This is a genomic window from Serratia sp. CY38905 (assembly GCF_052168875.1).
GTDB classification, from domain to species: Bacteria; Pseudomonadota; Gammaproteobacteria; order Enterobacterales; family Enterobacteriaceae; genus Serratia; species Serratia sarumanii.
In genome coordinates this window covers 1,230,153-1,286,340 of the sequence record NZ_JBJNLV010000001.1, presented here as the reverse complement: position 1 = coordinate 1,286,340, position 56,188 = coordinate 1,230,153, and the positions used below count along the sequence as shown (strand labels likewise).

53 protein-coding genes (2 of these 53 only partly in view) are annotated in these 56,188 nt (G+C 61.1%); 33 read left to right on the top strand and 20 right to left on the bottom strand.

Translation table 11 applies throughout. The features are described from left to right. From ACJ8MK_RS06440 to ppnP, 9 genes are all read left to right on the top strand, one after another. On the top strand, positions 1-539 hold the 3' portion of the coding sequence (locus ACJ8MK_RS06440; protein ID WP_033647344.1) for a heme acquisition protein HasA. It extends 31 nt beyond the left edge of the window; 539 of the gene's 570 nt are visible here — the last part of the coding sequence; its start codon lies beyond the left edge, outside the window; the stop codon is at positions 537-539. Positions 540-611: 72 nt separating this feature from the next. Beyond that, the gene (locus ACJ8MK_RS06435; RefSeq protein WP_033637266.1) at positions 612-2,393 is read left to right on the top strand and encodes a type I secretion system permease/ATPase; all 1,782 of its coding nucleotides are present in this window, start codon (positions 612-614) and stop codon (positions 2,391-2,393) included. Beyond that, complete coding sequence (locus ACJ8MK_RS06430; RefSeq protein ID WP_033647342.1) at positions 2,390-3,721, top strand: HlyD family type I secretion periplasmic adaptor subunit; 1,332 nt, start codon at positions 2,390-2,392, stop codon at positions 3,719-3,721. Before ACJ8MK_RS06435 ends, ACJ8MK_RS06430 begins: the two co-directional genes overlap by 4 nt. A gap of 2 nt (positions 3,722-3,723) precedes the next feature. Next, the gene (locus ACJ8MK_RS06425; protein ID WP_103798890.1) at positions 3,724-4,515 is read left to right on the top strand and encodes an energy transducer TonB; all 792 of its coding nucleotides are present in this window, start codon (positions 3,724-3,726) and stop codon (positions 4,513-4,515) included. Between the two features lie 253 nt (positions 4,516-4,768). After that, positions 4,769-5,542, top strand: coding sequence for an IclR family transcriptional regulator (locus ACJ8MK_RS06420; protein ID WP_074026909.1), 774 nt, complete (start codon positions 4,769-4,771; stop codon positions 5,540-5,542). A 219-nt stretch (positions 5,543-5,761) separates the two neighbouring features. Further along, positions 5,762-7,318 carry an OPT/YSL family transporter gene (locus ACJ8MK_RS06415; RefSeq protein ID WP_060420419.1) on the top strand — a complete coding sequence of 519 codons (1,557 nt, stop codon included), beginning with the start codon at positions 5,762-5,764 and terminating at the stop codon, positions 7,316-7,318. 34 nt (positions 7,319-7,352) lie between these two features. Beyond that, complete coding sequence (locus ACJ8MK_RS06410) at positions 7,353-8,282, top strand: DUF1177 domain-containing protein (RefSeq protein ID WP_033647333.1); 930 nt, start codon at positions 7,353-7,355, stop codon at positions 8,280-8,282. A 4-nt stretch (positions 8,283-8,286) separates the two neighbouring features. Beyond that, entirely contained in the window at positions 8,287-8,964 is a 678-nt protein-coding gene (locus tag ACJ8MK_RS06405) for an AroM family protein (protein ID WP_033653288.1), read from the top strand. Between the two features lie 211 nt (positions 8,965-9,175). Next, on the top strand, positions 9,176-9,466 hold the full coding sequence (gene ppnP / locus ACJ8MK_RS06400) for a pyrimidine/purine nucleoside phosphorylase (RefSeq protein ID WP_004940463.1): 291 nt from the start codon (positions 9,176-9,178) through the stop codon (positions 9,464-9,466). Between the two features lie 65 nt (positions 9,467-9,531). Here the strand turns inward: ppnP and rdgC are convergent, their stop codons facing one another. Further along, entirely contained in the window at positions 9,532-10,443 is a 912-nt protein-coding gene (gene rdgC / locus ACJ8MK_RS06395; protein WP_004940461.1) for a recombination-associated protein RdgC, read from the bottom strand. Positions 10,444-10,659: 216 nt separating this feature from the next. On the opposite strand from rdgC, the gene mak reads away from it, so the two are divergent. The 3 genes from mak (at position 10,660) to ACJ8MK_RS06380 (ending at position 12,293) form a co-directional block, all read left to right on the top strand. Next, positions 10,660-11,574, top strand: a complete 915-nt coding sequence (gene mak, locus ACJ8MK_RS06390) for a fructokinase (protein WP_442517591.1) — start codon at positions 10,660-10,662, stop codon at positions 11,572-11,574. 102 nt (positions 11,575-11,676) lie between these two features. Further along, on the top strand, positions 11,677-11,910 hold the full coding sequence (locus ACJ8MK_RS06385; protein ID WP_033637280.1) for a type II toxin-antitoxin system Phd/YefM family antitoxin: 234 nt from the start codon (positions 11,677-11,679) through the stop codon (positions 11,908-11,910). Further along, positions 11,907-12,293 (top strand): type II toxin-antitoxin system VapC family toxin, encoded by a 387-nt coding sequence (locus tag ACJ8MK_RS06380; RefSeq protein ID WP_033637281.1) that lies wholly within the window; start codon positions 11,907-11,909, stop codon positions 12,291-12,293. The genes ACJ8MK_RS06385 and ACJ8MK_RS06380 overlap by 4 nt, the downstream gene beginning before the upstream one ends. Here the strand turns inward: ACJ8MK_RS06380 and licT are convergent. From licT to sbcD, 3 genes are all read right to left on the bottom strand, one after another. Beyond that, positions 12,290-13,138, bottom strand: coding sequence for a BglG family transcription antiterminator LicT (gene licT, locus ACJ8MK_RS06375; protein ID WP_103829806.1), 849 nt, complete (start codon positions 13,136-13,138; stop codon positions 12,290-12,292). The two genes, ACJ8MK_RS06380 and licT, sit on opposite strands and share 4 nt — an antisense overlap. 231 nt (positions 13,139-13,369) lie before the next feature. Beyond that, entirely contained in the window at positions 13,370-16,621 is a 3,252-nt protein-coding gene (gene sbcC / locus ACJ8MK_RS06370; RefSeq protein ID WP_033653285.1) for an exonuclease subunit SbcC, read from the bottom strand. After that, the gene (sbcD, locus tag ACJ8MK_RS06365; RefSeq protein ID WP_033653284.1) at positions 16,618-17,850 is read right to left on the bottom strand and encodes an exonuclease subunit SbcD; all 1,233 of its coding nucleotides are present in this window, start codon (positions 17,848-17,850) and stop codon (positions 16,618-16,620) included. The genes sbcC and sbcD overlap by 4 nt, the downstream gene beginning before the upstream one ends. Before the next feature lie 215 nt (positions 17,851-18,065). On the opposite strand from sbcD, the gene phoB reads away from it, so the two are divergent. The 5 genes from phoB (at position 18,066) to proY (ending at position 24,354) form a co-directional block, all read left to right on the top strand. After that, a complete protein-coding gene (phoB, locus tag ACJ8MK_RS06360; protein WP_004940438.1) occupies positions 18,066-18,755 on the top strand; it encodes a phosphate response regulator transcription factor PhoB in 690 nt (229 codons plus the stop codon). 24 nt (positions 18,756-18,779) lie between these two features. Next, positions 18,780-20,096, top strand: coding sequence for a phosphate regulon sensor histidine kinase PhoR (gene phoR, locus ACJ8MK_RS06355; RefSeq protein ID WP_025301740.1), 1,317 nt, complete (start codon positions 18,780-18,782; stop codon positions 20,094-20,096). Between the two features lie 14 nt (positions 20,097-20,110). Then, a complete protein-coding gene (locus ACJ8MK_RS06350; RefSeq protein WP_033647326.1) occupies positions 20,111-21,073 on the top strand; it encodes a PstS family phosphate ABC transporter substrate-binding protein in 963 nt (320 codons plus the stop codon). 484 nt (positions 21,074-21,557) lie between these two features. Beyond that, positions 21,558-22,874, top strand: a complete 1,317-nt coding sequence (brnQ, locus tag ACJ8MK_RS06345) for a branched-chain amino acid transport system II carrier protein (RefSeq protein WP_033653282.1) — start codon at positions 21,558-21,560, stop codon at positions 22,872-22,874. A 73-nt stretch (positions 22,875-22,947) separates the two neighbouring features. After that, a complete protein-coding gene (gene proY / locus ACJ8MK_RS06340; protein ID WP_033653281.1) occupies positions 22,948-24,354 on the top strand; it encodes a proline-specific permease ProY in 1,407 nt (468 codons plus the stop codon). Between the two features lie 46 nt (positions 24,355-24,400). On the opposite strand, the gene ACJ8MK_RS06335 is transcribed toward proY, so the two are convergent. The 4 genes from ACJ8MK_RS06335 to ACJ8MK_RS06320 all read right to left on the bottom strand — a co-directional run bounded on the left by ACJ8MK_RS06335 (position 24,401) and on the right by ACJ8MK_RS06320 (position 26,710). Continuing rightward, a complete protein-coding gene (locus ACJ8MK_RS06335) occupies positions 24,401-24,688 on the bottom strand; it encodes a HigA family addiction module antitoxin (RefSeq protein WP_033653280.1) in 288 nt (95 codons plus the stop codon). Next, on the bottom strand, positions 24,688-24,966 hold the full coding sequence (locus ACJ8MK_RS06330) for a type II toxin-antitoxin system RelE/ParE family toxin (RefSeq protein ID WP_019454217.1): 279 nt from the start codon (positions 24,964-24,966) through the stop codon (positions 24,688-24,690). The genes ACJ8MK_RS06335 and ACJ8MK_RS06330 overlap by 1 nt, the downstream gene beginning before the upstream one ends. An 85-nt stretch (positions 24,967-25,051) precedes the next feature. Then, positions 25,052-25,321, bottom strand: a complete 270-nt coding sequence (locus ACJ8MK_RS06325) for a hypothetical protein (protein WP_033653279.1) — start codon at positions 25,319-25,321, stop codon at positions 25,052-25,054. A 132-nt stretch (positions 25,322-25,453) separates the two neighbouring features. Next, positions 25,454-26,710, bottom strand: a complete 1,257-nt coding sequence (locus ACJ8MK_RS06320) for a mechanosensitive ion channel family protein (protein ID WP_033637290.1) — start codon at positions 26,708-26,710, stop codon at positions 25,454-25,456. 247 nt (positions 26,711-26,957) lie between these two features. Between ACJ8MK_RS06320 and malZ the strand changes: the two genes are divergently transcribed. Beyond that, on the top strand, positions 26,958-28,781 hold the full coding sequence (gene malZ, locus ACJ8MK_RS06315; protein WP_442517590.1) for a maltodextrin glucosidase: 1,824 nt from the start codon (positions 26,958-26,960) through the stop codon (positions 28,779-28,781). A 53-nt stretch (positions 28,782-28,834) separates the two neighbouring features. Here the strand turns inward: malZ and ggt are convergent, their stop codons facing one another. From ggt to ACJ8MK_RS06300, 3 genes are all read right to left on the bottom strand, one after another. After that, a complete protein-coding gene (gene ggt, locus ACJ8MK_RS06310) occupies positions 28,835-30,598 on the bottom strand; it encodes a gamma-glutamyltransferase (RefSeq protein ID WP_049196391.1) in 1,764 nt (587 codons plus the stop codon). 234 nt (positions 30,599-30,832) lie between these two features. Next, positions 30,833-31,435 carry a peroxiredoxin C gene (locus ACJ8MK_RS06305; protein WP_019454212.1) on the bottom strand — a complete coding sequence of 201 codons (603 nt, stop codon included), beginning with the start codon at positions 31,433-31,435 and terminating at the stop codon, positions 30,833-30,835. A gap of 229 nt (positions 31,436-31,664) precedes the next feature. Next, positions 31,665-32,246, bottom strand: a complete 582-nt coding sequence (locus ACJ8MK_RS06300) for an acyl carrier protein phosphodiesterase (protein ID WP_308333015.1) — start codon at positions 32,244-32,246, stop codon at positions 31,665-31,667. A gap of 120 nt (positions 32,247-32,366) precedes the next feature. Between ACJ8MK_RS06300 and queA the strand changes: the two genes are divergently transcribed. From queA to secF, 5 genes are all read left to right on the top strand, one after another. Next, a complete protein-coding gene (gene queA, locus ACJ8MK_RS06295) occupies positions 32,367-33,437 on the top strand; it encodes a tRNA preQ1(34) S-adenosylmethionine ribosyltransferase-isomerase QueA (protein WP_004940394.1) in 1,071 nt (356 codons plus the stop codon). Positions 33,438-33,509: 72 nt separating this feature from the next. Beyond that, complete coding sequence (tgt, locus tag ACJ8MK_RS06290) at positions 33,510-34,634, top strand: tRNA guanosine(34) transglycosylase Tgt (protein ID WP_033647322.1); 1,125 nt, start codon at positions 33,510-33,512, stop codon at positions 34,632-34,634. A 33-nt stretch (positions 34,635-34,667) separates the two neighbouring features. Beyond that, complete coding sequence (yajC, locus tag ACJ8MK_RS06285) at positions 34,668-35,000, top strand: preprotein translocase subunit YajC (protein WP_004940391.1); 333 nt, start codon at positions 34,668-34,670, stop codon at positions 34,998-35,000. Between the two features lie 24 nt (positions 35,001-35,024). Continuing rightward, on the top strand, positions 35,025-36,872 hold the full coding sequence (gene secD / locus ACJ8MK_RS06280) for a protein translocase subunit SecD (protein ID WP_072008390.1): 1,848 nt from the start codon (positions 35,025-35,027) through the stop codon (positions 36,870-36,872). Positions 36,873-36,882: 10 nt separating this feature from the next. Further along, entirely contained in the window at positions 36,883-37,851 is a 969-nt protein-coding gene (gene secF, locus ACJ8MK_RS06275) for a protein translocase subunit SecF (protein ID WP_019454209.1), read from the top strand. A 64-nt stretch (positions 37,852-37,915) separates the two neighbouring features. On the opposite strand, the gene ACJ8MK_RS06270 is transcribed toward secF, so the two are convergent. Continuing rightward, positions 37,916-38,476, bottom strand: coding sequence for a DUF3251 domain-containing protein (locus ACJ8MK_RS06270; RefSeq protein WP_033653274.1), 561 nt, complete (start codon positions 38,474-38,476; stop codon positions 37,916-37,918). Positions 38,477-38,651: 175 nt separating this feature from the next. Here ACJ8MK_RS06270 and nrdR point away from each other — a divergent pair, with 175 nt between their 5' ends. From nrdR to pgpA, 6 genes are all read left to right on the top strand, one after another. After that, positions 38,652-39,101 (top strand): transcriptional regulator NrdR, encoded by a 450-nt coding sequence (nrdR, locus tag ACJ8MK_RS06265; protein WP_004940387.1) that lies wholly within the window; start codon positions 38,652-38,654, stop codon positions 39,099-39,101. Positions 39,102-39,111: 10 nt separating this feature from the next. Continuing rightward, positions 39,112-40,221 (top strand): bifunctional diaminohydroxyphosphoribosylaminopyrimidine deaminase/5-amino-6-(5-phosphoribosylamino)uracil reductase RibD, encoded by a 1,110-nt coding sequence (gene ribD / locus ACJ8MK_RS06260; RefSeq protein WP_103829802.1) that lies wholly within the window; start codon positions 39,112-39,114, stop codon positions 40,219-40,221. A gap of 107 nt (positions 40,222-40,328) precedes the next feature. Then, a complete protein-coding gene (gene ribH / locus ACJ8MK_RS06255) occupies positions 40,329-40,799 on the top strand; it encodes a 6,7-dimethyl-8-ribityllumazine synthase (protein WP_033637299.1) in 471 nt (156 codons plus the stop codon). A 20-nt stretch (positions 40,800-40,819) separates the two neighbouring features. Then, positions 40,820-41,236, top strand: coding sequence for a transcription antitermination factor NusB (nusB, locus tag ACJ8MK_RS06250; RefSeq protein WP_004940384.1), 417 nt, complete (start codon positions 40,820-40,822; stop codon positions 41,234-41,236). Positions 41,237-41,287: 51 nt separating this feature from the next. Next, complete coding sequence (gene thiL / locus ACJ8MK_RS06245) at positions 41,288-42,280, top strand: thiamine-phosphate kinase (protein ID WP_033637301.1); 993 nt, start codon at positions 41,288-41,290, stop codon at positions 42,278-42,280. After that, positions 42,273-42,767, top strand: coding sequence for a phosphatidylglycerophosphatase A (pgpA, locus tag ACJ8MK_RS06240; RefSeq protein ID WP_033634010.1), 495 nt, complete (start codon positions 42,273-42,275; stop codon positions 42,765-42,767). Before thiL ends, pgpA begins: the two co-directional genes overlap by 8 nt. Before the next feature lie 32 nt (positions 42,768-42,799). On the opposite strand, the gene ACJ8MK_RS06235 is transcribed toward pgpA, so the two are convergent. The 4 genes from ACJ8MK_RS06235 to xseB form a co-directional block, all read right to left on the bottom strand. Beyond that, positions 42,800-43,774 carry an aldo/keto reductase gene (locus tag ACJ8MK_RS06235; protein ID WP_164097292.1) on the bottom strand — a complete coding sequence of 325 codons (975 nt, stop codon included), beginning with the start codon at positions 43,772-43,774 and terminating at the stop codon, positions 42,800-42,802. A gap of 108 nt (positions 43,775-43,882) precedes the next feature. After that, a complete protein-coding gene (dxs, locus tag ACJ8MK_RS06230; RefSeq protein ID WP_308414563.1) occupies positions 43,883-45,748 on the bottom strand; it encodes a 1-deoxy-D-xylulose-5-phosphate synthase in 1,866 nt (621 codons plus the stop codon). 34 nt (positions 45,749-45,782) lie between these two features. Then, positions 45,783-46,703: a (2E,6E)-farnesyl diphosphate synthase gene (gene ispA, locus ACJ8MK_RS06225; RefSeq protein WP_033637304.1), complete on the bottom strand. Its 921-nt coding sequence runs from the start codon at positions 46,701-46,703 to the stop codon at positions 45,783-45,785. Between the two features lie 5 nt (positions 46,704-46,708). After that, positions 46,709-46,972, bottom strand: coding sequence for an exodeoxyribonuclease VII small subunit (xseB, locus tag ACJ8MK_RS06220; RefSeq protein WP_015376838.1), 264 nt, complete (start codon positions 46,970-46,972; stop codon positions 46,709-46,711). Positions 46,973-47,132: 160 nt separating this feature from the next. On the opposite strand from xseB, the gene thiI reads away from it, so the two are divergent. The 3 genes from thiI (at position 47,133) to ACJ8MK_RS06205 (ending at position 52,267) form a co-directional block, all read left to right on the top strand. After that, the gene (thiI, locus tag ACJ8MK_RS06215) at positions 47,133-48,581 is read left to right on the top strand and encodes a tRNA uracil 4-sulfurtransferase ThiI (protein ID WP_049213804.1); all 1,449 of its coding nucleotides are present in this window, start codon (positions 47,133-47,135) and stop codon (positions 48,579-48,581) included. A gap of 447 nt (positions 48,582-49,028) precedes the next feature. Next, positions 49,029-50,606: a filamentous hemagglutinin N-terminal domain-containing protein gene (locus tag ACJ8MK_RS06210; protein WP_442517589.1), complete on the top strand. Its 1,578-nt coding sequence runs from the start codon at positions 49,029-49,031 to the stop codon at positions 50,604-50,606. Positions 50,607-50,650: 44 nt separating this feature from the next. After that, positions 50,651-52,267 carry a ShlB/FhaC/HecB family hemolysin secretion/activation protein gene (locus ACJ8MK_RS06205; protein ID WP_103829800.1) on the top strand — a complete coding sequence of 539 codons (1,617 nt, stop codon included), beginning with the start codon at positions 50,651-50,653 and terminating at the stop codon, positions 52,265-52,267. A gap of 46 nt (positions 52,268-52,313) precedes the next feature. Here the strand turns inward: ACJ8MK_RS06205 and yajL are convergent, their stop codons facing one another. Then, positions 52,314-52,916: a protein deglycase YajL gene (yajL, locus tag ACJ8MK_RS06200; protein ID WP_033647310.1), complete on the bottom strand. Its 603-nt coding sequence runs from the start codon at positions 52,914-52,916 to the stop codon at positions 52,314-52,316. Continuing rightward, on the bottom strand, positions 52,879-53,790 hold the full coding sequence (panE, locus tag ACJ8MK_RS06195) for a 2-dehydropantoate 2-reductase (protein ID WP_033647309.1): 912 nt from the start codon (positions 53,788-53,790) through the stop codon (positions 52,879-52,881). The genes yajL and panE overlap by 38 nt, the downstream gene beginning before the upstream one ends. A gap of 182 nt (positions 53,791-53,972) precedes the next feature. Between panE and ACJ8MK_RS06190 the strand changes: the two genes are divergently transcribed. Further along, complete coding sequence (locus ACJ8MK_RS06190; protein WP_004940373.1) at positions 53,973-54,464, top strand: YajQ family cyclic di-GMP-binding protein; 492 nt, start codon at positions 53,973-53,975, stop codon at positions 54,462-54,464. A gap of 34 nt (positions 54,465-54,498) precedes the next feature. Here the strand turns inward: ACJ8MK_RS06190 and ACJ8MK_RS06185 are convergent, their stop codons facing one another. Beyond that, positions 54,499-55,863 carry an MFS transporter gene (locus ACJ8MK_RS06185; RefSeq protein ID WP_033653267.1) on the bottom strand — a complete coding sequence of 455 codons (1,365 nt, stop codon included), beginning with the start codon at positions 55,861-55,863 and terminating at the stop codon, positions 54,499-54,501. Positions 55,864-56,062: 199 nt separating this feature from the next. Then, positions 56,063-56,188: the final stretch of a heme o synthase gene (cyoE, locus tag ACJ8MK_RS06180; RefSeq protein ID WP_019454196.1), read on the bottom strand. Its footprint extends 765 nt past the window's final position; the window shows 126 of its 891 coding nt (coding positions 766-891); its start codon lies off the right edge, out of view; the stop codon is at positions 56,063-56,065.

Here is a 56,188-nt window from a genome sequence, read left to right as displayed (position 1 = left end):
TTGGCGGTTACAGCATTCATGACTATCTGGGCCAATGGGCTTCGACATTCGGTGATATCAACCATACCAACGGCAATGTCGTCGAAGGCTCAAACAGCGGTGGCTTCTACGGCGGCCGGTTGTCCGGTAGCCAATACGCCGTGACCAGTACGGACAACCATGTCACGTCGGTCGTGGCGGGTGGCAACCTGACCTACACGCTGTTCAATGAACCGGCGCATACCCTGTACGGCCAGCTGGATTCCCTGTCGTTCGGCGACGGTTTGAGCGGTGGCGATACATCACCGTACAGCATTCAGGTGCCTGACGTCAGCTTCGGCGGCCTGAACCTCAGCAGCCTGCAGGCGCAGGGCCACGATGGCGTGGTGCACCAGGTGGTGTACGGCCTGATGTCCGGCGATACCGGCGCGCTGGAAACTGCGCTGAACGGCATCCTCGACGACTACGGTCTGAGCGTCAACTCCACCTTCGATCAGGTGGCGGCGGCGACGGCGGTGGGCGTGCAGCACGCCGACAGCCCGGAACTGTTGGCGGCCTGATCGCGGCCGTTTGCCCGCCGGCGCCGCGCGCCCCGGCGGGCATTTTCTCGTTTTTAGCCGATGGAAAACGCCATGAAAAACGCCGTCAGGCGCGGAGAAGTGATGAGCGTGCTGGCCGCATACCGGCGCGGATTTTGGGGCATCGCGCTGTTTACCGCGGTGATCAACCTGCTGATGCTGGCACCGGCGCTGTACATGCTGCAGGTCTACGATCGCGTGTTGCCGTCGGGCAACCGCATGACGCTGGCGATGCTGACCCTGATGGTGGTCGGCCTTTACCTGTTTATGGGGCTGCTGGAGTGGGTGCGCAGCCAGGTGGTGATCCGCCTCGGCGCCCAGATGGATATGCGCCTGAATCAGCGGGTCTACGACGCCGCCTTCGAAACCAACCTGAAAACCGGCAACCCGCTGGCGGGGCAGGCGCTGAACGATCTGACCAACCTGCGCCAGTTCGCCACCGGCAATGCGCTGTTCGCCTTTTTCGATGCGCCCTGGTTCCCGGTTTATCTGCTGGTGGTTTTTCTGCTCCACCCCTGGCTTGGCGCGTTGGCCAGCGCCGGGGTGATCGTGCTGGTGCTGCTGGCCTGGCTCAACCAACGGGTGTCGCAGGCGCCGCTCGCGGAGGCCGGCCGGGTCGCGCTGAGCGCCACGCAGCAGGCCAACGGCAACCTGCGCAATGCGGAGGCCATCGCCGCCATGGGGATGCTGACCGACTTGCGCCTGCGCTGGCTGCGGCAGCATCAGCAGTTCCTGCTGTTGCAGAACCGCGCCAGCGAGAAAATCGCCGCCGTCACCGCCTGGTCGAAAACCGTGCGGCTGGCGCTGCAGTCGCTGATGTTGGGCTGCGGCGCGCTGCTGGCGGTCAACGGCGACATTACGCCGGGCATGATGATCGCCGGATCGATCCTGATCGGCAGGGTGCTGGGGCCGATCGATCAGCTGATCGGCGCCTGGAAGCAGTGGTCGTCGGCGCGCCAGTCCCTGCAGCGGCTGGAGGTGATGCTGGCCGCCAACCCGCCGCAGGCGGCGAGCCTGCCGCTGCCTGCGCCCAGCGGCACATTGGCCGTGAATCAGTTGACCGCCAGCGCGCCGGGCGGGAGCGCGCCGGTGTTGCACGGCGTTAGTTTTCGTCTGGAGGCCGGGGAGGTGCTGGGCGTCATTGGCGCGTCCGGCTCCGGCAAAACGCTGCTGATGCGCCAACTGGTCGGCGCGCTGACGCCGCTCAGCGGCGACGTGCGGCTGGATGGTGCGGATCTTCGGCAGTGGGACAAACAGCAACTGGGGCCGCATATCGGCTACTTGCCGCAGGATATCCAGCTGTTCGCCGGCACCCTGACGGAAAATATCGCCCGCTTTGGCCAGGTTGACGCCGAGAAGGTGGTGGCCGCCGCCGCGCTGGCCGGCGTGCACCAACTGATCCTGCATTTGCCCAAAGGGTATGAAACCGAGCTGGGCGAGGGCGGCAGCGGCCTGTCCGGCGGCCAGCGTCAGCGGGTGGCGCTGGCGCGCGCGCTGTATGGTTCTCCGGCGTTGGTGGTATTGGACGAACCGAACGCCAACCTCGATCGCGAAGGGGAAGAGGCGCTGCAGCGGGCGATCGAAGCGCTGAAAAAGCGCGGCACCACCATCGTGTTGGTGACCCACAAACCGGCGATCCTGGCGACGACCGACAGATTGCTGGTGCTGGCCGCCGGCCAGGTGCAGCACTTCGGCCCCAGCGACGCCATCCTGAAAAAACTGCCTGGTTTTACGCCCGCGGCCGTACCGGCCAACGCCGGCCGCAGCAGCGGCGGCGGTTTCAACGTCAACTACGCCAATTTTGCCAAAACGGCCAGCGGTGAACGAAAAGTATGAGCAATCAGAGTGTGATCCCCGGCGATATCGACGCGCTTTCCCGGCAGTTCGACGAAGGGCGCCACCTGCGGCTCGGTGGTTGGCTGGTGCTGTTGGGGTTTGGCGGTTTCCTGCTGTGGGGGCTGTTGGCGCCGCTGGATAAGGGCGTGCCGGTCTCCGGCAGCGTGGTGGTGGCCGGCAACCGCAAGGCGGTACAGCACCCGAGCGGCGGCGTGGTGTCGCAAATTCAGGTGCATGAGGGCGACCGGGTCAGCGCAGGACAGGTGCTGCTGCTGATGGATACCGTCGACAGCCGCACCCAGCGTGATGCGCTGCGCAGCCAGCAGTTGAGCAACGCCGCGCAGCGGGCGCGGCTGCAGGCCGAGCGCGACGGCCTGCAGGCGATCGCTTTCCCGGCATTGCTGCAGGCGCGGCGGGAGGAGCCGGAGGTGATGTCGTTGATGCTGCTGCAACAGCAGCTGTTCACCAGCCGCCGCGCGGCGTTGCAGAGCGAGCTGGCGGCGATCGCGGAGAGCATCGCCGGATCGCAGGCGATGCTGGAAGGGATCCGGCAGTCTTACGCCAGCAAGCAGCGGCAAAAGGCCATGTTGCAGGAGCAACTGAGCGGCATGCGCAAGCTGGCGGCGCAAGGGTATGTGGCGCGCAACCGGCTGCTGGATCTGGAAGGGCAGTATGCGCAGATCGACGGCCAGGCGTCCGAAGACACCGGCAATATCGGCCGCCTGGGGCGCCAGATCCTGGAACTGAAGCTGCGGGCGATCCAGCGGCGGGAAGAGTATCAAAAAGAGGTCAGCAGCCAATTGGCCGAGGTGCGGATGAAGCTGGACGAGCTGGATAACCGCCTGGCCAAGGCGGAGGCCGATCTGGGCCATACGCAGGTGAAAGCGCCGGTGGCGGGCACGGTGGTGGGGCTGAGCGTATTCACCGAAGGCGGCGTGATCGGCGCCGGTCAGCAGCTGATGGAGATCGTGCCCAGCGATCGGGGGCTGCAGGTGGAGGCGCGTATCCCGGTCGAGCTGATCGACAAGGTGCAGGTGGGCTTGCCGGTCGAGCTGTTGTTCTCGGCGTTTAACCAAAGCACCACGCCGCGCGTCGAGGGCGAAGTGACGCTGGTCGGGGCCGATCGCCTGACCGACGAGAAAAGCGGTGCGCCCTATTACAGCGTGCGCGCCAAGGTCAGCGAAGCGGGTCTGCAGCGGTTGAACGGGTTGGAAATCCGCCCGGGGATGCCGGTCGAAGGGTTCATCCGCACCGGCGAGCGTTCGATGATGAACTACCTGTTCAAACCGCTGACCGATCGCCTTCATCTGGCGCTGACGGAAGAGTGAGCATGTCGGTTTCGCCGCTGCCTTTCGCCGCGCCCGGCGATGCCATGCCCTGGCGCCGTTGCCTGGTGCTGGTGCTGGCGCTGCACCTGCTGGCCGCGGCGCTGCTCTGGCCCTGGCGAGACAAGGCCGAGCCGCCGTGGGTGCCGCCGCCGGCGGTCATGGTGGTGATGGCCGCCGCACCGCAGGCTCCGGCCGAGGTAAAACAACCGCCGGGGCAAAGGACGCCGCCGCCTCAGGTTGAACCGCCGGCGCCGCCGGAACCCTTGCCGACGGTGAAGGTGCCTGAAGCCGTACGGCCGAACATCGCCGTACCGCCGAAGCAGAAAAAATCGCCCAAGCCGGTGAAGAAAATCCCCCTGCCGCGCACGCCGCCGCAGGAGAAAACGATCGCGCCGCCGAGAATTCAGGAGCAAAGCGTCGGCGCGCCGCCGCCGGGCCGGGCGGATAAAGCGGCCGCGCCGCAAACCCGCCTGACGCCCTATGCACAGGCGGGGGAAGATAGCTGGCGCAGCCGCATCAACGGCCGCCTTAATCGCTTTAAGCGTTATCCCAAAGACGCCTTGCGGCTGAAGCGCCAGGGCGTCGGGCAGGTGCGTTTCACCCTGGACAGGCAGGGCCATGTGTTGGCGGTGACGCTGGTCAGCAGCGCCGGGTTGCCGTCGCTGGATCGCGAAATCCAGGCGCTGGTCAAGCGCGCTTCGCCGTTGCCTACGCCGCCGGCGGACGCCTACGTCAACGGCACGGTGGAATTGACGTTGCCGATCGATTTCAGTTTGCGCGCCGCAAGTTTTTGAGCCGCGACAATATCTCTCCCTGATAAAATCATTTTTCAGCAGCTTGTCCTGCCATTCATTATTTTCAAAGCGTATCGTTATTTTATTTGGCGCGGCGGAGTTGGCGTTCTGCGCGATATTTTCATTTAAAAAGCACGAATGCCTTTTATTTTGCGGCTGACAAAAAATAAACAGCTTGACGCTGCGGAGTTCGGGTTTTAGTTTTTAATTATAAAACAGGAACTGAGTTCCATATAGTGGAACAAGGCGGATCATGACAACGCTGGAAAATGCCGCTGCGGTATTAAAACTCTTTTCTCAACAACGCGTGATGCATGGCCAACCGGGCATTGCATTCAGCGACGTGGTGGACCAATTAGCGCTGCCGAAAAGCACGGTATCGCGCCTGCTGCAGAGCATGGAAAATCAGGGCATGCTGGAGCGCGATCCCGAGAGCCGGCGTTACCGCATCGGCGCGCTGTTGCTGGCGGCATCCAGCCACTATCTGTCGATGCCGCTGGTGGACAACCTGGCGGCCAGCATGGCGCAGCTGTGCCGCCAGACGGCGTGTACCGGCTACCTCTCGGTGCTGGAGGGGCAGGAGATCATGGTGATGCGCATGTTCCCCGGCCGCCACTTTTTGCAGGTGGTCACCCCGGCGGGCTACCGTTCACCGGCGGCGGAAACCTCGGTTGGTCGGGCGATACTGGCGCGTGAAAGCGACGAGCAGGTTCGGGCGCGTTACGCCGGCGGTTACCGGGCGGCTTCGCCCAATGCGCCGCAAACGCTGGATGCGCTGCTGCAGAAGTTGCAGCAGGTGAGGCGCCAGGGCTGGTCGCTGGCGCGCAATGAAACCTTGAACGGCATCAGTTCGCTGGCGACCGCGCTGGTGAACAAGCACGGCAGCGAGACGGTGGGGCTGTGTCTGTCCTTCCCTTCGCAGGGCGAGGAACAGCCGTTTGTACCGGAAGTTCTGGCCGAATTAACCGCAGTCAGCCGCCAACTGGCGGAAAAATATGGCGATGATTATTGGCAGCAGATCAACTAACGCGCCGGAGCTATAACGTTTCATCATCATTAACGAGCGCCGACACCAGGGAACTCATTAATTATATTTCACCGTATTTTATTGGTGAGAAACAGACGGGCTAAATAAGAAAATAATCACGTTATGACGCCGGCAGTTCCAAATAATGGAACTGTCGCGGCGAACTATCGTCGGGCGTTATTTCCGGCATGCGGCAGGAAATATTCAGGGATACCAAGCATGAAATCAAATAATCCGCTAAAAGAGGCCGGCACGCTGTTGGTCATGGCGCTGCTTTCGGTGGTGGGGGCGATCATCGGCGTTCAGCTGATCACCACGCTGGGCGTGACGCCCAACACCTCGATCATCGGTGCGCTGATCGCCATGCTGCTGGCACGCATTCCGCTGCAAATGTTTCAACGCTACCGCTCGGTGCACACCCAGAACTTGGCGCAGACGGTGATCTCCTCAGCCACCTTCGGCGCGGCCAACTGCCTGCTGATGCCGATTGCGGTGCCTTACGTGATGGGACAACCGCAGCTTATTCTGCCGATGTTCTGCGGCGTGGCGGCGGCGATGCTGCTCGACGCCTATCTGCTTTATCGCCTGTTCGATACCAAAGTGTTCCCCGCCGCCAATGCCTGGCCGCCGGGCGTCGCCGCCGCGGAGGCGATTAAAGCCGGCGATCGCGGCGGCAAGCAGGCCTGGCTTTTGGTGGTGGGCGTAGGGGTGGGCATCGCCGGATCAATGCTCAAGATCCCCATGGCGGCCTTCGGCACCGCCTTTATCGGCAATATCTGGGCGCTGAGCATGTTCGGCGTCGGGCTATTGCTGCGGGCCTACGCCGAGCCGGTGGCCGGTTTCGATATCAATGCCCATTTTATTCCGCACGGCGTGATGGTCGGCGCCGGCCTGGTGGCGCTGATCCAGGTCGCGCAGGTGATCCGCAGCCGCCGCGCCGATAGCGCCGGTTATACCCAACCGGACAGCGCGGTAAGCAAAGCGCTCGGCCTGGGGGCGGTCGGCTACATCGCCATCGCCGCGTTTTTGGCTCTGGTCGGCGGGCTGTTTAGCGAGATGTCGCTGCCGATGCTGGCGCTGTTCGTGATTTACGCGGCGTTCGCCGCTTTCGTTCATGAGCTGATCGTCGGTATCGCCGCCATGCACTCCGGCTGGTTTCCGGCGTTCGCGGTGGCGTTGATCACCCTGATCGTCGGTATCCTGATCGGTTTCCCACCGCTGGCGCTGTGCATCCTGACCGGCTTTACCGCCGCTACCGGGCCGGCCTTCGCCGACATGGGCTTTGACTTGAAAGCCGGCTTCATCCTGCGCGGCTACGGCGAGGATCTGCGGCAGGAACTGCTGGGGCGCCGCATTCAGCTGTTTGCGGCGCTGATCGCCTTCCTCATCGCCATTCCGGTGGTTTACCTCTCTTACCACAGCTATTTCCTGCAGGACCTGATCCCGCCGGTCGCGCGCGTTTACGCCAAGACCATCGAGGCCGGTGCGCAGCCGGGCATCGCCTGGAGCCTTTTGATCTGGGCGATCCCCGGCGCCGTGGTGCAGCTGATCGGCGGCCCCAAGCGCCAGCTCGGCGTGCTGCTGGCAACCGGCCTGCTGATCAACAACGCCTTGGCTGGGTGGGCGGTGCTGGTGGGCATCGCGTTGCGCGTGGCGATCCTGCGCCGTTGGGGCGATCGCGGCCGCACGCCGATGGAGATCATGGCGGCCGGGTTTATCGCCGGCGACGCGCTCTACAACTTCTTCAGCTCGATTTTTTCCAGCAAGGGCAAATAGCCCCTACCGATGACATTGGTGAGGTAAAACGACCATGAGTTTGCAACAAACGCTGCAGGTTTTTGAATTGATTGATAGCGCATTCGTCAGCGGCCAGGACGTCGTCGATCTGTTTGCGCCTTACCCGGCGATCCGCGCCAGCACCCTGCGCGCCGAGGGGCCGAAGGGCGGCACCGATTTTGTGCGCATCGAGATCCCCGGCAGCGCAGGCAAATTCGCTGGCGGTGCGGCGCCGACGCTGGGCATTATCGGCCGCCTGGGCGGCATCGGCGCGCGGCCGACGCGTATCGGGCTGGTGTCCGACGGCGACGGCGCGATCGCCGCCATTGCCGCCGCGCTGAAGCTGGCGGAGATGCAGCGCAAGGGCGACACGCTGCCGGGGGATGTGATCGTCACCACCCATATTTGCCCGAACGCGCCGACCCGGCCGCACGATCCGGTCGATTTTATGGATTCGCCGATCGATGACGTGACGATGAACGATAATGAAGTGGTGCCGGAGGCTGACGCCATCCTGTCGATCGATACCACCAAAGGCAACCGCATCATCAACCACAAAGGCTATGCGCTATCGCCGACGGTGAAAGAGGGCTACATCCTGCGGGTGGCGGAAGATCTGCTGCGCATCATGGAGATGACCAGCGGCCGCCCGGCGGTGACCTTCCCGATCACCACGCAGGACATCACCCCTTACGGCAACGGCGTGCATCACCTCAACAGCATCCTGCAGCCCTCGACCGCTACTGCGGCGCCGGTGGTCGGCGTGGCGATCTGCAGCGAATCGGTGGTGCCGGGCTGCGGCACCGGCGCCAGCCACGAAACGGATATCGCGCTGGCGGTCAAATTCGCGGTGGAAGTCGCCAAAGAATTCGGCCGCGGCACCTGCCGGTTCTACGATGCCGCCGAATACGGCCAGCTGCTGGCGCTGTACGGCAGTCTGAGTCACCTGCAAAAAAGGAGATAGCCCCATGACGGCTTCATTCGCCACGCTGACCATCGGTCAGGCGCCGCGCAGCGATATCATGCCGCTGCTGTCTGCTTATCTGCCGGCGGAGCGGGTGAGGCACGTCGGTTTGCTGGACGGCCTGGATGCCGGGCAGATCGCCGAGCGTTATGCGCCGCAATGGGGCGATAAGCTGCTGGTGTCGCGCCTGTTGGACGGCACGCAGGTGACGCTCTGTGCCGCTCGCGTCGAAAGCGGGTTGCAGCAGAAGATCCGCGAGCTGGAGGCGGCGGGATGCCAGGTGATCCTGCTGCTGTGCACCGGCGAATTCGGCCGATTGCAGGCGGAGCAGGCGCTGTTGCTGGAGCCGGATCGCATCATCCCGCCGTTGATCTCCGCGATCGTCGGCGAACACCGCGTCGGCATCGTGGTGCCGGTGGCGGAACAGGTTGGGCAGCAGGCGCGCAAATGGCGGCAGCTGGCGACGCCGCCGAGCTATGCCGTCGCCAGTCCTTATCTGGCGGATGACGCCGCGCTGGAGCAGGCGGCTTGCGCACTGCTGCGGCAGGGGGCGGAGGTGGTGGTGCTCGATTGCATCGGTTATCACCAGCGCCACCGCGCTTTTTTGCAGGCGCGTCTGTCGGTGCCGGTGCTGCTGTCGAACGTTCTGGTCGCCAAGCTGGCCGCAGAGTTAATCGGCTGATACAAATAGCCATAAATCACCGCCCGGCGCGGCCTCGGGCGCTTTGCGCTCGCGGGTATCCCCGGGTTTCAGCAGCCCTGACTGCCGGAGAGAGGCCCGGTGGCGTTTTCCTCTGCGCCGCGATCGCATTTCGCGCGAAAAACCAGTGACAGATCAACCGCAATCCCCCAATATGGATTTTCCATCAAGATGATTACGCGGGTGCCAGTCTATGCTGAAAGTGAATGAGTATTTTGCCGGAAAAGTGAAGTCTATCGGTTTTGACAGTAGCAGCATCGGTCTTACCAGCGTGGGCGTGATGGAAGAGGGGGAATACACCTTCTCCACCGCGCAGCCGGAAGAAATGACGGTGATCACCGGGGCGCTGAAAGTGCTGCTGCCGGGGGCGCCGGACTGGCAGGTGTTTACGCCGGGCGAGAAGTTCTTCGTGCCGGGGCACAGCGAGTTCAACCTGCAGGTGGCCGACGCGACCGCCTATCTGTGCCGTTACCTGAGCAAATAAATTTTGTTCGTTAGGGAAACGCAGGGCTCAGCGGATGCTGGGCCCTGGTCATTTCTGCGGCGGGATTAACGCTGGGCTTCGCCGCCGAGCGCTTCGATGGTGTTTTTGATCAACGCCGCCAGCTCGCTGGTCATCAGGATAAAGTCGGCGTCAAAGCGCTGGGCGAAGTCGTCGCGATCGATATCGTCGTTCTGCTCGCGCAGCGTGTCGGCGAACTTCAGGCGCTTGAGCGAGCCGTCGTCCGACAGCATCAGCTGAATGCGCTCCTGCCAATCCACTGCCAGCTTGGTCACCAGCTTGCCGGCTTCGATATGCACCGCGATTTCGTCGCTGATCAGATTCTGTTTCTTGCAGCGGATCACGCCGCCTTCTTCCAGAATCGCTTTCAGTTCCGCTTCATCCTGAATGGCGAAACCAGCCGGCATCTCGCCGGAACGCACCCATTCGGTCAGCGTCAGTTCGATCGGGCTTTCCATGGTCAGCGGCACCACCGGCAGCGAGCCGAGGCTTTTGCGCAGCAGCGCCAGCGTATCTTCGGCGCGTTTGGCGCTGGCGGCATCGACCATGATCAGATCGTTGACGGTGTCGATCCACATGAAGGTTTGGTTGAAGCGGCTGAAGGCACGCGGCAGCAGGCTGTGCAGCACTTCGTCCTTCAGCGCGTCTTTCTCGGTTTTCTTCAGTTTGCGATGTTGTTCCGCCTCCAGGCGCTCAATTTTGGCCTGCAGCTCTTGCTTGATGACCGGCGACGGCAGGATTTTCTCTTCCTTGCGCGCGCAGATGACGATTTGGCCGTTGACCGCGTGCGTCAGCGCATCGCTGTGCGAGCCCATCGGGGAGACCCAGCCGGTCTTGGCCATGTCCTGGCTGCCGCACGGCGTGAAGGCGAACGCGCTGAGTTGTTTTTCCATTTCATCCGCGTTTAACGCCACTTCGCGGCTCAAACGGTAAACCATCAAATTCTTAAACCACAGCATAATGTTATCCCTGGCTGGGCGTGCGCTCGGCACGCTGATTCGTCAAAAGCAGGGCGGCATGATAACGAATTGACGCTGAAAAATCGCCCCATTCTCTCCGAATTGCGTCGCCGACCGCAGCGGAAAAGGCCGGGCGGGGGAGAGGGAAACAGGTGATTCATCCGCGTACTTACATTAGGCTGTGGCAACGCTGCGCGGCATCGAGGAGAAAAATACATGCGCATTGGCATCGATTTGGGCGGGACAAAAATTGAAGTGATTGCGTTGGCGGACGACGGCCGGGAGCTGTTTCGCCATCGCATCGCCACGCCGCGCCATGACTATGGGCAAACCCTGGCGGCGATCGCCGGGCTGGTGAAACTGGCGGAAGATTATACCGGCGAGCGGGGATCGGTCGGGATCGGCATTCCCGGCACGCTGTCGCCGTTTACCGGGTGGGTGAAAAACGCCAACTCGGTATGGCTCAACGGCCAACCGCTGGACAAGGATCTCTCGGCGCTGTTGGCGCGCGAGGTGCGTATCGCCAACGACGCCAACTGCCTGGCGGTGTCGGAAGCCACCGACGGCGCAGGCGCCGGCGCGCAAACCGTGTTTGCGGTCATTGTCGGCACCGGCTGCGGCGCCGGCGTGGCGCTGAATGGGCAGGCGCATTCCGGCGGCAACGGCATCGCCGGCGAGTGGGGCCACAATCCGCTGCCGTGGCAGGATGACGATGAGCTGCGCTACGCCCGCGAAGTGCCGTGCTACTGCGGCAAACCGGGCTGCATCGAAACCTTTATTTCCGGCACCGGTTTCGCCACCGACTATGCGCGCCTGGGCGGCAACGCGCTGCAAGGGCACGAAATCATGGCGCTGAGCGAGCGGGGCGATGCGCTGGCGGAGCAGGCGATCGTGCGCTACGAAATGCGGCTGGCGAAAGCGTTGGCGCACGTGATCAACATTCTGGATCCGGACGTGGTGGTGCTCGGCGGCGGCATGAGCAACGTGGATCGCCTGTACCGCACGGTGCCGCAGCGGGTGAAAGATTGGGTGTTCGGCGGCGAGTGTGAAACGCCGATCCGCAAGGCGGTGCACGGCGACTCCAGCGGCGTACGCGGCGCGGCCTGGTTATGGCCGCAACAGCAGCGCTAAGCGTTGCAGCAAAGCGCGAGGCTGCTCGCGCTTTAAACCCTTCCCTGTACAAAAACTGGACGGCGCTTTATGCTTTAGCTAACTTAGCTAAGGAGGACGCGTATGCCGATTCAGGCCAATATGCACGAAGCCAAATCCAATCTGAGCCAGCTGGCGGACAGAGCCGCGGAGGGAGAAACCGTGATTATTGCAAAAGCAGGGAAGCCGTATGTACAGCTGGTCGCCATCCAGGGCGAAGCGCGCCGGCCCGGCGCCGCCAAGGGCAAGTTTACCGTGCCGGCGGATTTCAACGCGGGGGATGCGGCCATTGCGGCGCTGTTTGAGGGCGATGCATGAAGCGCCTGCTGCTGGATACCCACGCGTTGCTGTGGTGGCTGATTGATGACGCCTGCCTGGGCGCGAACGCCAAAAGGCAGATCGCCGATCCGGGCAATGCGGTATACGTCAGCGCGGCCAGCATTTGGGAGATCTCGATCAAGCAGGCGCTGGGCAAGCTGGCGCTGCCGGAAGACATCTTTGCGATCATCGAGGCCGAAGATTTTCTGGCGCTGCCGATGGACGCCTTTCATTGCCAACAGGCCGGGCAACTACCGCCCTATCATCAGGATCCTTTCGATCGCATGCTGATCGCACAGGCGCAGGCCGAGGGGCTGACGCTGATCTCCGCCGACGCGGTGTTTCCGCAGTACGGCGTGCGGGTGGCGGACGCCCGCCGTTAAGCCGGTTTTTCCTCGCTTTCGCTGCGCACCCGTTCGATATGAATGGTCAGGAACATCATCTCTTCCGTGGTGAGCTGGTGCTGATAGCGCTTTTCGATGTGGCGGTTGATCTTGCCGGCGCAGGCGAATGACTCACGGTATTTCTCTTTCACCACCTGATACAGCGAGTCGTCGTCGCTGTCGACGTAGTTTTTCCCCAGCAGGCGCTGGGCAAAGAATTTCAAATGGGTGACGAAACGGTGGTAGCTCAGGGCTTCCTCGTTGTAATCAAAGCGGAAGTGGTATTTGACCAGGTTGAGGATCTCTTGCATCACGCGGGTGATGTGCAGCGTGTTGTGCATCTCGTCGTTAAGCTGGGCGTTGACCAGATGCAGGGCGATAAATCCGGCCTCGTCTTCCGGCAACGCGGTATTCAGCCGCTCGGCGATCAGGGCCAGCGCCTCCAGGCCGACGGCGAACTCGGCCGGATAGAGCTTTTTAATCTCCCACAGCAAGGCATTTTTGATATCCAGCCCTTCCGCATGGCGCTGCAGAGCGAAATGGATGTGGTCGGTCAGCGTGATGTAGACGATGTTATGCAACTTGCCCGGCAGCCGTTCGCGGGCGAGGGTAATAATCTTGTCGGCGGTGGTGACGCAGGCCAGCGGGATCTCGGAGAGCAGCTCTTTATAGCGCTCGGCGATTTCGCCGCCGTTATGGGTGAATACCTTTTCGATCAGGCTTTCGTCCAGCGTGTCGCCGGGCTTCTTTTTAAAGCCGATTCCTTTTCCCATTACCACCGTCTCTTCCTGACGGTCGTCCAGCGTAATCACCACGTTATTATTGAGTATTTTAGCGATTTTCATGGTCTTTCCCGGTGTTTCAGCATCCTGAAAACGAAAAAACCTGACGCCCGGGAGCGATCCCGGGCGTCAGGTTTTGCCTGTATTTTATGTTTCTGTCCTGCGGCCTGAATGGCGGAGGGGATACAGTAACAATCCTGTTATGCCTGCATAATAACCCGTGCTCGCCGCGGCTCAACGCTTTTCACCGCGGAGTGCCGCCGCGGTCACACTTCTGCGCCGCGCGCGGCGGGATCACTCCAGCCTGAAGTGCGCCTCCAGCCGGCTGACGCCGAGTCCGTTGACCTTTTTCACCTTGATCTGCACCGGAATACGCTCTTTCATCGCCTCGACGTGGCTGATCACGCCAATGGTTTTGCCGGAGGCGTTCAGGCTGTCCAGCGCGTCCAGCGCGGTATCGAGGGTTTCGGCGTCCAGCGTGCCGAAGCCTTCGTCGAGGAACAGCGAATCGATGCTGGTTTTGTGGCTGACCAGATCGGACAACGCCAGTGCCAGCGCCAGGCTGACCAGGAAGCTCTCGCCGCCGGACAGGGTGCGGGTATCGCGCAGCGCGTCGGCCTGCCAGGTGTCCACCACCTGCAGCTCCAGCGCGTCGCTGGTTTTGCGCTGCAGCAGGTAGCGCCCGTGCAGCCGGCCGAGCTGAAGGTTGGCCAGATAAACCAGATGATCGAGCGTCAGCCCCTGAGCGAAGCGGCGGAACTTGTCGCCTTCTTTCGAGCCGATCAGCTGGTTGAGGTAGCTCCAGTCGTCGTAGTCTTGCTGGCTGCGGGCGATTTGCTCGAACAACGCCTGTTGATTGAGACGGCGGGCGGCATCGCTTTCCAGCTGGTTGCGCAGTTCGCCCTGGCGCAGCTGCAACGTTTTCAACTGCTGTGCCAGCTCGGCCAGCGATTGGGTGAGTGCGTCGAGATCCGCGTTGGCTTCATCCACCCCTTCCGGGCGGCTTTGCCGATGCTGCTCCAGCGTTTGCGTCGCCTGCGTCAGCAGGGCGGCGGCCTCCACCTGCCGCTGTTGCAGTTGCTCTTTGCGCTGCTGCAATTCGCGGCGCAGGGCGTCGTCCAGCAGCGCAGCGGCGAAGGCGGTTTCATCGGCGAATTCGCTGTCGGCCAGCGCCTGCTGCCACAGCTGCTGCGCCTGCTGCAGCCGTTCCTGCATTTGGGTGTGCTGTTGTTGCAATCCGGCCTGCTGGCCGGCCAGGCGCTCGCGCAGTTCCTGCGCTTTTTGCCACTGCTCGGCGGCCTGCAAGCTGGCCTCCTCACAGGCGGTTTGTTTGGCGCGCAGCTGTTCGCGCACCTCGGCGACCTGCTGTTCGCCGAATAGCGCCAGCCGCTGCGCGCGCCGTTCGGCGAGGGTCTTCTCGCCTTCTTGCCAGCGTTGTTGCAGGTCTTGCTGCTGTTGCAGGCTGTCGGCATGGGTTTTCTGCAGCAGCGTAAAGCGCTCTTCAAGCAGCGCCTGCCGTTGCTGCGCCTGCTGCTGCTGCGTTTGCAGAGCGGCGAGCGCGTCTTTTGCCTGCTGTACCGCCTGCGCCGCCTGTTCATGCTGCTGCAGCGCGTGTTGCCCGCGCCGCTCTTCATCGTCGCAGCCGCTCAGCCAGGCGCTGAGCCGCTCGCCCTCGGCCAACGTAAAGTCGAATGCCAGCGGCGCGCTGAGCTGCTGCCACTGCTGCTGTTGGGCAGCCAGCTGCTGCTCATCCTGCGCGATAGCCTGCTGTTGGCGTTGCAATTGCTGTTGCAGGTTGTCGTAACGGGCTCGCAGCTCGACGCCTTGTTTTTGCAATGCTTCGGTCTGGACTTTCATTTGCTCCAGACGTTGCGCAGTTTCTGACAGTTTTACCTCTTGGTATTGTTCTACCGCCGGGTGATCGCATGAGCCGCACAGCGGGCAGGGGGCGCCGGGTTGCAAACGGGCGCGCTCGGCTTCCAGACCCACGATCCGTTGTTCCAGCGCATAGGTTTTTTCAACATCGGCCTGGTGGGCTTTCTGCTGCTTAAATTGCTGACGGATGAGCTCTAACTGTGGCTCCAACTGGGTCAGTTCATTTTGACCGATGTTTAGCTCTTGCCGCTGCTGTTCCAGCCGTTTAACAACTTGTTGCGATAAAGAGGCGAGCGTAAATAACTGCTGGCGCGTCGGGCGCAGATCCGCCAGGGCGCTCAGGCGCTGGCGCAGCGGGGCCAGCGGCGTTTGCGCCGCCAGCGCCTGCTGCTGTTGCTGCTGAACGGCCAGCGCTTCGGTCAGCGCGTTCAACTGCTGCTGATGCTGTGCGGCCTGCGCCGTCAGCTGGCTGCGCTCGGCGGTGAGCTGCTCCAGCGTGGTTTTCTGTTTGGCACACTGCTGCGCGGCGGCATCGCCGGCCTGTCGCCGCTCGGCCTGCGTCGACTGCAGTTGGGCGATCTGATGGTCGAGCGGGGCGACCTGGTCATCGATCAGCTGTTGCTGCTGCCGCATATGCTCGGCATGGGCTTGCTGCGCCAGACGGGCCTTTTCCACCGCCTGCTGCAGCGGCGCCAGCTGCGCCGAGTGCTGTTCCTGTTGCTGCGTCAGCTGGGCTGCCTGCTGTTGTATCGTCTGCAGCTCGGCGCGGCAGCGATCGCGTTCACCGCGCAGCGGCCGCAATTTCTCGGCCGGTTCGCTGAGCGCCAGCCGCTGCAGCTGCGGGGCGGCCTCCGTCTGCTCGCGCTGGGCGGTTTCCAGCCGCCGTTGACCCTCGTTTTGCTGTTGCTGGAGGCGTTGCCATTGCTGCAGCCAGCTCAGCGCCTGTTGCTGTTGCTGAGTTTGCTTACCGAGGGCGCTTTCCTGCGCGCTCAGCGCCGTCAGCTGTTCAGTCAGGGAGTGGCGCTGTTCATCGTTCAGCAGCTCGATGCCGCTGGCGCGCTGGTGCAACCCATCCAGGTCGGTTTTGGCCTGCTTGTGCGATTCGAACACCTGTTCGGACAGCCGCCCGTAGATTTCGGTGCCGGTCAGCTCTTCCAACAGTTCGGCGCGATCGTTGGCGTCGGCGTTGAGGAACGCGGCGAACTGCCCCTGAGACAGCATCATCGATTTGGTGAAGCGGCCGAAGTCCAGCCCGGTGATGGCGGCGGTGATCTCCAGCTTGTCGCGCACCTTGTCCGCCAGGATCTTGCCGTCCTCGCGGCGCGCCAGTTCCACCTTCGGTGCCTGCAGATTGCCGTCCGGCGCGTTTTTGGCGCGGCGCTGGCTCCAGAAGGCGCGATAGCCGACGCCCTTGACCTCGAATTCGACCTCAGCCAGCGATTCGGCGGTGTGGCGGGTCATCAGTTCATTCTGGCTCGGCGTGACGTTGAGACGCGGCGTCTGGTGGTACAGCGCCAGGCAGATGGCGTCCAGCAGGGTGGTTTTGCCCGCGCCGGTCGGGCCGGTAATGGCGAACAGGCCGTTGCTGGCGAACGGCTCGGCGGTGAAGTCAATTTTCCACTCGCCCTGCAGCGAGTTGAGGTTTTTTAACCGCAGGCTGAGGATCTTCATGGTTGGGTCTCCTCAGGATTGTGCTGCACCGCCTCGACCACCTGGCGGAACAGTTGATGCATCCGCCGTTGGCGCGCTTCTGGCATGTCGGCCTCCTGCGCCAGGCGCCGTTCGAACACCTCGTTGACGCTCAGTTCGTTGAGCGTTTCCTTATCCTGCTGTGCGATCGCCTGGCGGCGCTGCTCTTTGCTGCGCCGCAGCAGCACCACTTCCACCGGCAGCTCATCCGCCAGCAGCCGGATGCGGCGCTGGATATCGCTGAGGTAGTCCTGCGTCGCCACTTCGATATCCAGCCACACCGGCAGCTCGCCGGCATAGTCGGCAAATTGCTGCAGCTGCCGTTCGATCTCGGCCAGATCGCCTTTGATCAGCTGCATGGGCTGGAACTGCGGGATCGCTAACGCTTCTACCTGCTGCAGGGCGCCGTCGGCGAAATCGACCAGGAAGACGCTTTTGGCTTTGCCCAGTTCATCGAAGCTGAGCGGAATCGGTGAGCCGCTATAGCGAATATGCTCTGATTTGGCGACGTTCTGCGCGCGGTGAATGTGGCCCAGCGCGATATAGTCGGCGGGCGGGAAGGCCTGCGCCGGGAAGGCGTCGAGGGTGCCGATATAGATGTCGCGCACCGAGTCGGAGGTGGTGACGCCGACGGTGGTCAGGTGGCCGGTGGCGACGATCGGCAGCGGCAGGCCCAGCCGATCGCGGCGTTCGCAGGCCGCCTGATACAGCGCCTGGTAATGTTCGGCGATGGCTTCCTGCAGCGCCTGCTGTTTTTGCGCGCCGGATTCGCCGGCGCGGCTGGTGAGCAGATCGCGCGGCCGCAGAAAAGGAATGGCGCACAGCACCGCGCCCGGCTGGCCGTCGCGCCGGTTCAGCACCACGATCTGCTGCTCAAGGGAGCCCTGCGCGCTCGCGATCACCGTGGTGTTCAGGCAGGAGAGCAGTTCCCGCGATTCGTTCAGCGTCGCCACCGAGTCGTGGTTGCCGCCCAGCACCACCAACTGACAGCCGGTGCGCTGCAGATCCACCACGAAGCGGTTGTACAGCTCGCGGGCGTAGCTGGGCGGCGAGCCGGTATCGAACAGATCCCCGGCGACGATCAGCGCATCCACCTGCTGCTGCTCGATCTGCTCGATCAGCCAGTTCAGAAAAGCCTGGTGCTCGGCGGCGCGGCTTTTGGTGAAAAAGTACTGGCCAAGGTGCCAGTCAGAGGTGTGGATCAGGCGCATGACACTCCCGGATGCAAAGGTAATGGCGATGATTATAAAGGCCGCGGCGGCGGCTGTCCCGGCGCAATGATGATGACAACCGGATGATTTTTCTTTGCGCCGGGAAATAATCGCTATGCTTACTGCCTATAACAGCCGCTTTTTTTCATAAAAGTGTCACAAAACTGACGCATAATGGCGCCCGCAAAGTCGCTAACACATTGGCAGGATTGACGATGGCAAGACGCATACTGGTGGTGGAAGACGAAGCGCCGATCCGTGAGATGGTGTGCTTTGTGTTGGAACAGAATGGTTACCAACCGTTGGAAGCCGAGGATTATGACAGCGCCGTGACGCGCCTGTCTGAGCCGTTCCCTGATTTGGTGTTGCTCGACTGGATGTTGCCCGGCGGTTCCGGCATTCAGTTTATCAAACATATGAAGCGCGAAGCGCTGACCCGCGATATTCCGGTGATGATGCTGACCGCGCGCGGCGAAGAGGAAGACCGGGTGCGCGGCCTGGAAGTGGGGGCGGATGATTACATCACCAAGCCGTTCTCGCCCAAGGAGCTGGTGGCGCGCATCAAAGCGGTCATGCGCCGCATTTCACCGATGGCGGTGGAAGAAGTGATTGAAATGCAAGGGCTGAGCCTGGATCCGTCCTCCCACCGCGTGATGGCGAACGATCAGGCGCTGGACATGGGGCCGACCGAGTTCAAGCTGCTGCACTTCTTTATGACCCACCCGGAGCGGGTTTATAGCCGTGAGCAGTTGCTTAATCACGTCTGGGGCACTAACGTTTATGTGGAAGACCGTACCGTTGACGTGCATATCCGTCGGCTCCGCAAGGCGTTAGAAACCAGTGGGCATGATAAAATGGTTCAAACCGTTCGGGGCACCGGCTACCGGTTCTCAACGCGCTACTGATCGCGCTGCGCTGGAGAATATGCCGTGTTAGAACGTCTGTCGTGGAAGAGGCTGGCTCTGGAGCTGGCTCTTTTCTGTTTGCCCGCCTTACTGCTGGGGCTGATTTTCGGTTATCTGCCCTGGTTCCTGCTGGCCTCCGCGCTGGCCGCGCTGGTGTGGAATTTCTACAACCAGCTCAAACTCTCTCATTGGCTGTGGATCGACCGCAGCATGACGCCGCCGCCCGGCCGCTGGAGTTGGGAGCCGTTGTTCTATGGCCTGTATCAGATGCAGCAGCGCAATCGCCGCCGCCGGCGTGAGCTGGCGCTGTTGATCAAGCGCTTTCGCAGCGGGGCCGAATCGCTGCCTGACGCGGTGGTGATGACCACCGTTGAAGGCAACATCTTCTGGTGCAACGGGCTGGCGCAGCATCTGCTCGGCTTCCGCTGGCCGGAGGACAACGGCCAGCACATCCTCAACCTGCTGCGTTATCCGGAATTCAGCCACTACCTGCAACAGCAGGAGTTCTCGCGCCCGCTGACGCTGCAGCTGAACAACGAACACTACGTCGAATTCCGCGTGATGCCCTATTCCGAAGGGCAGTTGCTGATGGTGGCGCGCGACGTCACCCAGATGCGCCAGCTGGAGGGGGCGCGGCGCAACTTCTTCGCCAACGTCAGCCATGAGCTGCGCACGCCGCTGACGGTGCTGCAGGGCTATCTGGAGATGATGGGCGACGAAGAGCAGGACGGTTCGCTGCGCAGCAAGGCGCTCGGCACCATGCAGGAACAGACCCGCCGGATGGACGGGCTGGTCAAGCAGCTGCTGACGCTGTCGCGCATCGAGGCGGCGCCCAATGTCGACATGAACGAGCGGGTGGATATCCCGCTGATGCTGCGGGTGTTGCAGCGCGAGGCGCAATCGCTGAGCGGCGGCAATCACGAGATCACTTTCCGGGTGAACGAACAGCTCAACGTGTTCGGCAATGAAGACCAGTTGCGCAGCGCGGTGTCTAACCTGGTGTACAACGCGGTCAACCACACGCCGAAGGGCACCCATATCGAAGTGAGCTGGCAGCAGACGGCGCACGGCGCGCAGTTCCAGGTCAGCGACAACGGGCCGGGCATCGCCGCCGAACACCTGCCGCGCCTGACCGAGCGTTTTTACCGCGTCGACAAGGCCCGTTCGCGCCAGACCGGCGGCAGCGGGCTGGGGCTGGCGATCGTCAAACATGCGCTCAGCCATCACGACGCGCGGCTGGAGATCCTCAGCGAGCCGGGGATCGGCACCCGCTTTATCTTTACCTTACCCAACCGGTTGATTGTTCCCGCCGCTTTATCAGAGAATGCGGTGAAAAATTAACGCGAGACACCGGTATGACCCGAATAACCCGAGGGCTGTTGCTTTGCCTGGCGCTGCTGGCCGGACGCGGCGCGCTGGCGCAGCCCGACGGCATGCTGGCGGGCAACCTGTCCAGCGTCGGTTCCGATACTTTGGCGAATCTGATGGCGCTGTGGGCGCAGGATTTCAGCCGGCATTACCCCAACGTTAACCTGCAGATCCAGGCCGCCGGCTCGTCGACCGCGCCGACCGCGTTGGCGGCGGGCGCCGCGCAGCTGGGCCCGATGAGCCGGCCGATGAAGGCGGCCGAGGTTTCGGCGTTCGAACACCGTTACGGCTATGCGCCGCTGGCGGTGCCGGTGGCGGTGGATGCGCTGGTGGTGTTGGTGCATCAAGACAACCCGCTGCGCGGCCTCAATCTGCAGCAGCTCGATCGCATTTTCTCCGCCACCCGGCGCTGCGGTGAAAGCAAGCCGCTGACGCGTTGGGGCGAGCTGGGGCTGAGCGGCGACTGGGCGACGCGCTCGCTGCAGCGCTTCGGCCGCAACTCGGCGTCCGGCACCTACGGCTATTTCAAACTGCGCGCGCTGTGCGGCGGCGATTTTATGCCGCGCGTCAATGAGCTGCCCGGTTCGGCCTCGGTGGTGCAGGCGGTGGCCGGTTCGCTCAACGGCATCGGCTACGCCAGCATCGGCTTTCGCGCCAGCGGCGTGCGGCTGCTGCCGTTGGCGGAATCGGGAGAGGACTATGTCGCGCCTACCGCCGCCAACGTGCGCAACGATCGCTACCCGCTGTCGCGCTATCTCTATATCTACATCAACAAAGCCCCCAATCAACCGCTGGAGCCGCTGACCGCCGCGTTCCTCGATCGCGTGCTGTCGAACGCAGGGCAGAGCCTGGTCAATCACGACGGCTATCTGCCGCTGCCGCCGGGCGCCCTGCAGAGGACCCGCCAGGCGCTCGGGCTGCAGCCGCTCGCGGCTGCCACGGTGCAATAAGCGACAAAAAGCGGCGTAATTTTCGCCTTTTTTAACGGCCAAACGGAGCTTATACCACGCGAAAACCGGGCATTTATTGGCGTTTTCGCGCGGTAAAGTGGTATATGTTTCACGTTTCGTGAATTCATTGTTCAAAAATGATACAAATCATGTAGTGTATATTTATTGATAGCCAATATGATCGACTGGTGGCTAAAGTTTATATGGTTGATAGCTCTGCTTTTCGCCGTGCGTCTTGCCTTGAAGCGCTATAAACGTTTACCTTAGCCCTCGTTGTCGGATTAAACCTCCATTTTTATAACTCCTAAAATTTTGCCCATCTTCATGAGCGGCCACTTTCGAATAGGGACATAAACGCCGGATCGACTGCGTTTAGGATGCTTATTTGGCGCTGCGACGATCGGGCATGCCGGCAACCGGTGGGGCGTCACGCCACCACGCTATCGGACAATTTTTTTCATTTGAACAGGCAACACGACATCGTATGAGTCATCGTTTAACGTCAAAAGATATCCTGGCACTGGGCTTCATGACCTTTGCCTTATTCGTTGGGGCTGGGAACATCATCTTCCCGCCGATGGTCGGCTTGCAGTCCGGTGAACACGTCTGGATCGCGGCGCTGGGCTTCCTGATCACCGCCGTCGGTCTGCCGGTCATCACCGTCATCGCGCTGGCGCGCGTCGGCGGCGGCATCGATGCCCTCAGTTCGCCGATCGGCCGCGGCGCCGGCCTGCTGCTGGCGACCGTCTGCTACCTGGCCGTCGGCCCGCTGTTCGCCACGCCGCGCACCGCCACCGTGTCCTTTGAAGTGGGCATCGCCCCGCTGACCGGCGACGGCGCCATGCCGCTGTTCATCTACAGCCTGGTGTACTTCGCGCTGGTGATCGGCATCTCCCTGTATCCGGGCCGCCTGCTCGACACCGTCGGCCATGTGCTGGCGCCGCTGAAGATTGTGGCGTTAGGCGTACTGGGCATCGCCGCGCTGCTGTGGCCTGCCGGCGCGCCGATTCCGGCGACGGCGGCTTACCAGAGCGTGCCTTTCTCTTCCGGCTTCGTTAACGGCTACCTGACCATGGATACGCTGGGCGCGCTGGTATTCGGCATCGTTATCGTCAACGCGGCGCGCTCGCGCGGCGTGAAAGACGCCGGTCTGTTGACCCGCTACACCATCTTGGCCGGTTTGATCGCCGGCGTGGGCCTGACGCTGGTTTACCTGAGCCTGTTCAAGCTGGGCTCCGGCAGCGGCGCGCTGGTGCCGGACGCCACCAACGGCGCGGTGATCCTGCACGCTTACGTTCAGAACACCTTCGGCGGCCTGGGCAGCTTCTTCCTGGCGGCGCTGATCTTCATCGCCTGTATGGTGACCGCGGTAGGCCTGACCTGCGCCTGCGCCGAGTTCTTCGCGCAATACCTGCCGTTCTCGTACAAGACGCTGGTGTTTATCCTGGGCCTGTTCTCGATGGTGGTGTCCAACCTCGGCCTGAGCCACCTGATCCAGATCTCCATTCCGGTGCTGACCGCGATTTACCCGCCGTGCATCGTGCTGGTGGTGCTGAGCTTCACCCTGCGTTGGTGGCACAGTGCCCCGCGCATCATCGCGCCGGTGATGCTTGTCAGCCTGTTGTTTGGTATCCTTGACGCGGTGAAAGCCTCCAGTTTCCAGCAGCTGCTGCCGGCCTGGACCACTCACCTGCCGCTGGCGGAGCAGGGGTTGGCATGGTTGCCGCCTTCGCTGCTGATGCTGGTGCTGGTCGCGATTTATGATCGGGTGTGCACGCGTTCCCAAGTGACCGCGCACTGATAATCCCCCGGCTTAATCCAGGGCCACGGACATGTCCGTGGCTTTTTTACGTTTAAAACTATGGGTCATTTTCATGCAACAACAGTCACCCACCACTGCCCCCGACAATAAGCTGAAACGCGGCCTCAGTACGCGTCATATCCGCTTTATGGCACTGGGATCGGCCATCGGCACCGGGTTGTTCTACGGCTCGGCGGACGCCATCAAAATGGCCGGCCCGAGCGTGCTGCTGGCTTACCTGATCGGCGGCATCGTGGCCTTTATCATCATGCGCGCCCTGGGGGAGATGTCGGTCAACAACCCGCAGGCCAGCTCGTTTTCCCGCTATGCGCAGGACTACCTCGGCCCGATGGCGGGTTACATCACCGGCTGGACCTACTGCTTTGAAATCCTGATCGTCGCCATCGCCGACGTGACCGCCTTCGGCATCTATATGGGGGTCTGGTTCCCGGAAGTGCCGCACTGGATCTGGGTGCTGAGCGTGGTGCTGATCATCGGCGCCATCAACCTGATGAGCGTCAAGGTGTTCGGCGAGCTGGAATTCTGGTTCTCGTTCTTCAAAGTCGCCACCATCATCATCATGATCGTGGCCGGCATCGGCATCATCATCTGGGGCATCGGCAACGGCGGGCAACCGACCGGCATTCATAACCTGTGGTCGAACGGCGGCTTCTTCAGCAACGGTTTTATCGGCATGATCCTGTCGCTGCAGCTGGTGATGTTCGCTTACGGCGGCATTGAAATCATCGGCATCACCGCCGGCGAAGCCAAAGATCCGAAAAAATCGATTCCGAAGGCCATCAACTCGGTGCCGTGGCGCATTCTGGTGTTCTACGTCGGCACGCTGTTCGTCATCATGTCTATCTACCCGTGGAACCAGGTGGGCACCAACGGCAGCCCGTTCGTGCTGACCTTCCAGCATATGGGCATCACCGTGGCGGCAGGTATCCTCAACTTCGTGGTGATTACCGCTTCGCTGTCGGCGATCAACAGCGACGTGTTCGGCGTCGGCCGCATGCTGCACGGCATGGCCGAGCAGGGCCATGCGCCGAAGATGTTCAGCAAGGTGTCGAAGCGCGGCATTCCCTGGGTGACGGTGGTGGTGATGATGCTGGCGCTGCTGCTGGCGGTATACCTCAACTACATCATGCCGGAGAGCGTGTTCCTGGTGATCGCGTCCCTGGCGACCTTCGCCACCGTGTGGGTGTGGATCATGATCCTGTTCTCCCAAATCGCCTTCCGCCGCAGCCTGAGCAAAGAGCAGGTGAAGCAGCTGGCGTTCCCGCTGCGCGGTGGGGTGTTCACCTCGGTGGTGGCGATCGTGTTCCTGGTGTTCATCATCGGCCTGATCGGCTACTTCCCGACCACGCGCGTCTCGCTGTACGCCGGCCTGGTCTGGGTGGTATTGCTGCTGGCGGGATACTGGTTCAAGGTCAACCATCAGAAAAAACGCGCGCCGCTGGCGACGCAGCAAGACTGAATGGAAAAACACCGGCTAAGGCCGGTGTTTTTTTTAGGAGCAGGCGTCAAGCGAAGTCCAGCTTGCGCAGTTTGGAAACGTCGATGCACTGCCTGGCCTGCCACAGATCGTAAGCATCCTGCATGCCCATCCAAACCTGTTCGGAACTGCCTATCACGATGGACAGGCGGATGGCCATTTCCGGCGAGATATCGGACTTTCCGCTGATCAGGCGTTGAACCGTGGAGGGCGCGACGTCCAGCGCTTTAGCCAGCGCACGCGCGCTGAGATTCAGCGTTTCCATGGTTTCTTTGATCAACTCGCCAGGATGAGGGGGATTATGCATGCGGTTCATTAGTGATAGTCCTCATAATTCACGATATAAACATCACCCTCGACCAGTTCAAACGTGATACGCCAGTTGCCGGTTACGGTGACGGACCATTGCCCGCTGCGAGCGCCCGTTAGCGGGTGCAAGAAGAAGCCGGGCAGATCTACGTCATCAATCACTTTCGCCAGATCCAGCACGCTCAGCCGCAGCGCGATTTTCTTCGCCTGCTTGGCGTCGATACCCGCCGTTGAACCGGTTTCGAAAAACTTTTTGAGTCCCTTATGCTTGAAGCTTCTTATCATCCTGACGGCTCCATGAGTGTTGCGCTATACGCATCATAGCCAGGTGTTGCGTATGGCGCAACAAGATGGGGCGTTTTTTAACCTATTATGCCGGGCGTTTGTCTTCCGCTTCATCCTCCCCGGCGACGCGCGCTTCGATACGCATGTCGCCGCCGTTAAGGCGTTCCTCCTCTTCCTCGCCGGCGCAGCGCGCCAGCACCTCGCGAATGTCTTGCATATTGCTGCTGAGGGCGCTCAGCGAAGGTTGCAGGTTGCGGGGCATGCGGCTTTCGTCCAGCGAAGCGCTGTGCAGGCAGCCGATAAACAGCAGGGTGGCCATCAGGGTAAACAGCCGGTGACGTAAGCGTTTCAGCAAGGGCTTTCCCTCTCGGTGGTGAAGGTGATGGCGCATTAACGCCGTTTTCACCGGGGAAAAGAAGGGGATGGAGATATCTGCTGGCAATTGAAAGAACATCATTACCAGCAGACACAGTTACGTCAGCCGACGTCAGGAAGCGTTGGCGTTTTGTAGCAGCATGCCGCGCAGGTCATTGCCGGTTGGCGTTTGATGCACGCGCAGGCCGAACTCGTCGATCACCGCCAGAATATGATCGAAAATATCCGCCTGAATGCTTTCATACTCCGCCCAGACCGTGGTGTTGGTGAAGGCGTAGATTTCAAGCGGCAGGCCTTCCGGCGTCGGCGCCAGCTGGCGCACCATCAGCGTCATGTTCTGGTGAATGCGCGGGTGAGCGCGCAGGTAGGCTTCCAGATAGGCGCGCAGCGTGCCGAGGTTGGTCAGGCGGCGGCCGTTGAGCGGCGAGGCCAGATCGATGGCAATCTCCTGATTGTGCCGGCTCAGCTCCTGGGTTTTATCGTTCAGGTAGCTGTGCAGCAGCGGGTTGCGCTGCAGGCGGCGCTGTTCCTCTTCCGACAGGAAGTGCACGCTGCCGGTGTCGATATTCAGGCTGCGCTTGATGCGGCGCCCGCCGGATTCCGACATCGACCGCCAGTTTTTGAACGAGTCGGAGATCAGCGCGTAGGTGGGAATGGTGGTGACGGTGTTGTCCCAGTTACGTACTTTGACCGTGGTCAGGCCGATGTCGGTGACCGCGCCGTCGGCGCCGTATTTCGGCATTTCCAGCCAGTCGCCGATCTTCAGCATATCGTTGGCGGAGAGCTGGATGCCGGCCACCAGGCCGAGGATCGGATCCTTGAACACCAACATCAGGACCGCGGTCATGGCGCCCAGGCCGCTGAGCAGCAGCAGCGGCGATTTGCCCATCAGCAGCGAGACGATCATGATGCCGATCAGGATCGCCGCCACCAGTTTCAGGCCCTGGAAAATGCCGCGCAGCGGCAGCTGATTGGAGATCGGGCTTTGGCGCAGCAGCGCCAGCAGCGTATCCAGCAGCGAGAACAGCGACAGCAGGGTGAAGGCGAGGATCCACACCTGTGCGGCGGTGACGATCACCGCCTGGGTCTGGCTGCCGCTCTGTAACCACAGCGTCGCCTGGATGCTGATGATCACCCCTTGCAGCAGCAGCGCCACGCGCTGGAACAGTTTGTATTGGGTGATGGCCTGTTGCCAGACGCGCTGCGATTGCTGGCCACGGCGCTGAAGGGCGGCCAGCACCACCCGGTGCAGCACCAGGTGGATCGCGACCGAGATCAGGACAATCAACCCCAATACCATCAACAGCGACATCACTCCGCCGAATTCCAAACCAAACTGTTCCAGCCAGCGCGTTATCTGTTGTTGCATTACCGCTCCTTAAAAAATGCGCAAAAAATATCCTGTAAACTTAAAACGCGTTAGCCTAAGGGGTAACGTGCAGGATTTGTACCTGTTTACCTTTTTTTACATCGGGTTAGCGTTATTTTTCGGTCTCCGCCCCCCGGCTCATCCCCGGGTTTTGCGGCCAGAGAGGAGGGGGAGTTGCACTTAACGTGGCATTGTTCGTTTCTTGAAGAACGCCGTCGATTTCGTTTGGTACAGCAGGAGAAACAGTATGCTTAACGCCTGGCATCAACCGGTCCCGCCTTTTGTGGTAAAGCAAGGGCAACGTTTGGATATCACGCTGTGGTTACAGGGGGATGAACTGCCGGAACGGGTGTTTTTGCGCGCCGAACCGGACAACGAAGAGTGGCTGCTGGTGATGAAAGCGCAGCGCCACGAGGGGATGCGGCGCTACCAGGCCAGCCTGACGCTGAATGAGGGCGAGCCGACGCGGCGTTACTGCTTCAAGCTGCTGTGGGCCGATCGCCAGCAGTGGTTCGGGCCGCAGGGCTGGTCGCCAACGCCGCCGGGGCAGCTGGCGCAGTTCGCCGTCGACGAGCCCGACAATGGCCCCGAGTGGGTGGCGGATCAGCTGTTCTATCAGATTTTCCCCGATCGCTTCGCCAGCAGCGGCGGCGAGCACGGCATCCAGAGCGGCAGCTACCGCCATCACGCGGCCGGCGCCGAGGTGATTCGGCGCGACTGGCAGCACCCGCTGGAGGATCGCCACGCCGCCTCGACCTTTTACGGCGGCGATCTGGACGGCATCGGCGCCAAACTGCCGTATTTGCAGCAGCTGGGGGTGACGGCGCTGTACCTGAACCCGATTTTTACCGCACCGAGCGTGCATAAGTACGATACCGAGGACTATTACCAGGTCGATCCGCACTTCGGCGGCAACGCGGCGCTGCAGCGTTTGCGAGTGAGCACTCACAAGGTGGATATGAAACTGGTGCTGGACGGGGTATTCAACCACACCGGCGACTCGCATCCGTGGTTCGACCGCCATCGTCAGGGCGAAAACGGCGCCTGTCACCACCCCGATTCGCCGTATCGCGGCTGGTTCAACTTTTACCCGGACGGCCGCGCGCTCGACTGGAAAGGCAACGCCAGCTTGCCGAAGCTCAACTTCGCCGAGCCGCAGGTGGCGGAAGCGATCTATCGCGGGGAAGGCAGCGTGGTGCGCCACTGGCTGCGCCCGCCGTACAGCATCGACGGTTGGCGACTGGACGTGGTGCACATGCTGGGGGAGAACGGCGGCGCCACCGGCAACCTGTACCACCTGGCTGGCATCTATCAGGCGGTGAAGCAGGAGAATCCGCAGGCCTACGTATTGGGCGAGCACTTCGGCGACGCGCGCCGTTGGCTGCACGCCGGCGTGGAGGATGCGGCGATGAACTACATGGGCTTCGCGCTGCCGGTGCGGGCATTTTTGGCGGGGCTGGACGTAGCCTATCACCCGGTGCGGCTGGACGCCGCCGGGTGCGCGCAGTGGATGGACGGCTACCGCGCCGGGTTGCCGCACGGCCGCCAGCTGATCCAGTTCAACCAGTTGGACAGCCACGATACCGCGCGTTTTCTCACGCTGTTGCAGGGGAACGCGGCGCGCATGCAGATGGCGGCGGTGTGGTTGCTGAGCTGGATAGGCGTGCCTTGCCTCTATTACGGCGATGAGATTGGTCTGGACGGTGGCAACGATCCGTTCTGTCGCAAGCCGTTCCCGTGGGACGTCGGCGACTGGGACCGGCCGCTGCTGGCGCTGTTCCAGCGCATGGCGGCGCTGCGTAAACAGAGCGTGGCATTGCGCCGCGGCGGTTGTCAGGTGCTGTATGCCAGCGGGGAGACGCTGGTGTTCGTGCGCCTGTATCAGCAGGAGCAGGTGCTGGTGGCGCTGCAGCGCGACGGCAGCGGCCAGGCGCAGCTGCCGTACAACCCGCTGTTGGCGCGCGGCCCGTGGCGGCGTGTGGAAGGGCGGGGAGAGTTGAGCGAAACGGCAGGCGGGCTGCGCCTGCAGCTGGCGGAAGAGACGGCCACCGTGTGGCGCTGTGAAGGCTAAAGACACTGCGGGGGCCGAAGGGCCCCCGCGATAAAGGTGAGTAGGCGTTTACATCAGTAACCGACCGCAGAACCTGCCGGGCGACGCACGTCGTTGGCGCCGTACAGATAGCCTTCGCGCACCTTGCCGGAAACCGCCGAGTCGTTGCCGGAGTTGGCCGGGCTGACGCCCGCCGCGCCTGGCAAGCCGACCAGAATCAGTTCGGCGGCGCCCCACGGCGTTTGCTCGACCATCTTATAGCCCATGCCGCTCAGCAGCTTCAGCGTATCGGCGGAAACGCCGCGCTGTTCGTAGTACACCTCATCCGGCAACCATTGGTGATGGATGCGCGGTGCGTCCACCGCTTCCTGCGGCGCCATGCCGTGGTCTATCACGTTCAACGCGGTCTGCAGGGTGATGGTGATGATGCGCGAACCGCCCGGCGAGCCCAGCACCATAAAGATCTTGTTGTCCTTGGTCACCAGCGTCGGGCTCATCGACGATAGTGGGCGCTTACCGGGGGCAATGCTGTTGGCAGTGCCCTGCACCAGCCCGTACAGGTTTTTCTCGCCCACTTTGACCGTAAAGTCGTCCATCTCGTCGTTGAGGAAGAAGCCGGTGCCCGGTGCGATCACCACGGCGCCGAAGCGGCCGTTGACGGTATAGGTGGTGGAGACCGCGTTGCCATCGTGATCGACGATCGAATAGTGGGTGGTTTCCGGTTTTTCATGCGGTTCCATGCCGGGCTGCACGTTTTCCGACGGCGTGGCCTTGTCCGCGACGATTTTCTTGCGGATCTGCTCGGCGTAGCTCTTGCTCACCAGCCGGTCGATCGGGTTCTTGATGAATTCCGGGTCGCCGAGGTAGGTGTTGCGGTCCATGTAGGCATGGCGCATCGCTTCGGTCATGGTGTGAATGGCCGCCGCCGAGTTGAAGCCCATGCTTTTCAGGTCGTAGCCTTCCACCACGTTGAGGATTTCGCACAGCGTCACGCCGCCGGAGCTGGGAGGCGGCGCCGACACGAACTTGTAGCCGCGATAGCTGCAGGTAATCGGCGGCGTTTCGGTGACCTTGTAATTGGCGAAGTCGGCGGCGGTCAAGATACCGCCGCCCTGTTTGGCCGCCGCCTCCACCGCCTGCGGGATCTTGCCTTTATAGAAGGCGTCGGTTCCCCCTTTGGCGATGGCTTCCAGCGTATTGGCCAGATCGGTTTGCACCAGTTTGTCCCCCGGCTGCAGCGGGCTGCCGTCCGGGCGCAGGAAGATTTTGGCCGACTCGGGATCCTGTTTGAAGCGCGCGACGGTGGTGTCGAGGATATCGGTATCGGCGCGGGTCAGCACAAAGCCTTCGCGCGCCAGCCTGATAGCTGGCGCCAGCACCTGTTCACGGCTCAGCTTGCCGTACTTCTCACGCGCGGTTTCCATCCCCAGCACGGTGCCCGGCACGCCCGCCGCCAGATAGCCGTACAGGCTGGCGTCTTTCTTCACCTTGCCGTTGGCATCCAGATACATGTTGGCGCTGGCCGCCGCCGGCGCGGTTTCACGGAAGTTGATGAAGGTGTCGGTGCCGTCCGCCAGGTGAACGGTCATAAAGCCGCCGCCGCCGATGTTGCCGCAGCAGGGGTTAACCACCGCCTGCGCATAGCCCACCGCCACGGCGGCGTCGATGGCGTTGCCGCCCATCTTCAGGATATCCACGCCGACCTGCGAGGCCAGGTGCTGCGAGGTGACCACCATGCCGTTTTTGGCTTCCACCGCGGGGTTGGATGCCGCATACAGGCTGCCGCTGACCAGCAGCGCCGCCATGGTCAGGGGTTTGCTCCATTTCTGTAAAAACATAGTTATTCCTACCCTGTCAGTTTTTTATTGTGTTGTGTTTGCTTGCCGCTGTTCGCTTGCAAAGCGCGAGCCAGCGTTATTGATAGTAGCCGCAGATGGGCGCACGCGCGGCGAGCAGGGTGGGAAATGTGAGCGGAAACAGGGAAATAAAGCACTGAAGGTGGGCGGCCTGCCCCATAAAGGGGCATAAAAAAACCGGCCGCGTGGGCCGGTTGATTCACTATCAGGCTGAAATTACAGCTTGGCAGCGTTTTCAGACAGGTATTTTGCAACGCCGTCTGGGGACGCGCCCATGCCTGCTTTGCCTTTTTCCCACTGAGCCGGGCACACTTCACCGTGCTCTTCGTGGAATTGCAGCGCGTCAACGGTACGGATCATTTCGTCGATGTTACGGCCGATTGGCAGGTCGTTAACAACCTGAGCACGCACGATGCCGTCTTTGTCGATCAGGAAGGAGCCGCGCAGCGCAACGCCGGCTTCCGGGTGTTCGATGCCGTAAGCTTTCTGAATTTCACGCTTGATGTCAGCAACCATTGCGTATTTCACTTCACCGATGCCGCCTTTGTCGACAGGGGTTTTACGCCATGCGTTGTGAACGAACTCTGAGTCGAAGGAAACGCCAACCACTTCAACGCCACGCTTCTGGAACTCTTCATAGCGGTGATCGAAAGCGATCAGCTCGGAAGGGCATACGAAGGTGAAGTCCATTGGCCAGAAGAACAGCACGGCCGGTTTGCCGTTCAGGTGCTTCTTCAGGTTGAAGTTTTCAACGATTTCGCCGCTACCCAGTACGGCAGCTGCAGTGAAGTCAGGGGCTTGACGAGTTACCAGGACCATAATTACTCCTGTAATAGGTGTTAAAGGGTGGATGTAAAAACAAGGGCCAGTATAGGGGCCGCGACTTGGTGAATAAAGGGTAAAAGACCAATCGATGAGATAGCTTTCACCTATCAAAGTCGTTGATATAATTTAGCGAGCTTTAAAAATAACCTTTTCCCACAAAAGGGCAAGCGGCAAAACGTAAATTCTTGCAAGGCGTTGCAATTTCAAGGGCTTGAGCTTGACCTCAGAGCGCTTTGTCCTTCGCCTGCCGCATCATTTGCGGGTAAAACTGCCAGAACTGTGTTTCAAGCTGATGATAATGTTGCTCGACGTCGGCGAACGAACCGGCCAGCGCCTCGAGGCGCGGGCGGCGGCTGGCCATGCCCTGCAGCACCCGGGCGATGAACGGCAATTCGGCGTAGCGCTCCAGCCAGCGTTCCTGCCACAGGTAGCCGTTCAGGTTCTGAAAGCGCGGCGGCGTGAGCGGCAGGTAAGGTTCGATTTGGCTGCGGGCTTCCTGGGTAAACTGGTGCAGGTCGCGCGAAGGCTCCAGCTGCTGCCAGTGGCGCGCCAGAAAATGGTCCCACACCACGTCGAGGGTGATCGGCGCCACGCGGCGGTAGGGGGCGCTGAAATAGCCGCGGCTGGCTTTGACCTGCGGCAGGCTGTCGGTCAGCACGTCGACGCGGCGGTGCATCATGATGCCGGCCACCACCTCGGGCTGGTAGTCGGCGGCGGGGTTGCCGCGCACGAAATCGGCCAGCAGGTTGCCCAGCAGCGAGCTGTCCGCCAGCATGGCCAGGTGAAGATGAGCGAGAAAATTCATCCCTCAACTATACCCGAAGTCAGGCAAATCCTCCTTATTTCTTGCCGCTGACCGCCCCCGGCTTTAGACTAGGCCGCCTGTTTTTTACCAACCAGCCCTAAATTGAAGAAGTGAATACCCATGCGCGTCGCTGATTTTTCGTTTGAACTTCCCGAATCCCTGATTGCCCACTATCCCCAGGCCGAACGCAGCGCATGCCGCCTGCTGCAGCTGGACGGGCCGAGCGGGGCGCTGACGCACGGCGTATTCACCGATCTGCTGGATAAGCTGGAAGCCGGCGACCTGCTGGTGTTCAACAATACCCGCGTGATCCCGGCGCGCATGTTCGGCCGCAAGGTCAGCGGCGGCAAGATTGAGGTGCTGGTGGAGCGCGTGCTGGACGACCATCGCGTGCTGGCGCACGTGCGCGCGTCGAAAGCGCCGAAGCCGGGCGCCGAGCTGCTGTTGGGGGATGACGAGAGCATCGCCGCCACCATGGTGGCGCGCCACGAGACGCTGTTCGAGCTGCGCTTCAACGACGAGCGCGACGTGTTCACTATCCTCAACGCCGCCGGCCACATGCCGCTGCCGCCTTATATCGCCCGCCCTGATGAAGACGCCGACCGCGAGCTGTATCAGACGGTCTACAGCGAGAAGCCCGGCGCGGTTGCCGCGCCGACCGCCGGCCTGCACTTCGACGAACCGCTGCTGGCGGCGCTGCGCGCCAAGGGCGTGGAAATGGCGTTCGTGACGCTGCACGTCGGCGCCGGCACCTTCCAGCCGGTGCGCGTGGAAACCATCGAAGATCACGTGATGCACGCCGAATACGCCGAAGTGCCGCAGGAGGTGGTCGATGCGGTGCTGGCCTGCAAGGCGCGCGGCAAGCGCGTGGTGGCGGTGGGCACCACCTCGGTGCGCTCGCTGGAAAGCGCCGCGGCGGCCAGCAAAGAAGCGCTGATTGCGCCGTTCTTCGGCGATACCAGCATCTTTATCTATCCGGGCTATCACTATCAGGTGATCGACGCGCTGGTGACCAATTTCCACCTGCCGGAATCGACCCTGATCATGCTGGTGTCGGCCTTCGCCGGCTATAAAAATACCATGAACGCCTATCAGCAGGCGGTGGCCGAGCAGTATCGCTTTTTCAGCTACGGCGATGCGATGTTCATCAGCCGTAACCCGCAGGCGGAAAACGAGTCCGTCGGCGGTTAATTTCCCGGGCTGCGCCCACGGCGCGGCCCCGTTTCAACGACATCAGACTGTTTCTCTGATGCTGGAGGTTTTGTGAAGTACGAACTACAAACTACCGATGGCCGCGCGCGTCGCGGCCGCCTGATCTTCGACCGCGGCGTGGTGGAGACCCCGGCCTTTATGCCGGTCGGCACCTACGGCACGGTCAAGGGCATGACGCCGGAAGAAGTGAAAGAAACCGGCGCGCAGATCCTGCTGGGCAACACCTTCCACCTGTGGCTGCGCCCGGGCCAGGAGATCATGAAGCTGCACGGCGACCTGCACGATTTCATGCAGTGGCATGGGCCGATCCTCACCGATTCCGGCGGTTTCCAGGTGTTCAGCCTGGGGGCGATGCGCAAGATCAAAGAGGAAGGCGTGTACTTCCGCAACCCGATCAACGGCGACAAGGTGTTCCTGAGCCCGGAAAAATCGATGGAAATCCAGTATGACCTGGGTTCCGACATCGTGATGATCTTCGATGAATGTACGCCGTACCCGGCCGACTGGGACTACGCCAAGCGTTCGATGGAAATGTCGCTGCGCTGGGCGGAGCGCAGCCGCAAGCGATTCGACGAGCTGGAAAATAAAAATGCGCTGTTCGGCATCATTCAGGGCGGCGTTTACGAAGATTTACGTGATGTTTCAGTCAAAGGGCTGGTGGATATCGGCTTTGACGGGTACGCTGTGGGCGGCTTGGCTGTAGGCGAGCCGAAAGAGGATATGCATCGCATTCTTGAACACGTTTGCCCGCAAATTCCGGAAGATAAGCCACGCTATTTGATGGGCGTCGGCAAGCCGGAAGATTTGGTGGAAGGCGTGCGTCGCGGCATCGACATGTTCGACTGCGTCATGCCGACCCGCAACGCCCGCAACGGCCATTTGTTCGTGACTGACGGTGTGGTAAAAATCCGTAATGCCAAGCACAAGGATGATACTTCTCCGCTGGATAAGGACTGTGATTGCTACACCTGTCGCCATTACAGCCGCGCCTACTTGCACCATCTCGACCGTTGCAACGAAATATTGGGTGCTCGACTGAACACGATTCATAACCTGCGTCACTACCAACGCCTGATGGCGGGTTTACGCCAGGCTATCGAAGAGGGTAAATTAGAGCAGTTTGTTGCGGATTTCTATGGTCGGATCGGCAAGCCGATTCCGCCTTTAAACGCTTGATCTAATAATTGATAACTTAATGAGGGAATTTCAATGAGCTTTTTCATTTCTGACGCCGTCGCATCCGCAGGGGCTCCGGCTCAGGGAAGCCCGTACTCTCTGATCATTATGCTGGTGGTGTTCGGCCTGATCTTCTACTTCATGATCCTGCGCCCACAGCAGAAACGCGCTAAAGATCACAAGAAGCTGATGGACTCCATCGGTAAAGGCGACGAAGTGCTGACCACCGGCGGCCTGATCGGTCGCGTGACCAAAGTGGCCGACACCGGCATCATCGCCATCGCGCTGAACGACACCACGGAAGTGATGATCAAGCGTGACTTCGTGGCGGCCGTTCTGCCGAAAGGTACCATGAAGGCCCTGTAATCTTTTTTCCCGAAGGGAATTGCCGTGCTAAACCGTTATCCTTTGTGGAAGTATCTGATGTTGATCGTCGTGATCCTCGTCGGTCTGCTTTATGCGCTTCCCAACATCTACGGTGAGGATCCGGCCGTACAAATCACTGGCGCGCGCGGCGTCGCCGCCAGTGAAACTACGCTGGACCAGGTCCGTACCGTATTAGAAAAAGACAACATCGCGAGCAAGTCGATTGCGCTGGAAAATGGCGCCATCCTGGCTCGCTTTAAAGATCCTGACGTTCAGCTGCGCGCCCGCGAAGCGCTGGTGACCGAGCTGGGTGACAAATTCGTCGTGGCACTGAACCTGGCGCCGGCCACGCCGACCTGGCTGGCCATGCTGGGCGCAGAGCCGATGAAACTCGGCCTGGACCTGCGCGGCGGCGTGCACTTCCTGATGGAAGTGGACATGGACACCGCGTTGAGCAAGCTGCAGGAACAGACCATGGATACCCTGCGCAGCGAGCTGCGCGAGAAGGGCATTCCTTACGCGTCTATCCGCAAGCTGGACAACAACGGCGTGGAAGTTCGCTTCCGCGACAATGCGGCTCGTGACCAGGCCATCAGCTACATCGGCCCGCGTCAGCGCGATCTGGTGCTGTCCGCCAACGGCGCCAACACCATGAAAGCCAGCCTGACGGACGCCCGTCTGAGCGAAGCGCGCGAATACGCCGTCCAGCAGAACATCACTATCCTGCGTAACCGCGTCAACCAGCTCGGCGTCGCCGAACCGCTGGTGCAGCGCCAGGGCGCCGACCGCATCGTGGTCGAGCTGCCGGGCATTCAGGACACCGCGCGCGCCAAAGAAATTCTGGGTGCCACCGCGACCCTCGAGTTCCGTCTGGTGAACACCAATGCGGACGCCACTGCGGCGGCCAACGGCCGCGTGCCGGGCGACTCCGAGGTGAAATACACCCGTGACGGCCAGCCGATCGTGCTGTACAAGCGCGTGATCCTGACCGGTGATCACATCACTGACTCCACCTCGAGCACCGACGAATACAACCAGCCGCAGGTTAACATCTCGCTGGACAGCGCCGGCGGCACGTCCATGTCCAACTTCACCAAGGACAACATCGGCAAGCCGATGGCGACTCTGTTCGTGGAGTATAAGGACAGCGGCAAGAAAGACGCCAACGGCCGTGCAGTGCTGGTGAAACAGGAAGAAGTGATCAACGTGGCGAACATTCAGTCGCGTCTGGGCAACAGCTTCCGCATCACCGGTATCGGCAACCCGAACGAAGCGCGTCAGCTTTCGCTGCTGCTGCGTGCGGGCGCGCTGATCGCGCCGATTCAGATCGTCGAAGAGCGCACCATCGGCCCGACCCTGGGTCAGCAGAACATCACCCAGGGTCTGGAAGCCTGTCTGTGGGGCCTGGTGGCGTCCATCGTCTTCATGGTGGTCTGGTATCGTAAGTTCGGCGTGATCGCCACCACGGCGCTGGTCGCCAACCTGGTGCTGATCGTCGGCGTGATGTCCCTGTTGCCGGGGGCGACGCTGACCATGCCGGGCATTGCCGGGATCGTGTTGACGCTGGCGGTGGCGGTCGACGCCAACGTACTGATTAACGAACGTATCAAGGAAGAGCTGAAGAACGGCAGGTCCGTTCAGCAGGCGATCCATGAGGGCTATAAAGGCGCGTTCTCCAGTATCGTTGACGCCAACATCACCACGCTGATCACCGCGATCATCCTGTACGCAGTCGGCACCGGTTCGATCAAAGGCTTTGCGATCACCACCGCTATCGGTGTGGCGACGTCCATGTTCACCGCGATTGTCGGTACCCGTGCCATCGTCAACCTGCTTTACGGCGGCAAACGCATTAACAAGCTGTCTATCTGAGGAGTGCGTTGTGGCACAGGATTATACTGTTGAGCAACTCAACTACGGCCGTAAAGTCTACGACTTTATGCGCTGGGACTACGTGGCCTTCGGCATCTCGTTGGTGCTGTTGGTCGCGTCGATCGCCACCATGTCGGTGCGCGGGTTTAACTGGGGTCTGGATTTCACCGGCGGTACGGTGATTGAAATCAACCTGGAGAAACCAGCTAATCTCGACCTGATGCGCGATACACTGGAGAAGGCCGGGTTCCAGGATCCGATTATCCAGAACTTCGGCAGCAGCCGCGACGTGATGGTGCGCATGCCACCGGCGACCGGCACCGCAGGCCAGGAACTGGGCAACAAGGTGATCGGCGTGATCAACGACTCGGTGGATAAAAATGCCACCGTGAAGCGCATCGAGTTCGTCGGCCCGAGCGTGGGCAGCGAGCTGGCGCAAACCGGCGGCATGGCGCTGCTGGTGGCGCTGATCTGTATCCTGATCTACGTCGGTTTCCGCTTCGAATGGCGCCTGGCGCTGGGGGCGGTTATCGCGCTGGCACACGACGTGATCATCACGCTGGGCGTGCTGTCGCTGTTCCACATCGAGATTGACCTGACCATCGTCGCGTCCCTGATGTCGGTTATCGGCTACTCGCTGAACGACAGCATCGTGGTTTCCGACCGTATTCGTGAGAACTTCCGCAAGATCCGCCGCGGTACGCCTTACGAGATCATGAACGTGTCGTTGACCCAGACGCTGAGCCGTACGCTGATGACTTCCGGGACCACCCTGATGGTGGTGTTGATGCTGTACATCTTCGGTGGCGCGATGCTGCAAGGCTTCTCGCTGGCGATGCTGATCGGCGTGTCGATCGGTACCGTCTCCTCGATCTACGTCGCGTCCGCGCTGGCGTTGAAGCTGGGGATGAAACGCGAACACATGCTGCAGCAAAAAGTGGAAAAAGAGGGCGCGGATCAGCCTTCGATTCTGCCTTAACAACCGCAGTATTCAGCGATATGAGAAGGAGCGCCGATGGCGCTCCTTTTTTTTGCCTCGGGGATCAGTGCTGCTTCACTACCGCCGGTTGGGCGGTCGAAACCAGACTGTGCAGACGGATATAGCCCAATTGTTCCGGCGTCAGGCCGCTGAAGCGCAGTTCGAAGTCCTGGCCGGGCTTCGGCAGCAGCGAATCGGCGCTGGCGATCGGTTGCGACAGCGCCTCGGCGGTCAACGGCCGGCCGGTGGCGTCGTCCAACTGGCCCCATTCCACCACGGCTTTGAACGGCGGCAGCGTGGCCTGTGAGAGGACGCGCACATGCAGCTGCGCCTGCGTGCCGTTGGCTTCGTTCTTGATGTGGCTCAGCGAAACGCTCAGTTCGCCGATACCGCTCTGCAAACGGGCGGCGCTTCGGGCCGCCGGCAGCAGATAGACGCCGTTGTCGGAGTGCTGATTGAGCTGATTCTGCCGCTCCAGCGCGGTGGTTTGATCGGTCAGCACGCTCACTTTCTGGTTCAGCGCGGCGACCTGATGGCGCAGCTGGGGCACGGCGGCGTTATGCGCGCAGCCCGCCAGCAACACGGCGGCGGCGAGCAGGGCGATTTTGGGGTAACAGGTTGTCATGACGGCGATTTCCTATGCTGAATCTCCTGTTATCAGCTTAGTCCGCCCGGAGGGGAAAGTCATATCGGCGCCGCTTCCCGGCCGCGTGTCGCAACAAATGGCCGCCGCCCTTTGTTGTGGCTGCACTTCGGGGTAAACTGCATTTATCTATAAAAAACGTTTATCAGGACGTGTTATGCATTGCCCTTTCTGCGCCGCCGTTGATACCAAAGTCATTGATTCCCGCCTGGTGGGGGACGGTTCGCAAGTGCGCCGTCGCCGCCAGTGTCTGGTGTGCAATGAACGCTTCACCACCTTCGAGGTGGCTGAGCTGGTGATGCCGCGAGTGATTAAAAGCGATGAGGTGCGCGAGCCGTTCAACGAAGACAAACTGCGCCGCGGCATGCTGAAAGCGCTGGAAAAGCGCCCGGTAAGCTCGGACGACGTGGAAAACGCCCTTAATCATATCAAATCCCAACTGCGCGCCACCGGCGAACGCGAAGTGCCGACCAAACTGGTGGGCAATCTGGTGATGGACGCGCTGAAAAAGCTGGATAAGGTCGCCTATATTCGCTTCGCGTCGGTGTACCGCAGCTTCGAAGACGTGCGCGAGTTCGGCGAAGAGATCGCCCGCCTGCAAGACTAAAGGATCTTTCATGCATCACGACGAACTTTATATGGCGCGCGCCTTCGAACTGGCGCGGCTGGGGCGTTTTACCACCGCACCCAATCCGAACGTCGGCTGCGTTATCGTGCGCGACGGCGAAATTGTCGGTGAAGGCTATCATCTGCGCGCCGGCGAGCCGCACGCGGAAGTGCACGCGCTGCGCATGGCGGGCGACAAGGCGCGCGGCGCCACCGCCTATGTCACGCTCGAGCCGTGCAGCCATCACGGCCGCACGCCGCCCTGCGCCGATGCGCTGGTGGCCGCCGGCGTAACCCGGGTGGTCGCGGCGATGCAAGATCCCAATCCGCAGGTGGCGGGGCGCGGGCTGTACAAGCTGCAGCAGGCCGGCGTCGAGGTGCGGCACGGCCTGATGCTGGCCGAGGCCGAAGCGGTCAACCTGGGCTTCCTCAAGCGCATGCGCACCGGTTTCCCTTACGTGCAGCTGAAGCTGGGCGCGTCGCTGGACGGCCGCACGGCGATGGCCTCCGGCGAGAGCCAGTGGATCACCTCACCCGAAGCGCGTCAGGACGTGCAGCGCCTGCGCGCGCAGAGCGCCGCCATTCTCAGCACCAGCGCCACCGTGCTGGCGGACGATCCGTCGCTGACGGTGCGTTGGGATGAATTGGACGCCGAGACGCAGCGCCTCTATCCGCGCGACAATCTGCGCCAGCCGCTGCGCATCCTGCTCGACAGCCAAAACCGCATTACTCCGCAGCACCGCGTGGTGCTGCAGCCGGGCGCCACTTGGCTGGCGCGCCTGGAGGCGGATGAACAGGCCTGGCCGCAAGACGTCGAGCAGTTTATCTGCCCGGCGCATGGTGGCGGCGTCGATCTGGTGGTGATGATGATGCTGTTGGCCAAGCGCCAGGTGAATTCAATCTGGGTGGAGGCGGGCGCAACGCTGGCCGGCGCGCTGCTGCAGGCCGGCCTGGTGGATGAGCTCATTTTGTACATCGCGCCGAAACTGTTGGGCGATAATGGCCGTGGCCTGTGCCACCTGCCGGGTCTGGAGCGGTTGGCCGACGCGCCGGAATTCGTCTTTAGCGATGTGCGCCAGGTTGGCTCCGATCTGCGTTTGCGCCTGCGGGCGAAACACTGAATCTCGCGCCCGCGCGCCGGTTTTACAAAAGCGCCGCGCAGGCGATGAAAGAATATGATAGAATCCGCCCCCCTGCGGGGTATTGAACCCATTTTTAAGGAAAGCCCATGAAAGTTATCGAAGGTGTTGTTGCTACTCCAAAGGCCCGTGTGGCGATCGCAATTGCACGTTTTAACAATTTCATCAACGACAGCCTGCTGGAAGGCGCGATCGACGCGTTGAAACGCATTGGTCAGGTTGCTGACGACAACATCACCGTTGTCTGGGTCCCGGGCGCTTACGAGCTGCCGCTGACGGCGAGCGTATTGGCCAAAACCGGCAAATACGACGCGGTTATCGCGTTGGGCACCGTTATCCGTGGGGGCACCGCGCACTTCGAATATGTGGCGGGCGAAGCCAGCTCCGGCATCGGCAACGTTGCGATGAATGCCGAAATCCCGGTTGCTTTTGGCGTGCTGACCACCGAAAGCATCGAGCAGGCGATCGAACGCGCCGGCACCAAAGCGGGCAACAAGGGCGCTGAAGCCGCGCTGACCGCACTTGAAATGATTAATGTTATCAAAGCTATTAAAGCCTGAATTTAGTTAAGGGGAATTCCGTGAAACCTGCTGCTCGTCGCCGCGCTCGTGAGTGCGCTGTTCAAGCGCTTTACTCTTGGCAGTTGTCTAAAAACGACCTTGCCGATGTTGAACACCAGTTCCTGACGGAGCAGGATGTCAAAGATGTTGACGTCGCCTATTTTCGCGAGTTGCTGTCCGGCGCGGCAGTGAATGCAGGTATGCTGGACGAACTGATGGCGCCTTACCTGTCGCGTCAGCTCGAAGAGCTGGGCCAGGTGGAGCGCGCGGTGCTGCGCGTCGCGCTGTTTGAACTGAAAATGCGCGAGGATGTCCCTTACAAGGTGGCGATCAACGAAGCGATCGAACTGGCGAAAACCTTCGGCGCGGAAGACAGCCACAAGTTTGTGAACGGGGTGCTGGATAAAGTGGCGCCAACCCTTCGCAAGAAAAAGTAAAACATTAAGGCCGGCATTCCCGGCCTTAATTTCTTCTAGTGGAATATCGATATGGCATGCGGCGAATTTGACCTCATTGCCCGCTATTTTGACCGGTTCAAGCGTGTGCGCCGGGATGTACAGTTGGGCATTGGAGATGACTGCGCACTGCTGGCAGTGCCGGAAAAACAGCTGGTGGCCGTCAGTACCGATACGCTGGTAGCGGGCGTGCACTTTCTGCCGGACATCGATCCGGCCGATCTCGGCTATAAGGCGTTGGCGGTCAATCTGAGCGATCTGGCGGCGATGGGCGCCGATCCGGCCTGGCTTTCGCTGGCGCTGACCCTGCCTGAAGTGAACGAATCCTGGCTGAAGGCCTTCAGCGACAGCCTGTTCGATCAGCTCAACTATTACGGCATGCAGCTGATCGGCGGCGATACCACGCGCGGGCCGCTGAGCATGACGCTGACCATCCAGGGGCTGATCCCGGCCGGCCGGGCGCTGACCCGCAGCGGCGCGCGTATCGGCGACTGGATCTATGTGACCGGCACGCTGGGCGACAGCGCCGCCGGGTTGGCGATCCTGCAGGATCGTTTGGCGGTGACGGAAACGACGGCGCGCGATTATTTGGTCGCTCGCCATCTGCGGCCGCAGCCGCGGGTGTTGCAGGGGCAGGCGCTGCGCGATCTGGCCAGCTCGGCGATCGACATCTCCGACGGCCTGATTTCCGATCTGAAGCATATCCTTAAGGCCAGCGACTGTGGCGCACGCATCGTGCTGGACGAGCTGCCGATGTCGCAGGCGCTGAGCAGCCACGCCGATGCTGAACAGGCGCTGCGCTGGGCGCTGGCGGGCGGCGAAGATTACGAGCTGTGCTTCACCGTGCCGGAGATCAACCGCGGCGCGCTGGAAGTGGCGTTGAGCCACCTCGGGGCCGACTACACCTGCATCGGCCAAATTGGCCCGCTGTCTGAAGGCATCCGCTATTATCGCGACGATGAGGCGGTAGAGCTGGACTGGGCTGGGTTCGATCATTTCAACGCGGAGCCGGGCACCCATGGATGAAGCCAAGCGCCGGCTGCGGATGAGCAATCCGTGGCACCTGCTGGCCACCGGGTTTGGCAGCGGTTTGTCGCCGGTGATGCCGGGCACCATGGGATCGCTGGCGGCGATCCCGTTTTGGCTGCTGCTGATCCAGCTGCCGTGGCAGCTCTACTCGCTGACGGTGATGTTCAGCATCTGCATCGGCGTCTATATTTGCCACCGCACGGCAAAAGACATGAAGGTGCACGATCACGGCAGCATCGTCTGGGACGAGTTCGTCGGCATGTGGATCACGCTGATGGCGCTGCCGGTCAATGACTGGCGCTGGGTCGCCGCCGGTTTCGTTATCTTCCGCATTCTCGACATGTGGAAGCCGTGGCCGATCCGCTGGTTCGACCGCAACGTGCATGGCGGCATGGGCATCATGGTCGACGATATCATCGCCGGCGTGCTGTCCGCCGGCATCATCTACCTGATTGGGCACCACTGGCCAATCGGGCTGTTCTGACAGACGGGCGCGCCGTTTCGCGCCCGCTTCTCTTATTCAAATCCCGTCACCCGATGCGGCACGTAAGCCGTCTCCAGTTCTGCGACCTCTTGCGGCGACAAACTCAAATCGACCGCGGCGATGGCGTCATCCAACTGCTCGCTGCGTGAAGCGCCGACGATCGGCGCGCTGACCGCCGGCTTGTTCAGCAGCCAGGCCAGCGCGATCTGCGCGCGTGAAACGCCACGTTCCTCGGCGAGGCTGGCGACGCGCTCGGCGATAATGGCGTCGATGCCTTCAGTTTCCTCGTACAGGCTCTTGCCGAACTGGTCGGAAACCAGCCGCGCGGTGGTTTCGCCCCAGGGGCGGGTCAGGCGGCCGCGCGCCAGCGGGCTCCACGGCAGCACGGCGATGCCTTCGGCGGTACACAGCGGATGCATTTCGCGCTCTTCTTCGCGCTGAATCAGGTTGTATTGATCCTGCATGCTAACAAAGCGCGTCCAGCCGTGCAGATCGGCGGTATACAGCGCCTTGGCGAACTGCCAGGCGTACATCGAGGAGGCGCCGATGTAACGCGCCTTGCCGGCTTTCACCACGTCGTGCAGCGCTTCCAGCGTCTCTTCCAGCGGCGTTTCGTAATCCCAGCGGTGGATCTGCAGCAAATCGACATAGTCGGTGCCCAGGCGCCGCAGGCTGTCGTCGATGGATTGCATGATGTTGGCGCGCGACAAACCGCGCTCCAGGTTGCTCAGCGGGAAATACACCTTGGTGGCGACCACTACGTCTTCGCGGCGCGCATAGTCGTGCAGCGCCCGGCCGAGGATCTCCTCGCTGCTGCCGTCGGAATAGCTGTTGGCGGTATCGAAAAAGTTGATGCCGGCTTCCAGCGCCTGTTTCAGCAGCGGGCGGCTGCTCTCTTCCGGCAGCGTCCAGGCGTGATTGCCGCGGTTCGGTTCGCCGTAGGTCATGCAACCCAGGCAGATGCGCGAGACGTTCAGATCGGTGTTGCCCAGTTTCAGGTACTTCATGCTTGCCTCCCATTCGAAAGCTCAGACAGTAACTGTAGCGCGGATCCCGGAGGGCGGAAACGAAAACGCCCCCGAGAGCGGAGGCGTTTTTTCAGGCGCGAGTGGCGATTACTGCGCCAGCCAGGTTTCGATTTGGCGCTGAATGCCGGCGGCGTCCAGCCCCAGATCGGCGCGCAGTTCTTCCTGGCTGCCCTGCGAGACAAAGCTGTCCGGCAGGCCCAGGTTCAGCACCGGCACCGGACGGCGTTTGGCCATCAGCAGTTCGTTGACGCCGCTGCCGGCGCCGCCCATGATGGCGTTCTCTTCCAGCGTGACCAGCGTTTCATGGCTGGCGGCCAATTCGAGCACCAGCTGCTCGTCCAGCGGTTTGACGAAGCGCATGTCGACCAGCGTGGCGTTGAGCGCCTCCGCCGCTTGCGCGGCCTCCGGCAGCAGGGTGCCGAAGTTGAGAATGGCGATCTTTTCTCCCTGGCGGCGCACCACGCCTTTGCCGATCGGCAGCTGGTTGAGCGGCTCCAGCGCCGCGCCGGTGCCGGTGCCGCGCGGATAGCGCACGGCGCTCGGGCCGTCGTTGTAGTGATAGCCGGTGTACAGCATCTGGCGGCATTCGTTCTCGTCGCTCGGCGTCATGATCACCATGGTCGGGATGCAGCGCATGAACGACAGATCGAACGCCCCCTGGTGAGTCTGGCCGTCGGCGCCGACGATGCCGCCGCGATCGATGGCGAACATCACCGGCAGGTTTTGGATCGCCACATCGTGGATCAGCTGATCGTAGGCGCGTTGCAGGAAGGTGGAATAGATCGCCACCACCGGCTTGTAGCCGCCGATCGCCAGCCCGGCGGCGAAGGTGACCGCATGCTGCTCGGCAATCGCTACGTCGAAATATTGCTGCGGGTAGTCACGAGAGAACTGCACCATGCCGGAGCCTTCGCGCATCGCCGGCGTGATCGCCATCAGCGAGCTGTCTTTGGCGGCGGTTTCACACAGCCAGTCGCCGAAGATTTTCGAATAGGTCGGCAGACCGCCGGCGCTTTTCGGCAGCGTGCCGCTGGCGGGATCGAACTTCGGCACCGCGTGGAAGCTGATCGGATCCTTCTCCGCCGGCGCGTAACCGCGGCCTTTCTTGGTCATGATGTGCAACAGCTGCGGGCCTTTCAGATCGCGCATGTTTTTCAACGTGGCGACCAGCCCCTGCACGTCGTGCCCGTCTACCGGGCCGATATAGTTAAAGCCCAGCTCTTCGAACAGCGTGCCCGGCACCACCATGCCTTTCAGGTGCTCTTCGGTGCGTTTCACCAGCTCCTTGATCGGCGGCACGCCGGCCAGCACTTTCTTGCCGCCTTCGCGCAGGGTGGAGTAAAGCTTGCCGGACAGCAGCTGCGCCAGGTGGTTGTTCAGCGCGCCGACGTTTTCCGAGATCGACATCTCGTTGTCGTTCAGCACCACCAGCATGTCCGGGTTGATGTCGCCGGCGTGGTTCATCGCTTCGAACGCCATGCCGGCGGTGATGGCGCCGTCGCCGATCACGCACACCGTGCGGCGGCCTTTGCCTTCACGTTCCGCCGCCACCGCCATGCCGAGGCCGGCGCTGATCGAGGTCGACGAGTGGCCGACCGACAGCACGTCGTATTCGCTTTCGGCGCGCCACGGGAAGGGGTGCAGGCCGTTCTTTTGCCGAATGGTGGCGATACGGTCGCGGCGGCCGGTCAGAATTTTGTGCGGGTAGGCCTGGTGGCCGACATCCCACACCAGGTGATCGAACGGCGTGTTGTAGACGAAATGCAACGCCACCGTCAGTTCGACGGTACCCAGCCCGGAGGCAAAGTGGCCGCTGGAGCGACTGACGCTGTTCAGCAGGTATTGCCGCAGCTCATCGCACAGCTTCGGCAAGCTCTCTTTGGGCAGTGAGCGGAGTTCCTCGGGGTTTTCCGCTAGCGCCAGGGTTGGGTATTTGGCTATATCAAGACTCATTCGATACTCATATCAGAGGAGTTAACGTCACACGTTAATTGTCGCGTTCAATAATGAAGCTGGCTAACGCTCGCAATGGCGCTGTGTTATAAGATTGCGCTGCCAAAGTGTCTAATGCAGCTAATGCTTCCTGATAGAGATCCCACGCTTTTGCTTTCGCGCTGTCAAGCCCGAGCAACGCCGGGTAGGTACTCTTTCCGTGTTGTTGGTCCGCGCCCTGGCGCTTGCCGATTTTTTCAGTCTCGCCGACAACGTCCAAAATGTCATCCTGCACCTGGAACGCCAGGCCAACCGCGGCGGCGTAACGATCCAGCTGCGGCAACGCCGCTCGCCCGGCTTCGCCGGCGCTCAGCGCGCCCAGACGCACCGCCGCGCGGATCAGCGCGCCGGTTTTGTGGCGGTGGATCTGCTCCAGCGCCTGCAGGTCGACGCGCTTGCCTTCGGCTTCCAGATCCAGCGATTGGCCGCCGCACATGCCGGCTACGCCGCTGGCGGTCGCCAGTTCGGAGACCATCGCCAGCCGATCGCGCAGGGCCACGTCGGGCATTTCGGCATCGGCCAGGATCGAAAACGCCAGCGTTTGCAGCGCATCGCCGGCCAGGATCGCGTTGGCTTCGCCGAATTTAATGTGGCAGGTCGGCTGGCCGCGTCGCAGATCGTCGTCGTCCATCGCCGGCAGATCGTCGTGGATCAGCGAGTAGGCGTGAATGCATTCCACCGCCGCCGCCGGCGCGTCCAGGTTGGCCAGCGACACGCCGAACATCTGGCCGGTGGTGTAGACCAGGAACGGGCGCAGGCGCTTGCCGCCCAGCAAGGCGCCATGACGCATCGCCGCCACCATGTTGCCGTCGTTGAACGGCAGTGGGGCGATGAAGTCCAGCAGCGCGCGATCGGCGCGCTGGCGGAAAATCTGCAGTTGATCGGCAAAAGCGGCCGCTGGGGCGATCTCAGACATGTCGGTTACTCGGCATCCGGTGTGAAAGGCGCCAGCGCCGCGTCGTCGGCGCTGTCGTTAAGAAGTATCTGCACACGCTGTTCCGCCTGTTGCAGTTTCTGCTGGCCCTGACGCGCCAGCTGCACGCCGCGTTCGAACTCGTTCAGCGCGTCTTCCAGCGGCAGTTCGCCTGATTCCAGACGCGTCACGATGCTTTCCAGCTCGCCGAGGGCGCTTTCAAAGCTGGCTGTTTGCTCTGTACTGGCTGATTGTGCTGGTTTTTTCGGCATAATTTTCTTTTTACGTCATCATGTGAACCGTGGCGCCAGAGCCTATCCTAGCGGATCTTGATTAGCAAATCATGGCGCTCATGTATGGTTTTGTGCGCAGAGCGCGGCGATATGGTGATATACTCCGCGCCGTAATTCTTATCTGACAACAAAGACCGCCATGAAGTTTATCATTAAATTGTTCCCGGAAATCACCATCAAGAGCCAATCTGTGCGCTTGCGCTTTATCAAGATTCTCTCGACCAATATTCGCAACGTCCTGAAGCAGTATGATGAAACGCTGGCGGTCGTCCGTCACTGGGATCATATCGAAGTTCGCGCCAAAGATGAAAACCAGCGGCCGGTCATCGCCGACGCCCTGACGCGCATTCCCGGCATCCACCATATTCTGGAAGTGGAAGATCGCGCTTATACCGATATCCACCACATCTTCGAGCAGACGCTGGAAGCCTACCGCGCCCAGCTGGAAGGCAAAACTTTCTGCGTGCGCGTCAAGCGCCGCGGCAAGCAGGCGTTCAACTCGCAGGACGTGGAGCGCTATGTCGGCGGCGGTCTGAACCAGCATATCGAGAGCGCGCGCGTTAACCTGACCCGCCCGCAGGTTACGGTAAACCTGGAGATCGAAGACGACAAGCTGATGCTGGTCAAACGCCGCCTCGAAGGCATCGGCGGTTACCCGGTCGGCACCCAGGAAGACGTAATGTCGCTGATTTCCGGCGGTTTCGACTCGGGCGTGTCCAGCTACATGCTGATGCGTCGCGGCTGTCGCGTGCACTTCTGCTTCTTCAACCTGGGCGGCGCCGCGCACGAGATCGGCGTGAAGCAGGTGGCGCACTACCTGTGGAATCGCTTCGCCAGCTCGCACAAGGTGCGCTTCGTCGCCATCGATTTCGAGCCGGTGGTGGGTGAGATCCTGGAGAAGATTGACGACGGCCAGATGGGCGTGGTGCTCAAGCGCATGATGGTGCGCGCCGCTTCGCAAGTGGCCGAACGCTACGGCGTGCAGGCGCTGGTGACCGGCGAAGCGTTGGGGCAGGTCTCCAGCCAGACGCTGACCAACCTGCGCTTGATCGACAACGCGTCCGATACCCTGATCCTGCGTCCGCTGATCTCGCACGATAAAGAGCACATCATCAAGCTGGCGCGCGAAATCGGCACCGAAGACTTCGCCAAAACCATGCCGGAATACTGCGGCGTGATTTCGAAGAGCCCGACGGTGAAAGCCATCAAGGCCAAGATCGAAGAGGAAGAGAGCCACTTCGATTTCAGCATTCTCGACCGGGTGGTGAGTGAGGCGAAGAACGTCGATATCCGCTCCATCGCCGAGCAGGCGCAGGAGCAGGTGACCGAGGTGGAAACCGTCGCGGCCTTCGGCGCCGACGAGGTGATCCTGGATATCCGCTCCAACGACGAGCAGGAAGAGAAGCCGCTGCAGTTGGAACAGGTTGAAGTGAAAGCGCTACCGTTCTACAAGCTGAGCACCCAGTTCGGCGATCTGGATCAGAGCAAAACCTACCTGCTGTACTGCGAGCGCGGCGTGATGAGCCGCCTGCAGGCGCTGTACCTGCTGGAGCAAGGCTTCAGAAACGTGAAGGTTTATCGTCCGTAATTTATCCGCCGGCGCCGCCAGACGCCGGCCGTTTTCTTTCAAAACGCATTTTCCCGCCAAATAACCCTGCTTATTACGCCTTTTTTTAAATAATACACTTAACTTGTTTTTCCTTTTATTAAAATCACTTCAGTCAATATATTAAAAATCTATTGATTTTTTTATTTGATGGTATGGATATTATTGTTATCGAACGCTGGCAGCCCTGTCGGCGTTTATCTGCTGACTCCCTATTGAAATTGTGTTTTGGCATTTGATTGCACATGTTTTTTCTTACTGTGCAAATTATGTTTTTGCTGAGCATAAGCCATTCGTATTTTATGGTTATCAGGGTAATGCACATTGCAAAGGAGGATATCCCTATGGCCATTAATGTTTTTCGCCATTAGTCTGAACGTCAGTTAATGGTTGGCAGGGATGGACAACATTATTTAAGGAGAGCGATTAATGAAAATGAATAAGACGACATTGCTGTTGTCGGCAGCGGCGTTGCTGTTGCCCAGCGCGCCGCTGTTGGCGCAAATAGCACCTCAGGCGGGGGGCGCATCGGTTGACCATATCAATCAGGTGCCGGTGGTGAATATCAATCGTGCGGGTGCGGACGGTGTCTCGCATAACGTTTACACGCAGTTCGACGTTGGCGCTCAGGGCGCTATTTTAAATAACAGCCTTGCGGGCGTGAATACGTCATTGGCCGGAACCGTTGTGGGGAACGCTCAGTTAGAGGGCCGTGCAGCTAAGGTAATTCTGAATGAAGTGAATTCGGCAAATAAAAGTATTTTGAAGGGGATGGTAGAAGTCGCCGGGCAACGTGCCGATGTTGTCATTGCCAATAAATCCGGCATTACCTGCAACGGTTGCGGTTTTATTAATGCCCGCAACGGCGTATTAACTACCGCCGATTTGCAGTTCAAGGACGGCGCTTTTAACGGCTTCCACGTTAATCAAGGCAATATTCGAGTCGAGGGGGAGGGCTTGTCGAAGGGCGATGTCGATTATACGGCTGTTATTGCGCGCACGGCGGAAATCAGCGCGGCGGTTCATGCGGACGCCCTGTTAGTCTCGGCGGGGAAAAAAACGGTTTCGGCAGATCTATCCCGCTTCAATAGCGTTGATGCGTCTAAAGATAAGCCTGAAGTATTGATCGACGTCGCCGAGTTGGGGGGAATGTATGCCAACAAGATTAGGCTGGTCGCCAATGAAAACGGCGTAGGCGTCAATAGCGGCAATGCCAATGGGGCGGGCTCCAACACCGGCGCCGCGTTGAACAATGTCAGCATCGTCAGTATCCAAACCGACGCGGGAAGTGATGAACGCGTGCAAATCGGCAACGGCGCTCAAAACGTATCTCGCGCTTCCGTCGGTATCGCCAACCGCGGTCAGATTCAGGCGAAAAACGGTGGCGCCGACATCAGTACCGACTCGCTGGTCAATCAAGGAAATATCGCTTCACAGGGGCAATTGAACATCAGCGCTACCCGGCTGCAAAATGAAAAGAACGTGAGTGCGCGTTCGGCCTCCCTGACGGCAACGCAGCTGGACAATATCGGCCGCATTGAGGGCGGGGCAATACGGCTGAATGCGACCCAACTGAACAATCGCGGCAGCGTCAAAACGCAAAACGGCGCGCTGACACTGCGGGCGACCCGCGTCGACAATACCGGCGGCATTCAATCCGCGCAGGCTTTGCAACTCAACGCCACCAGCTTGTTCAACGCCGGCAATGGCGTGATCGAAGCCCAAAACGGCGCGGCGATCCAGGGAACGTCCATCACCAACCGCGGGAGCATCGTTTCTCGCGCTTCTTCCATCAGCTTGTCGGACACCAGTTTCAGCAACTACGGCAGGATTGAAGCCTATGGCGATATCAGCCATCGCGGCGTCTCTTTCAACAACTCAGGCACGATGCGCTCCACGTCCGGCGCGGTCACCAACAACGGCCGCGACATCAACAAGCCCGTGAATAGCTGGGGTTGGGGATACGGCGGTTTCGGCTGGCCTTACGGTTGGTCTTATTGGATGTGACAAACGTTTCCCCCACCCAAGGGTGGGGGAATGGATGAGAGAGCATGAAAAGGGAATGTCTTATTCTTTGTCTGGGCGTGCTGTTCAGCTGTTGCAGCCGCGCTGAAGCCACGCCGGCGCCGGCCAAACAACGCGTTAGCCAGGAAAGCCTCATCGGCGATACGCAACGCAAGCTGTTACCGTCCACCCCTCCTGTTTTGTCGCCGCAGCCGGAGCAAAACGCGCAAGCGGACATATTTATCAGCGAATCTCCGTGTTGGATGATCGATAAAGTCGAAACGGCGACGGCGCCGCTACGCCTCACGGCTTTCAAACAGTTGGCGCATACGGCCCGTGGCCGCTGTATGGGGGAGAAAGGGTTGGCGAGGTTGCGCAAAAAGCTGCAAAACGCGCTGATAGCGCAAGGCTATATCACTTCGCGGGTGCAGCTCGACGTTCAAGAGGTACCGGCAGGGATACTGAAGGTTCGTGTGCATTATGGCCGCATCGGTCAGCTGAAAATGCAGGCGGGCAGCAGCGCCTATTTCCGCCCCGATGCGCTTTTTCCCATTGCGGCCGGCGATGTGCTGAATTTGCGTAGTATCGAGCAAGGGCTGGAGAACATGGGGGGGATACCGGGCGTCATCAGCGATATCCGCATTGCTCCGGGCGAACGAGCTGGCGAAAGCGATATCGAGATCCTGCGCCAACAGGATAAATATTGGCGTTTTACCGCCTGGGCGGATGATGCCGGCGTTCGTTCTACGGGGCGTTATCAGACCGGCGGCGCGCTGTATCTCGATAATCTGACCGCCTTGGGCGACGTTTTTTACCTGTCGATGGCGCGCAGCATTCTGGCGCCGCCGGGCAAAGGCAATGAAAGCCGCGCCCTGTACTATAGCTTGCCTTGGGGATACTGGCGCTTCAGCGCGTTGGGCGGAGACAGCCGCTATCACCAGACTTTCGCCGGCAACTTCACCGATTATCGCTATAATGGCCGTTCGCAGTATTGGGGGCTGCAGGCTGACTATACGTTGGCGCGCGGGATGAATGAGAAAACGTCGTTGAATGCGCAACTGCTGCAACGTCATTACCGCTATTACCTCAATGACACGGAGATTGCCTTGCAGAGTGCACGGCTAACCAACCTGAAGCTGGGCGTCAGCCATCTTTATTATGGCGCCCGTGCGCAAATCGCGCTGACCGCCGACGCCCTTGCCGGCGTCGGGAAGGGGAGCTCACATGCCGAACAGCAGCTGCGAGCGGGCGGCAGTATGCTGAAACCCTTCAATGCATTTGGTCATCGTCTGCGTTATCTCGGGGAGTTATCGGGGCAATGGGCAAGCGCCGCACAGCCGATCCAGGATAAGTCGTTTATCGGCGACCGTTCTACGGTGCGCGGGTTTAGCGGCGACAGCAAATTGATCGGCAGCAGCGGAGGGTATCTGCGCAATACGCTGACGTTGGAACGTGACATGCTGCAACCTTATATTGGATTCGACTATGGGCAGTTGGCCAAACAACAGGGGGAAGGCGGCCAGTTGGCGGGGAGCGTCATTGGCCTGCAGGTGAATCAGGGGCGTTTTGCTGCGGACATTTTCGCCGGCACGCCGGTGATCAAACCCGGCGCGCTGCCGAGTGAGCGTCTGGTTTTGGGCTTCTCCAGCCAGCTCAGTTTTTGACGCGATACGGGGCGCGGATCTGCGCCCCGTGTTTACGATCGCTGATTCAGTTTTCTTCACTGTCGCGATAATCGTACATCCCGGGGATCAGCACCAGCTGCGCGGCGATCTCCGCCGCCTTGGCCTTGCCGAGCAGCAGGTCTATCAGCTTCAGCGCGAACTCCATCGCGGTGCCCGGCCCCTGGCTGGTGAGCAGGTTGACGCGCGCGTCGTACACCACGCGGCGCTCCATCCATTTATCCGCCGGTATCTGGTCTTTCAGGCCCGGGAAGCCGGTCATGTTGCCGATCGGGAACAGATCGTGATGCTGCAGCACCAGCGCCGGCGCCGCGCAGATGGCGGCGACAATGTTGCCCTGCAGATGCATCTGCCGCACCTTTTCCACCAGCAGCGGGCTGTCGCGGAAGCATTCTGCGCCTTTCAGGCCGCCGGGCAGTACGATGGCGTCGAACGGCTCATCGACGATTGCCACCAGCGGCGCGTCGGCCAGCAGCTTGACGCCGCGCGAACAGACGATAGTCAGCTCGCCGTCGCCGGCAACGCTGGCGGTAGTGACTTTTACGCCCGCCCGCACCAGCAGATCGAGGGTGGTGACGGCTTCGATTTCTTCGCTACCAGGTGCCAGGCAGACCAGCGCCGATACGCTCATATTCATTTTCCTTTCGTTTAATCAGTTCAAACAGCCGCGCATTCTCCGGCAGCGTGAGGCCGTGGCTGCGCGCGCGGCGCAGCAGGTAACCGGTGATGTAGTCGATCTCGGTGTGCCGCTGGCTGCGGATATCCTGCAGCATCGACGAAACGTTGTCGGCGGTGCTGTGGATCACGTCCATCACGTATTGCATCAGACCTTCGCAGGAGGTGTGGTAGCCCTCCATCGCCATCACGCTGGCGACTTCACGGCACAGCGTTTCGATCTGTTCCGGGTAGCGCTGCAGATCGCCGTTGCGGCAGCCGTACAGCGCCGTCAGCGGGTTGATCACGCAGTTGACCGCCAGCTTGCGCCAGTTGGCCGAGGCGATGTTGTTGTGCCAGGCGACGTCGGGCAGCGCCTGATGCAGCACTTCCGCCAGGTGGCTGAGGTGTTGGGCGGCCGGCGAGGTGGGGCCGATGTGGGTGATGCCGGTGGCGACGTGAATAATGGTGCTGCCTTCGTGGCGCGCGGCGTGGGTGGTGGTGCCCTGCAGGATCGGCTGGCCGTTCGGCGGCAGCTCCTCCTGGGTGCCCATGCCGTTGTGCAGCAGCAAAATGGCGCACTGGGGGTTCAGCTTCGGCAGCAGCGCGCTGACCGCGCTGGACACCTGCCAGGCTTTCAGCGTCACCAGCAGCAGCTCGCTCTGCGCGAGGTGCTCCGGATCGTTGGTGGGCAAATTGCGATTGAACGAGACGCCTTCCGGCTCTATCACGTTCACGGCGCAAAAAGGCTGAGGCACTCTTAGCCATCCCTGCACATCGTGGCCCTGTTGATACAGCCGGGAGAGCCACAGTTGTCCGAGCGCGCCGCAACCAAGAATGGTTATTTTCATTCAGTCTCCTTGGAAACACGGGAATACCGCTCAATTACCGTGAATTAACTATAGGCTTTATGGCAGCCCGAAGCGCTATCCCTGCGTGCGTTCAGCAGATTTTGTCTGAGGCGGCAAAGCGGTTATCATGCTCGGCATCAAAATCGCCTAAGCTATTAGGCACTCATTCAGGAGGAAGAAGTATGCCATCTTTCGACATCGTTTCCGAAATTGATATGCAGGAAGTGCGTAACGCCGTTGAGAATGCCACCCGCGATCTCGGCACCCGCTGGGATTTTCGCAACGTGCCGGCCAGCTTTGAGCTAAACGAGAAAAACCAAAGCATCAAGGTTGCCACCGAGTCTGATTTCCAGGTGCAGCAGCTGCTCGACATTCTGCGCGAAAAGCTGAGCAAGCGCAGCATCGACGGCGCCGCGCTGGAGATCCCGGAAGAGTTTACCCACAGCGGTAAAACCTACAGCGTGGAAGCCAAGCTGAAGCAGGGGATTGAAACCTCTGTGGCGAAGAAAATCGTCAAGCTGATCAAAGACAGCAAGCTGAAGGTGCAGGCGCAGATTCAAGGCGAAGAAGTGCGGGTGACCGGCAAGTCACGCGACGATTTGCAGAGCGTGATGGCGCTGGTGCGCGGCGGCGATCTGGGGCAGCCGTTCCAGTTCAAGAACTTCCGCGATTAATCTCTACGGGGCCGGCATTGCCGGCCCTGATGCTTTATAGCGAATTGACCAGCGCTTCCAACTGACCGCGATTGGTCTGCTTGGTATCCACCTTGACGTAGGCGCTGCGCTCTTCCGGCACCACGATCGCTTCGGCCACGCCGGGCTGCGCCTTCAGGCGGCTTTCCAGCGCCGAATCCTTTACCGCCAGTTCCGATAGCGTAATGCGCAGGCTGCTGACATACGGCGGCTCTTTCATGGTGCTGCTGACCAGGAACCAGACCGCGGCCAACACGGCGCCGGCGATAAACACCAGCCCTGCGCCCTGCAAACCGTACAGCCAGCCGCCGAGGCTGCCGCCGATCGCCACGCCGATAAACTGGCTGGTGGAGTAGACCCCCATCGCGGTGCCCTTGTAGCCGGCCGGCGATTCTTTGCTGATCAGCGAAGGCAGAATGGCTTCCATCACGTTGAAGGCTATGAAGAACAGCTGCACGCCGGCGATGATGCCCCACAGGCGCGCGCCGGAGAGCCACAGCAGCACTTCGGCGCAGAACAGCACCGCCACGCAGCCCATAAACACCTGTTTCATACGGCGATATTTTTCGGCATAGATGATGAAAGGCACCACGGCGGCGAACGACACCAGCATGGTGACCAGGTAGACGATCCAGTGCTCGCTGGCCGCCAGCCCGGCTTTTTCCATCGCCAGCGGCAGCGCCACGAAGCTCGACATCAGCAGGATATGCAGGCACATGATGCCGAAGTTGAGCTTCAGCAGGCGCGAGTTGCTTAGCACCTTGCGGAAGCTGCCGCGCACGATGCTGGACTCGCGGTTCAGCAGGTGAGTGTCGGCGGAAGGCACCACCGCCAGGGTGATGACAATGCCGGCCAGCGCCAGTACGGCGATCATCCAGAACAGCGCATGCAGGCCTAAGGCGTGGGTGATGATAGGGCCCAATACCATGGCGATGGCGAAGGTGATACCGAAGCTGACGCCGATAAACGCCATCGCCTTGGTGCGGTTCTGCTCGCGGGTCAGATCGGAGAGCAGCGCCATTACCGCGGCGGCGATGGCGCCGGAGCCTTGTAGCGCGCGGCCGAGGATCACGCCCCAGATCGAGTCGGTAGCGGCGGCGATCACGCTGCCGAGGGCAAAGATCAGCAGGCCGCCGACGATCAGCGGCTTGCGGCCGATGCGATCGGACACCAGGCCGAACGGGATTTGAAACACCGCCTGCGCCAGGCCGTAGATGCCGATGGCGATGCCGATCAGCGCTTCGCTGGCGCCGTTGAGCGCCATGCCGTAGGTGGTCAGCACCGGCAGTACCATAAACATGCCGAGCATGCGCAGGGAGAATACGGTGCCTAATCCCCAGGTGGCGCGGCGCTCCTGCGGGGTCATTGAATTATCGTTCACATCAAACCTCGGTAAAAACCATGCCATCAGACGTTGAGACAGCGCCTGATGGCATGATTTCTGTAAAGCTGCGTCATTTTAGTGTGCAGGGCAGGGGGGGGTAAATCGAATGTTGTTTAACAGATATTACAGTTCGGCCGCTTTTCGGCGTGACAAATAAAATGGGCCGCAAAAGCGGCCCATTCACAGATGATTTGGCTTACCAAACGTAGGTCACCAGCGCTTCAGGCGCCGCCGTGGCGCTGAAGTCGATCGACATCATCACGCTCAGCGAGGTGATGGCGACGATGGAGAACACGAACAGTTTACGCGCCCAGACGCTGTC

Excerpts from the sequence above, each read along its gene's own strand:
- ispA (WP_033637304.1), bottom strand. The coding sequence starts at position 46,703 with ATGTCTGAGATCGCCCCAGCGGCCGCTTTTGCCGATCAACTGCAGATT.
- ribD (WP_103829802.1), top strand. The coding sequence starts at position 39,112 with ATGCATCACGACGAACTTTATATGGCGCGCGCCTTCGAACTGGCGCGG.
- ACJ8MK_RS06425 (WP_103798890.1), top strand. The coding sequence starts at position 3,724 with ATGTCGGTTTCGCCGCTGCCTTTCGCCGCGCCCGGCGATGCCATGCCC.
- ACJ8MK_RS06190 (WP_004940373.1), top strand. The coding sequence starts at position 53,973 with ATGCCATCTTTCGACATCGTTTCCGAAATTGATATGCAGGAAGTGCGT.
- ribH (WP_033637299.1), top strand. The coding sequence starts at position 40,329 with ATGAAAGTTATCGAAGGTGTTGTTGCTACTCCAAAGGCCCGTGTGGCG.
- ACJ8MK_RS06320 (WP_033637290.1), bottom strand. The coding sequence starts at position 26,710 with ATGCAACAACAGATAACGCGCTGGCTGGAACAGTTTGGTTTGGAATTC.
- ACJ8MK_RS06205 (WP_103829800.1), top strand. The coding sequence starts at position 50,651 with ATGAAAAGGGAATGTCTTATTCTTTGTCTGGGCGTGCTGTTCAGCTGT.
- ACJ8MK_RS06415 (WP_060420419.1), top strand. The coding sequence starts at position 5,762 with ATGAAATCAAATAATCCGCTAAAAGAGGCCGGCACGCTGTTGGTCATG.
- brnQ (WP_033653282.1), top strand. The coding sequence starts at position 21,558 with ATGAGTCATCGTTTAACGTCAAAAGATATCCTGGCACTGGGCTTCATG.
- ACJ8MK_RS06210 (WP_442517589.1), top strand. The coding sequence starts at position 49,029 with ATGAAAATGAATAAGACGACATTGCTGTTGTCGGCAGCGGCGTTGCTG.
- ACJ8MK_RS06270 (WP_033653274.1), bottom strand. The coding sequence starts at position 38,476 with ATGACAACCTGTTACCCCAAAATCGCCCTGCTCGCCGCCGCCGTGTTG.
- ACJ8MK_RS06330 (WP_019454217.1), bottom strand. The coding sequence starts at position 24,966 with ATGATAAGAAGCTTCAAGCATAAGGGACTCAAAAAGTTTTTCGAAACC.
- thiI (WP_049213804.1), top strand. The coding sequence starts at position 47,133 with ATGAAGTTTATCATTAAATTGTTCCCGGAAATCACCATCAAGAGCCAA.
- phoB (WP_004940438.1), top strand. The coding sequence starts at position 18,066 with ATGGCAAGACGCATACTGGTGGTGGAAGACGAAGCGCCGATCCGTGAG.
- thiL (WP_033637301.1), top strand. The coding sequence starts at position 41,288 with ATGGCATGCGGCGAATTTGACCTCATTGCCCGCTATTTTGACCGGTTC.
- proY (WP_033653281.1), top strand. The coding sequence starts at position 22,948 with ATGCAACAACAGTCACCCACCACTGCCCCCGACAATAAGCTGAAACGC.
- ACJ8MK_RS06305 (WP_019454212.1), bottom strand. The coding sequence starts at position 31,435 with ATGGTCCTGGTAACTCGTCAAGCCCCTGACTTCACTGCAGCTGCCGTA.
- pgpA (WP_033634010.1), top strand. The coding sequence starts at position 42,273 with ATGGATGAAGCCAAGCGCCGGCTGCGGATGAGCAATCCGTGGCACCTG.
- yajL (WP_033647310.1), bottom strand. The coding sequence starts at position 52,916 with ATGAGCGTATCGGCGCTGGTCTGCCTGGCACCTGGTAGCGAAGAAATC.
- yajC (WP_004940391.1), top strand. The coding sequence starts at position 34,668 with ATGAGCTTTTTCATTTCTGACGCCGTCGCATCCGCAGGGGCTCCGGCT.
- dxs (WP_308414563.1), bottom strand. The coding sequence starts at position 45,748 with ATGAGTCTTGATATAGCCAAATACCCAACCCTGGCGCTAGCGGAAAAC.
- sbcC (WP_033653285.1), bottom strand. The coding sequence starts at position 16,621 with ATGAAGATCCTCAGCCTGCGGTTAAAAAACCTCAACTCGCTGCAGGGC.
- ACJ8MK_RS06235 (WP_164097292.1), bottom strand. The coding sequence starts at position 43,774 with ATGAAGTACCTGAAACTGGGCAACACCGATCTGAACGTCTCGCGCATC.
- ACJ8MK_RS06380 (WP_033637281.1), top strand. The coding sequence starts at position 11,907 with ATGAAGCGCCTGCTGCTGGATACCCACGCGTTGCTGTGGTGGCTGATT.
- panE (WP_033647309.1), bottom strand. The coding sequence starts at position 53,790 with ATGAAAATAACCATTCTTGGTTGCGGCGCGCTCGGACAACTGTGGCTC.
- ppnP (WP_004940463.1), top strand. The coding sequence starts at position 9,176 with ATGCTGAAAGTGAATGAGTATTTTGCCGGAAAAGTGAAGTCTATCGGT.
- ACJ8MK_RS06350 (WP_033647326.1), top strand. The coding sequence starts at position 20,111 with ATGACCCGAATAACCCGAGGGCTGTTGCTTTGCCTGGCGCTGCTGGCC.
- ACJ8MK_RS06430 (WP_033647342.1), top strand. The coding sequence starts at position 2,390 with ATGAGCAATCAGAGTGTGATCCCCGGCGATATCGACGCGCTTTCCCGG.
- ACJ8MK_RS06405 (WP_033653288.1), top strand. The coding sequence starts at position 8,287 with ATGACGGCTTCATTCGCCACGCTGACCATCGGTCAGGCGCCGCGCAGC.
- malZ (WP_442517590.1), top strand. The coding sequence starts at position 26,958 with ATGCTTAACGCCTGGCATCAACCGGTCCCGCCTTTTGTGGTAAAGCAA.
- ACJ8MK_RS06435 (WP_033637266.1), top strand. The coding sequence starts at position 612 with ATGAAAAACGCCGTCAGGCGCGGAGAAGTGATGAGCGTGCTGGCCGCA.
- ACJ8MK_RS06335 (WP_033653280.1), bottom strand. The coding sequence starts at position 24,688 with ATGAACCGCATGCATAATCCCCCTCATCCTGGCGAGTTGATCAAAGAA.
- queA (WP_004940394.1), top strand. The coding sequence starts at position 32,367 with ATGCGCGTCGCTGATTTTTCGTTTGAACTTCCCGAATCCCTGATTGCC.
- rdgC (WP_004940461.1), bottom strand. The coding sequence starts at position 10,443 with ATGCTGTGGTTTAAGAATTTGATGGTTTACCGTTTGAGCCGCGAAGTG.
- ACJ8MK_RS06385 (WP_033637280.1), top strand. The coding sequence starts at position 11,677 with ATGCCGATTCAGGCCAATATGCACGAAGCCAAATCCAATCTGAGCCAG.
- mak (WP_442517591.1), top strand. The coding sequence starts at position 10,660 with ATGCGCATTGGCATCGATTTGGGCGGGACAAAAATTGAAGTGATTGCG.
- ACJ8MK_RS06300 (WP_308333015.1), bottom strand. The coding sequence starts at position 32,246 with ATGAATTTTCTCGCTCATCTTCACCTGGCCATGCTGGCGGACAGCTCG.
- xseB (WP_015376838.1), bottom strand. The coding sequence starts at position 46,972 with ATGCCGAAAAAACCAGCACAATCAGCCAGTACAGAGCAAACAGCCAGC.
- nrdR (WP_004940387.1), top strand. The coding sequence starts at position 38,652 with ATGCATTGCCCTTTCTGCGCCGCCGTTGATACCAAAGTCATTGATTCC.
- sbcD (WP_033653284.1), bottom strand. The coding sequence starts at position 17,850 with ATGCGCCTGATCCACACCTCTGACTGGCACCTTGGCCAGTACTTTTTC.
- ACJ8MK_RS06410 (WP_033647333.1), top strand. The coding sequence starts at position 7,353 with ATGAGTTTGCAACAAACGCTGCAGGTTTTTGAATTGATTGATAGCGCA.
- licT (WP_103829806.1), bottom strand. The coding sequence starts at position 13,138 with ATGAAAATCGCTAAAATACTCAATAATAACGTGGTGATTACGCTGGAC.
- ggt (WP_049196391.1), bottom strand. The coding sequence starts at position 30,598 with ATGTTTTTACAGAAATGGAGCAAACCCCTGACCATGGCGGCGCTGCTG.
- ACJ8MK_RS06420 (WP_074026909.1), top strand. The coding sequence starts at position 4,769 with ATGACAACGCTGGAAAATGCCGCTGCGGTATTAAAACTCTTTTCTCAA.